Annotated in this window: 48 protein-coding genes, 3 tRNA genes and 3 pseudogenes (2 of these 54 cut by a window edge); 33 read left to right on the forward strand and 21 right to left on the reverse strand. The window is 40.7% G+C overall.

All coding sequences use genetic code 11. The features are described 5' to 3' along the window. Positions 1-543, forward strand: partial view of a phosphate regulon transcriptional regulator PhoB gene (gene phoB, locus FTT77_RS09745; protein WP_078194048.1) — the 3' portion only. 168 nt of this gene lie to the left of the window's left edge; only the last 543 of its 711 coding nucleotides appear in the window; the start codon falls outside the window, past its left edge; it ends in the stop codon at positions 541-543. A gap of 23 nt (positions 544-566) precedes the next feature. Continuing rightward, positions 567-1,925, forward strand: coding sequence for a phosphate regulon sensor histidine kinase PhoR (gene phoR / locus FTT77_RS09750; RefSeq protein ID WP_078191505.1), 1,359 nt, complete (start codon positions 567-569; stop codon positions 1,923-1,925). On the opposite strand, the gene FTT77_RS09755 is transcribed toward phoR, so the two are convergent. Then, complete coding sequence (locus FTT77_RS09755; protein WP_180022216.1) at positions 1,922-2,599, reverse strand: glutathione S-transferase family protein; 678 nt, start codon at positions 2,597-2,599, stop codon at positions 1,922-1,924. The genes phoR and FTT77_RS09755 overlap by 4 nt on opposite strands. A 119-nt stretch (positions 2,600-2,718) precedes the next feature. Further along, positions 2,719-3,666: a pirin family protein gene (locus FTT77_RS09760; RefSeq protein WP_078194052.1), complete on the reverse strand. Its 948-nt coding sequence runs from the start codon at positions 3,664-3,666 to the stop codon at positions 2,719-2,721. 392 nt (positions 3,667-4,058) lie between these two features. On the opposite strand from FTT77_RS09760, the gene FTT77_RS09765 reads away from it, so the two are divergent. Both FTT77_RS09765 and FTT77_RS09770 read left to right on the forward strand, forming a co-directional pair. Beyond that, on the forward strand, positions 4,059-5,234 hold the full coding sequence (locus tag FTT77_RS09765) for a diguanylate cyclase (protein WP_180109299.1): 1,176 nt from the start codon (positions 4,059-4,061) through the stop codon (positions 5,232-5,234). 144 nt (positions 5,235-5,378) lie between these two features. Next, entirely contained in the window at positions 5,379-6,713 is a 1,335-nt protein-coding gene (locus tag FTT77_RS09770) for a GGDEF domain-containing protein (protein WP_171262679.1), read from the forward strand. A gap of 133 nt (positions 6,714-6,846) precedes the next feature. On the opposite strand, the gene guaA is transcribed toward FTT77_RS09770, so the two are convergent. The 3 genes and pseudogenes from guaA to FTT77_RS09785 form a co-directional block, all read right to left on the reverse strand. Then, positions 6,847-8,415: a glutamine-hydrolyzing GMP synthase gene (gene guaA, locus FTT77_RS09775; protein ID WP_180109298.1), complete on the reverse strand. Its 1,569-nt coding sequence runs from the start codon at positions 8,413-8,415 to the stop codon at positions 6,847-6,849. 212 nt (positions 8,416-8,627) lie between these two features. Further along, positions 8,628-8,792: pseudogene (locus FTT77_RS09780) on the reverse strand (DoxX family protein); the annotation flags it as partial. Between the two features lie 100 nt (positions 8,793-8,892). Further along, a complete protein-coding gene (locus tag FTT77_RS09785; protein WP_152873594.1) occupies positions 8,893-10,110 on the reverse strand; it encodes an RNA-guided endonuclease TnpB family protein in 1,218 nt (405 codons plus the stop codon). Between the two features lie 39 nt (positions 10,111-10,149). Here FTT77_RS09785 and tnpA point away from each other — a divergent pair, with 39 nt between their 5' ends. Continuing rightward, entirely contained in the window at positions 10,150-10,548 is a 399-nt protein-coding gene (gene tnpA / locus FTT77_RS09790; protein WP_152873595.1) for an IS200/IS605 family transposase, read from the forward strand. Between the two features lie 64 nt (positions 10,549-10,612). Here tnpA and FTT77_RS09795 read toward each other — a convergent pair. Next, positions 10,613-10,891 (reverse strand): annotated as a pseudogene (locus FTT77_RS09795) (DoxX family protein); the annotation flags it as partial. 194 nt (positions 10,892-11,085) lie between these two features. On the opposite strand from FTT77_RS09795, the gene FTT77_RS09800 reads away from it, so the two are divergent. Next, positions 11,086-11,712 (forward strand): DedA family protein, encoded by a 627-nt coding sequence (locus FTT77_RS09800; protein ID WP_078191514.1) that lies wholly within the window; start codon positions 11,086-11,088, stop codon positions 11,710-11,712. A 19-nt stretch (positions 11,713-11,731) separates the two neighbouring features. On the opposite strand, the gene FTT77_RS09805 is transcribed toward FTT77_RS09800, so the two are convergent. From FTT77_RS09805 to FTT77_RS09825, 5 genes are all read right to left on the reverse strand, one after another. Beyond that, entirely contained in the window at positions 11,732-12,325 is a 594-nt protein-coding gene (locus FTT77_RS09805) for a LysE family translocator (RefSeq protein ID WP_168378830.1), read from the reverse strand. A 307-nt stretch (positions 12,326-12,632) separates the two neighbouring features. Then, complete coding sequence (locus FTT77_RS09810; RefSeq protein WP_078191516.1) at positions 12,633-13,037, reverse strand: hypothetical protein; 405 nt, start codon at positions 13,035-13,037, stop codon at positions 12,633-12,635. A 13-nt stretch (positions 13,038-13,050) separates the two neighbouring features. Next, a complete protein-coding gene (locus FTT77_RS09815) occupies positions 13,051-13,887 on the reverse strand; it encodes a ParA family protein (RefSeq protein ID WP_180109296.1) in 837 nt (278 codons plus the stop codon). 63 nt (positions 13,888-13,950) lie between these two features. After that, positions 13,951-14,343, reverse strand: a complete 393-nt coding sequence (locus FTT77_RS09820) for a SirB2 family protein (RefSeq protein WP_180049492.1) — start codon at positions 14,341-14,343, stop codon at positions 13,951-13,953. Between the two features lie 8 nt (positions 14,344-14,351). Next, complete coding sequence (locus FTT77_RS09825; protein WP_180039831.1) at positions 14,352-14,663, reverse strand: BolA family transcriptional regulator; 312 nt, start codon at positions 14,661-14,663, stop codon at positions 14,352-14,354. Positions 14,664-14,905: 242 nt separating this feature from the next. Here FTT77_RS09825 and FTT77_RS09830 point away from each other — a divergent pair. The 3 genes from FTT77_RS09830 to FTT77_RS09840 all read left to right on the forward strand — a co-directional run bounded on the left by FTT77_RS09830 (position 14,906) and on the right by FTT77_RS09840 (position 15,223). Next, positions 14,906-14,978 (forward strand) — tRNA-Gly (locus FTT77_RS09830). A 47-nt stretch (positions 14,979-15,025) separates the two neighbouring features. Further along, positions 15,026-15,101 (forward strand) — tRNA-Gly (locus FTT77_RS09835). A 46-nt stretch (positions 15,102-15,147) separates the two neighbouring features. Beyond that, positions 15,148-15,223 (forward strand) — tRNA-Gly (locus FTT77_RS09840). A 382-nt stretch (positions 15,224-15,605) separates the two neighbouring features. Here FTT77_RS09840 and FTT77_RS09845 read toward each other — a convergent pair. Further along, complete coding sequence (locus tag FTT77_RS09845) at positions 15,606-18,023, reverse strand: membrane-bound PQQ-dependent dehydrogenase, glucose/quinate/shikimate family (protein ID WP_168378843.1); 2,418 nt, start codon at positions 18,021-18,023, stop codon at positions 15,606-15,608. Between the two features lie 990 nt (positions 18,024-19,013). Between FTT77_RS09845 and FTT77_RS09850 the strand changes: the two genes are divergently transcribed. The 6 genes from FTT77_RS09850 (at position 19,014) to FTT77_RS09875 (ending at position 25,527) form a co-directional block, all read left to right on the forward strand. Next, positions 19,014-20,240 carry an SfnB family sulfur acquisition oxidoreductase gene (locus FTT77_RS09850; protein ID WP_216076653.1) on the forward strand — a complete coding sequence of 409 codons (1,227 nt, stop codon included), beginning with the start codon at positions 19,014-19,016 and terminating at the stop codon, positions 20,238-20,240. A gap of 11 nt (positions 20,241-20,251) precedes the next feature. Continuing rightward, positions 20,252-21,475, forward strand: coding sequence for an SfnB family sulfur acquisition oxidoreductase (locus tag FTT77_RS09855; RefSeq protein ID WP_168378845.1), 1,224 nt, complete (start codon positions 20,252-20,254; stop codon positions 21,473-21,475). Then, positions 21,475-22,911, forward strand: coding sequence for an LLM class flavin-dependent oxidoreductase (locus FTT77_RS09860; protein WP_180109295.1), 1,437 nt, complete (start codon positions 21,475-21,477; stop codon positions 22,909-22,911). The genes FTT77_RS09855 and FTT77_RS09860 overlap by 1 nt, the downstream gene beginning before the upstream one ends. 64 nt (positions 22,912-22,975) lie before the next feature. Beyond that, a complete protein-coding gene (locus FTT77_RS09865) occupies positions 22,976-23,806 on the forward strand; it encodes a MetQ/NlpA family ABC transporter substrate-binding protein (RefSeq protein WP_078191522.1) in 831 nt (276 codons plus the stop codon). 10 nt (positions 23,807-23,816) lie between these two features. Next, complete coding sequence (locus tag FTT77_RS09870) at positions 23,817-24,887, forward strand: methionine ABC transporter ATP-binding protein (protein WP_180109294.1); 1,071 nt, start codon at positions 23,817-23,819, stop codon at positions 24,885-24,887. Further along, the gene (locus FTT77_RS09875) at positions 24,868-25,527 is read left to right on the forward strand and encodes a methionine ABC transporter permease (RefSeq protein WP_078191524.1); all 660 of its coding nucleotides are present in this window, start codon (positions 24,868-24,870) and stop codon (positions 25,525-25,527) included. The genes FTT77_RS09870 and FTT77_RS09875 overlap by 20 nt, the downstream gene beginning before the upstream one ends. Before the next feature lie 140 nt (positions 25,528-25,667). Here the strand turns inward: FTT77_RS09875 and FTT77_RS09880 are convergent, their stop codons facing one another. Then, positions 25,668-27,368: an NAD-dependent malic enzyme gene (locus FTT77_RS09880; RefSeq protein WP_180109293.1), complete on the reverse strand. Its 1,701-nt coding sequence runs from the start codon at positions 27,366-27,368 to the stop codon at positions 25,668-25,670. A gap of 400 nt (positions 27,369-27,768) precedes the next feature. Here FTT77_RS09880 and FTT77_RS09885 point away from each other — a divergent pair, with 400 nt between their 5' ends. Both FTT77_RS09885 and FTT77_RS09890 read left to right on the forward strand, forming a co-directional pair. After that, complete coding sequence (locus FTT77_RS09885; protein ID WP_078191526.1) at positions 27,769-28,980, forward strand: iron-containing alcohol dehydrogenase; 1,212 nt, start codon at positions 27,769-27,771, stop codon at positions 28,978-28,980. Between the two features lie 246 nt (positions 28,981-29,226). After that, the gene (locus FTT77_RS09890; RefSeq protein ID WP_180109292.1) at positions 29,227-30,189 is read left to right on the forward strand and encodes an alpha/beta hydrolase; all 963 of its coding nucleotides are present in this window, start codon (positions 29,227-29,229) and stop codon (positions 30,187-30,189) included. A gap of 21 nt (positions 30,190-30,210) precedes the next feature. Here FTT77_RS09890 and FTT77_RS09895 read toward each other — a convergent pair whose 3' ends face one another. After that, positions 30,211-31,392: a transcriptional regulator gene (locus tag FTT77_RS09895; RefSeq protein WP_078191528.1), complete on the reverse strand. Its 1,182-nt coding sequence runs from the start codon at positions 31,390-31,392 to the stop codon at positions 30,211-30,213. Positions 31,393-31,613: 221 nt separating this feature from the next. Between FTT77_RS09895 and FTT77_RS09900 the strand changes: the two genes are divergently transcribed. Continuing rightward, entirely contained in the window at positions 31,614-33,125 is a 1,512-nt protein-coding gene (locus tag FTT77_RS09900; RefSeq protein ID WP_168378853.1) for an aldehyde dehydrogenase family protein, read from the forward strand. Positions 33,126-33,367: 242 nt separating this feature from the next. Then, on the forward strand, positions 33,368-33,859 hold the full coding sequence (locus FTT77_RS09905) for a hypothetical protein (protein WP_180024783.1): 492 nt from the start codon (positions 33,368-33,370) through the stop codon (positions 33,857-33,859). Between the two features lie 192 nt (positions 33,860-34,051). Here FTT77_RS09905 and FTT77_RS09910 read toward each other — a convergent pair whose 3' ends face one another. Next, the gene (locus tag FTT77_RS09910; RefSeq protein WP_180109291.1) at positions 34,052-34,657 is read right to left on the reverse strand and encodes a 2-hydroxychromene-2-carboxylate isomerase; all 606 of its coding nucleotides are present in this window, start codon (positions 34,655-34,657) and stop codon (positions 34,052-34,054) included. Between the two features lie 315 nt (positions 34,658-34,972). Then, positions 34,973-35,708 (reverse strand): annotated as a pseudogene (locus tag FTT77_RS09915) (SDR family oxidoreductase). Between the two features lie 130 nt (positions 35,709-35,838). Here FTT77_RS09915 and FTT77_RS09920 point away from each other — a divergent pair. From FTT77_RS09920 to glmS, 8 genes are all read left to right on the forward strand, one after another. Then, positions 35,839-36,417 carry a TetR/AcrR family transcriptional regulator gene (locus tag FTT77_RS09920; RefSeq protein WP_180109290.1) on the forward strand — a complete coding sequence of 193 codons (579 nt, stop codon included), beginning with the start codon at positions 35,839-35,841 and terminating at the stop codon, positions 36,415-36,417. Positions 36,418-36,725: 308 nt separating this feature from the next. Then, positions 36,726-37,847, forward strand: coding sequence for a bifunctional 3,4-dihydroxy-2-butanone-4-phosphate synthase/GTP cyclohydrolase II (ribBA, locus tag FTT77_RS09925; RefSeq protein ID WP_111885508.1), 1,122 nt, complete (start codon positions 36,726-36,728; stop codon positions 37,845-37,847). A gap of 11 nt (positions 37,848-37,858) precedes the next feature. Next, on the forward strand, positions 37,859-38,329 hold the full coding sequence (gene ribE / locus FTT77_RS09930; protein ID WP_067765591.1) for a 6,7-dimethyl-8-ribityllumazine synthase: 471 nt from the start codon (positions 37,859-37,861) through the stop codon (positions 38,327-38,329). 4 nt (positions 38,330-38,333) lie between these two features. After that, a complete protein-coding gene (nusB, locus tag FTT77_RS09935) occupies positions 38,334-38,783 on the forward strand; it encodes a transcription antitermination factor NusB (RefSeq protein ID WP_180109289.1) in 450 nt (149 codons plus the stop codon). A 20-nt stretch (positions 38,784-38,803) separates the two neighbouring features. Next, positions 38,804-39,721 (forward strand): thiamine-phosphate kinase, encoded by a 918-nt coding sequence (thiL, locus tag FTT77_RS09940; protein ID WP_180109288.1) that lies wholly within the window; start codon positions 38,804-38,806, stop codon positions 39,719-39,721. Between the two features lie 22 nt (positions 39,722-39,743). Beyond that, entirely contained in the window at positions 39,744-40,220 is a 477-nt protein-coding gene (locus FTT77_RS09945; protein ID WP_180109316.1) for a phosphatidylglycerophosphatase A, read from the forward strand. A gap of 21 nt (positions 40,221-40,241) precedes the next feature. Then, a complete protein-coding gene (gene glmU, locus FTT77_RS09950) occupies positions 40,242-41,606 on the forward strand; it encodes a bifunctional UDP-N-acetylglucosamine diphosphorylase/glucosamine-1-phosphate N-acetyltransferase GlmU (protein WP_180109287.1) in 1,365 nt (454 codons plus the stop codon). Positions 41,607-41,618: 12 nt separating this feature from the next. After that, the gene (gene glmS / locus FTT77_RS09955) at positions 41,619-43,457 is read left to right on the forward strand and encodes a glutamine--fructose-6-phosphate transaminase (isomerizing) (protein WP_180109286.1); all 1,839 of its coding nucleotides are present in this window, start codon (positions 41,619-41,621) and stop codon (positions 43,455-43,457) included. A 595-nt stretch (positions 43,458-44,052) separates the two neighbouring features. On the opposite strand, the gene FTT77_RS09960 is transcribed toward glmS, so the two are convergent. After that, positions 44,053-44,538: a GNAT family N-acetyltransferase gene (locus tag FTT77_RS09960; RefSeq protein ID WP_180003567.1), complete on the reverse strand. Its 486-nt coding sequence runs from the start codon at positions 44,536-44,538 to the stop codon at positions 44,053-44,055. Then, on the reverse strand, positions 44,528-44,794 hold the full coding sequence (locus FTT77_RS09965; RefSeq protein WP_039890759.1) for a DUF1778 domain-containing protein: 267 nt from the start codon (positions 44,792-44,794) through the stop codon (positions 44,528-44,530). Before FTT77_RS09965 ends, FTT77_RS09960 begins: the two co-directional genes overlap by 11 nt. 429 nt (positions 44,795-45,223) lie before the next feature. On the opposite strand from FTT77_RS09965, the gene FTT77_RS09970 reads away from it, so the two are divergent. The 6 genes from FTT77_RS09970 to FTT77_RS09995 all read left to right on the forward strand — a co-directional run bounded on the left by FTT77_RS09970 (position 45,224) and on the right by FTT77_RS09995 (position 54,443). Continuing rightward, positions 45,224-46,027, forward strand: a complete 804-nt coding sequence (locus tag FTT77_RS09970; protein WP_180003570.1) for a TnsA endonuclease C-terminal domain-containing protein — start codon at positions 45,224-45,226, stop codon at positions 46,025-46,027. Beyond that, complete coding sequence (locus tag FTT77_RS09975) at positions 46,014-48,134, forward strand: Mu transposase C-terminal domain-containing protein (RefSeq protein WP_180109285.1); 2,121 nt, start codon at positions 46,014-46,016, stop codon at positions 48,132-48,134. The genes FTT77_RS09970 and FTT77_RS09975 overlap by 14 nt, the downstream gene beginning before the upstream one ends. Then, complete coding sequence (locus FTT77_RS09980; protein ID WP_180091953.1) at positions 48,131-49,813, forward strand: AAA family ATPase; 1,683 nt, start codon at positions 48,131-48,133, stop codon at positions 49,811-49,813. Before FTT77_RS09975 ends, FTT77_RS09980 begins: the two co-directional genes overlap by 4 nt. Before the next feature lie 25 nt (positions 49,814-49,838). Next, a complete protein-coding gene (locus FTT77_RS09985; protein ID WP_180109284.1) occupies positions 49,839-51,380 on the forward strand; it encodes a TnsD family Tn7-like transposition protein in 1,542 nt (513 codons plus the stop codon). Between the two features lie 8 nt (positions 51,381-51,388). After that, the gene (locus FTT77_RS09990; RefSeq protein ID WP_026056512.1) at positions 51,389-52,984 is read left to right on the forward strand and encodes a Tn7-like element transposition protein TnsE; all 1,596 of its coding nucleotides are present in this window, start codon (positions 51,389-51,391) and stop codon (positions 52,982-52,984) included. 88 nt (positions 52,985-53,072) lie between these two features. Next, complete coding sequence (locus FTT77_RS09995; RefSeq protein ID WP_180109283.1) at positions 53,073-54,443, forward strand: phosphomannomutase CpsG; 1,371 nt, start codon at positions 53,073-53,075, stop codon at positions 54,441-54,443. A gap of 102 nt (positions 54,444-54,545) precedes the next feature. Here FTT77_RS09995 and FTT77_RS10000 read toward each other — a convergent pair whose 3' ends face one another. The 3 genes from FTT77_RS10000 to pgi all read right to left on the reverse strand — a co-directional run. Continuing rightward, on the reverse strand, positions 54,546-55,988 hold the full coding sequence (locus FTT77_RS10000) for a capsule assembly Wzi family protein (RefSeq protein WP_180109282.1): 1,443 nt from the start codon (positions 55,986-55,988) through the stop codon (positions 54,546-54,548). A gap of 183 nt (positions 55,989-56,171) precedes the next feature. After that, positions 56,172-57,188: a UDP-glucose 4-epimerase GalE gene (gene galE / locus FTT77_RS10005; protein WP_180109281.1), complete on the reverse strand. Its 1,017-nt coding sequence runs from the start codon at positions 57,186-57,188 to the stop codon at positions 56,172-56,174. After that, positions 57,181-57,671, reverse strand: the 3' end of a protein-coding gene (gene pgi, locus FTT77_RS10010; protein WP_373686711.1) for a glucose-6-phosphate isomerase. The gene runs 1,177 nt beyond the window's last position; only the last 491 of its 1,668 coding nucleotides appear in the window; the start codon falls outside the window, past its right edge — the gene reads right to left on this strand; its stop codon occupies positions 57,181-57,183. The genes galE and pgi overlap by 8 nt, the downstream gene beginning before the upstream one ends.

The following is a 57,671-nucleotide window of genomic DNA, read 5'->3' on the forward strand; positions in this document are numbered from 1 at the left end:
ATGCCTGGCGGCGTGAGTGGTGTAGACCTATGTCGTCGTTTAAAACGCGATGAAAATTTGTCAGAAATTCCAGTCATCATGCTCACTGCACGTGGTGAAGAAGACCATAAAGTCCAAGGTCTGGACGCGGGTGCAGATGACTACATGACCAAACCCTTTTCCACCCGTGAGTTGGTGTCACGCATTAAAGCGGTGCTGCGTCGCTCAAATGCCTTGGGTGGTGAAAAAACCATTGATGCCAATGGCTTAATCCTCGATCCAGTCAGCCAACGTGTCAGCTTTGGCAACACCATTTTAGATATGGGACCGACTGAATATCGTCTATTGGCCTTTTTCATGACTCATCCTGAACGTGCCTATACCCGTGCTCAATTATTAGATCAGGTTTGGGGTGGAAACGTGTATATTGAGGACCGTACCATTGACGTTCATATTCGTCGTTTGCGTAAAGTTCTTGAACCTTTCCAAGCCGATCGTTATGTCCAAACTGTTCGTGGTACAGGTTACCGTTTCTCTACCCGTGCAGACGCTGTGATGGGTTAGTCATTTTAGGTCTTTAATTTTCTATGTACGAACCGTATCCCGTCCCTGAACTTGCCAGTGAACATAAAAAATTCCGTTACAGCAGTTTATGGACTTTTGCCAAGCAGGATTTGAGACTTCTGGCATTTTTCCTACTCATTGCTGCACTCATCGGCTTTGGTATCGGGTACTTATGGATCTGCATCTTAATCGCCTTTGCAGTGTTCTTTGCATTGCAAATGCGTTCGCTGTACTTGGTCAACGAATGGATTTCAAATCGTCCCTATGATGTCCCGCCGAATTTAGACGGTATTTGGGGGGCTTTACTCTTTAATGTATACCGTGCCCAGCGTCAAGAACGCATTGTACAAGCTGAAATGGTTGGTCTGATCGACCGCGCTCAATCTTCCTTGGTGGCACTTGCTGAAGCTGTGGTATTGATTGATGAATTACACCAAATCGAATGGTGGAACCCTGCCGCAGAAAAGCTTTTGGGGATTCAACAGCTCGATCAAGGGCGCAATATTTTAAGTATTTTAAGACAGCCTAGTTTTATCGAATACTTTACCAATATCGATTTAGCCCCCGATGGTTTGAAAATGAAATCATCAGTGCTCGAAGACCATTATGTGCAAGTCAAATTGACCCGTTTTGGTCGCGAAAGTCGTTTATTGGTGGCCTATGACGTCACACGTATGCATAACCTTGAGCAGATGCGTAAAGACTTTGTCGATAATATTTCACATGAGTTACGCACACCGCTCACGGTTTTAAGTGGTTATATCGAAACCTTTACCGATCAGGAAGATTTAAATCCACGCTGGAAACGTGCATTCGATCAAATGCAGTCTCAAACCCGCCGTATGAATGCTTTGGTCAATGACTTGTTATTATTATCTCGTCTTGAAAATGATAAAAAAGTTGCTAAAAATCAAATCATTGAAATGCCAAGTTTAATGAACCAACTGTATGACGATGCACATGCTTACAATGTGGATTATGGACATACACTGAATCTCGAGATTGATAGTCACTGTGACCTGATCGGATCAGATATGGAATTGGCGAGTGCCTTTAGTAACCTCATCACCAATGCAATTAAATACACCCCCAAAGGCGGTACTGTGACCATTGGGTGGCATGATGATGGTACGCATGGTTATTTTACCGTTGAAGATACGGGTATCGGGATTGACCCGAAACACTTACCCCGTTTAACGGAACGGTTTTACCGTGTGGACAGCGCACGTAGTCGCCAAACGGGAGGAACAGGTTTAGGTCTTGCCATCGTGAAACACGTTTTGATGCAACATCAGGCACACCTTGAAATTGAGTCCAAAGAAAACCGTGGTTCGCTGTTTAAAGTCGTCTTCCCTAAAGAACGCTTGTATCATGTGAGCTAAGCGGAATCATCCTGCCGGTCTTGCTGTGCTTCCAACAGTTGTTCTTGTTGTTTGGCACGGCGATATGCAGGACGCTGTTGCATCCGTTGTAAGAAAGCCTGAATTTGTGGATATCGCCCTTGCGTTCGGGTCATGACGGCTTCTAATGGAAACGTCATCTGAATATCCGCAAAGCTAAACGGTCCCGCAAAATATTCATTTTCCGCTAAATGGTTTTCTAAAAACTCGATATTTTCTTTTAAGCGAGGTCGTACAAAACCTTTTTTGACCCCATCACAAATGCGATTAGCTACGGGTTTGATGACCCAAGGTACATGTCGTGGCACATTGCTCATGACCAACTGCATCACCAACAACGGCATTAGAGAACCTTCGGCATAATGCATCCAAAAGCGATATTGTTGTTTTGAATGTTCCGCCTTGGCTGCAAAAAAATCATGCCGATCATACTTCTCTTGTAAATACTCCAAGATCGCTGCAGATTCTACCAAGACCAGTCCATCATCCTGCAATATGGGCGACTTCCCTAAAGGATGGATGGCTTTAAGCTCAGGGGGAGCAGACAAATTTGGCTGGCGCAGATAAAACTGAACCTGATAATCCAGTCCTAATTCCTGCATTGCCCATAAAATACGAAATGAACGAGATTTTTCTAGATGATGTAGCACCCGCATGGGTTCATCTCCTATTAAGGTGTTTACTGTTGCCGTTGCGACGATACCCATAATGACTCCCTCATGGTTATGCCGCACCATTTTCACCACAGGTACGGCTGTTCATTTTTATTTTTAAGTTAACGTGATGGACGCATTTTATCAGGGAAAGCCGGTGCTTCTAGTCGTGGACCATCATAGTCTGGAATAGAGCCAAAGCGTTCGTCCTGATTAATCCACTGCTCACGGGCAATATTCAATTCTTCTTGTGTGCGCCCCACAAAATTCCACCACAGCAGAATCGGTGATTCAAAAGGTTCACCTCCTAATAATAAAACACGGCCACCTGCATGTAGGTCAATTTTGACTTGGGTTAAGCCCGGCTCAAGTACCACCATATTGTCTTCATTTAGCTCGTGACCATTGATACTGGCAGTCCCTTCGAGGGCCATAAAGCCATATTCAAATTTTGGATTGAGCGGCAAGACGGTACTTTGACTTTCCGAACTACGCAGATCGACACCTAATAATTCACTATGTACTTTTACCGGCGATTTAGTCTGCAAAAATTCACCGACCAAGACCGTCAATTCAATCCCGTCTTGTGTCACCACAGGCAATTCTGGGTAATGGTCAAACTGGGGCGCCATATTGATTTTGTCATCTGGCAATGCAATCCAAAGCTGCGCAGCATGCATTTGTGTTTCAGACTCTGGAGCAACCTCAGTATGCGAAATACCATAACCCGCTGTCATGAGATTGACTTGTTTGGGCTGAATTAACTGATGTGTGCCCAAACTGTCGGTATGCATCATGGTGCCATCAATCATCCATGTAAATGTTTGCAAACCAATATGTGGATGCGGCCCAACATCTAAGCCATCACCTTGAGGAAAATGCACTGGACCGGCATGGTCAAGGAAACACCATGCACCAATCATCCGTTTATGCCGACTCGGTAAAGCACGTTTTATCACTGTGCCTTGACCAATTTCAGCACGGCGCAGTGGAAATTCTTGAATGAACTGATTGACGTATTTTTCACAATCGTCGGAATGAGATATTTCTGTGTAATTGGTATTGGTCATATTCTTACCCTAAATTTGGCTAAGCCGATGCAAGGACTATCGGCTAGACCTATGCATTTTTTTCCATTATATCTGCATTAACTCAATCTTCTTCAGCTGTCATTAATACGCTGAATCACAGAGATAGGACAATCGTTTTTTTGTTGCCTAATATGACATATAGCATAACAGTTATCGATGCTTCTTTAGACAAACCCAATGCAAAATTACTTGTTAAAATCACGTGAAATGTAAATCTAAGTAACACAAATTAACACTCACTTTTAACCAAACAATACCAAATAATTCACAAATCATTGAAATAACGTGTTTAATTTTAAATAAGAATAATATAGATTATTTTAGTTACATAAATTTACATACAAACCATGCTCACCTGTCGGTAATCTTGCATGATCAATGAGTATAAGAAAGAATCACGTGCACTGATCCAAAAAGCCTTGAAAGGAACCTTTGTTCGCGTTCCTGCTCAATTTCGTCAAGAATTTTTCCACTACCATCGTCGTCAACTTTTTAAATTCTTTTTGCAAGTCAACATCGTGGCTCAATTGGCCTATCTCTCTTATGCCATCGCGGATTGGTTTATGTTGCCCGATGTGGGTTTGCTCGCGATAGGCTTAAAAACGGCCTATACCTTACTGATGATGGGCATCACTTGGGTCATTTATACTTATAGCAAGAGCATTTTACTCTTCGACTTGATGCTTCCCCTATCGATCGTTGGTGCTTCTGCGCTGTGGTTTAGTCTACTCAATTTATCCAATAGTCCCGATGTGCCGATCTATTTATATGCATCTTTGGTTTTTATTGTACTAGCCAATTTATGTGTACAAATCCGCTTTAAAGCTGCTGTGCTCATTTCTCTGTGTATCAGTCTAATCTTGCTGATTGGGGTGTATTTCGCCGTTTCTGGCGATATCCATCAACTGCAACTGTTTATCTTGATCTATTCTCCCGTGTTGTTATTTAGTTTGTATATCAGTTGGAATTCAACACAAAAATCCAGAATTGTTTTTTTACACAGTAAACTCGATCAGTTGAACCGTGAAGCGCTCAATATTATGGCGCATACCGATGTGCTGACTGGCTTAAACAATCGACGTCAATTTATTCAACTTGCCAATTATCATATTCATCATCAGTCCAAACCGTTGCAGGCACTTTCATTACTGATTTTTGATGTCGACAAATTTAAAAATATTAATGATCAGTTTGGACACTATATTGGTGACCATGTTTTACAACAAATTGCAGAAACGTGCCGACATACCTTACGTAGCCAAGACATCATTGCCCGCTTCGGCGGTGAAGAATTTATTATTCTTTTACCGCAGACACACCTGCGTCAGGCTCAAGATATTGCCGAACGCCTACGACGGGCAATAGCCGATGATTATTTAGAACTTGATACACTACAAAAACTTAAATTTACCGTTTCAATTGGTGTTGCCGAATTTGGTCAAAAGAACCGAGATTTACAAAGTGTCATTCGCATGGCCGACCAGGCACTTTATCAAGCAAAATCTGCAGGACGCAATCAAATTTCAACTTATAAAACAGCAAGTTAATAATATATTTTGTAACATTCATCAGACGATTTTTTATCATTCATTCGAAAAATCCCTAGTTTCAGGTAGATATTTTTGTGTGTTTTTTGTTCATAATTTGTCCTAAGCCATTTATGGAGAAGGGACATGTCTGTTGATGTACGAATGAGTTCTCGGACTAATTCGTCTGCTCAGGAAGTTCGTAAAAATCATACTCATACTTTGAAACTTTCTGAGTGTGATCTTGCCAATCGTGCCGAGATTGAACAAGCCATTGCAGATCCTTTTGCACGTATTCCTACGCAGTTTAGAAACTATTTTCTACAACATCAGTATGCCCATCAGTTACCTTATTTACGCCAAGTTAATTATATGGCGCAGATTACGTTTCTTCTTTATTTTTTTGCTGACATTTTTATTATCCCTGACATGTTCTTTTGGTCAGGTCTTTCTCGAGTGGCCATGATTATTGCTGCCCTATTGGTCAGCTTCTATCTGTTTAAATACAAAAAAGATATTCGTGTGCTCGACATGATCTTACCGATTGGGACAGTCTGTAGCACCGCGATTTGGATTGGCTTATTACTGGCTTCAAATAGCCCAATGGTCTCGTCCTATATCTATGGTGCAGCGATCTTTATCTTGATTGCCAATGTCTGCGTACAAACACAATTTAAGCCCGCCTTGTATTGTTCGGGCCTCATTTCGCTATTGGTATATTTTGCGGTGAGTCAGCTTTTATCATGGCAAGAAGCACTGATTTTTGTGGTGGTGTCTATTCCTGTTTGGATGATCAGCCTGCATATGAGTTGGAACAATACACTCAATGCACGTCGTCATTTTTTACGTACCCTGCTTGATGACTGGAATATGCATACGCTGAAAAATCTAGCGCATACAGATGAGCTCACCCAGTTATATAACCGTCGTCAGTTTGTTCAGTTGGCTGAGCATCGCATCCATGAATGGCCAACGCCTGCAAGTACTTGCTTATTGATGTTTGATGTCGATCATTTTAAACATATTAATGATAATTACGGGCATGATGTTGGTGATCAGGTACTGCAATGTATCGCTGAAACCACCCGCAAAGAAATGCGCCAAAAAGATGTCTTGGCTCGTTTTGGTGGTGAAGAATTTATTGTGCTGCTGTCTGAAACGCAAATACAGGATGCAATGTTGATCGCGGAACGTATTCGTCTAACGCTTCAAAATCAATCATTGCTGAATGTCGCAAATCACCCAATCCAATTTACCGTTTCCATTGGTGTTTCACAGCTTAAATCACATAAGCAAAATTTAACTGAACTGATTAAGCAAGCGGATATTGCGCTGTATCAGGCAAAAGAAAATGGCCGTAACCGTGTAGAGCGCTATGATTCAAGCATGAAACCCGAACGTAAATCGACGAAGTCTTGGCAAAGCTTTACCCATAAAGCGAAGCCTAAAGCTGAACCGAATAATGAAAGCGATAGTAGTTGGTCAATTGTTTATAAATAGAATGTTGAGATATAAAAAAGGACGCCGAGGCGTCCTTTTTTATTAGTAGAATTATCTAGGTTTCCCTAAATAGCCTCAAGCATAGCTCTTGGCGTAAAACTGGCACGAAGCAGTGCTTCGTGAAACCCCAGTTTTACTCCCATTCAATAGTTGCAGGTGGTTTAGACGATACGTCATAAACAACACGAGAAACTTCAGCAATCTCGTTCATGATACGTGTAGAAATCTTGTCTACAAGATCATAAGGAAGGTGTGCAAAACGTGCAGTCATAAAGTCCACAGTTTCTACAGCACGAAGCGCGATTACCCATGCATAACGACGGCCATCACCTACGACACCCACAGATTTCACAGGTTGGAATACAGCAAATGCTTGTGCAGTTTTGTCATACCAGCCGCTTGCACGAAGTTCTTGCATGAAGATGTCATCTGCTATACGAAGGATGTCAGCATATTCTTTTTTCACTTCACCAAGAATACGTACACCTAGACCCGGACCTGGGAATGGATGGCGGTAAAGCATTTCAAATGGAAGACCAAGTGTTGTACCTAAACGGCGTACTTCGTCTTTGAACAAATCACGGATTGGCTCAACCAATTCGAATGCTAAATCTTCAGGTAAACCACCCACGTTGTGGTGTGATTTAATCACATGTGCTTTACCTTGTTTGCTTGCCGCAGATTCAATTACGTCTGGGTAAATGGTACCTTGAGCAAGGAAGTTCACACCGTCAAGCTTACGTGCTTCTTCAGCAAACACTTCAATGAATTCACGACCGATGATTTTACGTTTTTTCTCTGGATCAACTTCACCAGCAAGTGCTGTTAAGAAGCGATTTTCAGCGTCGGCACGAATCACGCGGATACCCATGTTTTTCGCAAACATGTCCATCACTTGCTCGCCTTCGTTCAAACGAAGTAAACCGTTATCTACGAATACACAAGTCAATTGGTCGCCAATCGCACGGTGTAAAAGTGCAGCTACAACAGATGAATCTACGCCACCTGAAAGACCCAATAGAACTTTTTGATCACCAATTTGCTCACGAAGTTGTTCTACGCGAAGATCGATGATGTTTTCTGAGTTCCACAAGTTACGGCAACCACATACGCCATGTACGAAGTTAGACAACAACTCAGCACCTTTCGCAGTGTGTGTCACTTCTGGGTGGAATTGGATACCGTAGAAACGACGTTTTTCATCAGAAACCATCGCCACTGGGCAGCTTGGTGTGCTTGCAGTGATTTGGAAACCTTCAGGAATTTGAGTCACTTTATCGCCATGACTCATCCATACTTTTAATTGGTCTTTGGTATCTTCAAGATCACCAATTAAAGCGTCACGGACTTTAATATCAACTTCTGCATAACCAAATTCATGCACAGTACCTGGCTCAACTTTACCGCCAAGCTGTTCTGACATGGTTTGTAGACCATAGCAAATACCTAAAACAGGTACACCAAGTTCAAATACAACTTGTGGTGCACGCGGACTACCTTCTTCATGAACACTTTCTGGACCACCTGAAAGAATGATCCCGTTTGGGTTAAATGCACGAATGTCTTCTTCAGACATATCAAATGCGTACATTTCTGAATAAACACCAGCTTCACGTACACGACGTGCAATAAGCTGACTATATTGAGAACCGAAATCCAAAATCAGGATACGGTCTTCAGTAATTTGGGTATTGGTAGTCATGGCAAACAACTATGCAGGCAACGAATATAAGCGCCGTATTCTAACATTTTTCTTGGACTTTCGCACACTATTCGGACAGGGACAAAAACCACAAGCCAAACGATGTTTTTTACAACACATTTCAGGGCTTTATTGATTTACTTTAAATCAGCGATAGACATGAAAAAAGCGGCAGAACGCCGCTTTGATAGATGCTCGGACTCATAACCGCTTTATTTTGATTTTTCAATCCAATGATCAAAACTAAATTTACCAGCACCATGTAACATGAGAAATAATAAACCGCCTGACATCGCCAAATTTTTCATAAAGTTAATACCATCTTCTGCACCGCCATGGAATAAAAATGCAGTGATTGACATACTCCCACCACCAAGCTAAGAGCTATGGTGGGGGAATCTTTGCGACCCATGCAATCTTAGAGATTGCACCTTTCGATACCGCACTGCGCTGACAGTATGGCGGTACAGGAACTCTTTATACAGTACTATGTCCTAGTGCATCAGCTAAAGCGAAATTGCGTATATTCAAGCTTGCATTCAAATCACGATCATGCACTGTTTCACAGTCAGGACATTGCCATTCTCTTATGCTTAGTGGCAATTTTGTCATAGTATAACCACAACATGAACATGCTTTAGAACTTGGAACGAATCTTCCAATTTGTAGCACATTCTTACCGAACCATTTTGCCTTGTATTGCAATATCGTAAGAAATTGACCCCAAGCCACATCCGAAATGGACTTGGCTAATTTTCGATTTCTTACCATGTTTTTTATCCCTAAATCTTCTACAGCATACGTGGTCGCTTGGTTTTCACAGATCAAGTAATGCGTGAGTTTGTGATGTAGGTCTAAGCGTTGCAGGCGCACTTTTTCATGGATGAATGCAACACTTAATTTTTGACGTTGATAATTCTTTGATTCTTTCTTCTTTCGAGCAAATATCTTCTGCTGTATGGATAGTCGGTTTTGAGCCTGTCGCAAGTATTTTGGATTTTCAACCTTATTACCATCGGATTGAATGAGCATGTGATTCAAACCCATATCAATTCCGATGGTTTGATCAGCTTGAATTGTTGTTGATGCAACAAGTTCTAACTCTGACTCGACCAAAATCGAAGCATAATACTTACCTGTCGCTGTTTTGCTAATGGTGACAGTTTTGATTTTCCCATTAAATACCCGACTAAATACAGTTTTTATCCCTTTAATTTTAGGTAGATGAAGTAATCCGTTCTCAAAGCTCACTGTTGCGTGCTGAGGGCATTGATAAGACCGTTGCGGTATTTTCTTGGATTTGAACCGTGGGTAGCCGACAAGATGACTTAATGGGCGTTTTTCATCAGGATTTGGTTTATATCCTTTGATCTTTCTGAATTCAACCTTGCCTTTCTTTAATCGCTGAAAAAAGTTGTTGTAAGCAGTGTGTAGGTGAAGTAACCCACTAAGAAGTGATTGACTATTCACCTCGTTCAACCATTCGAATTCAGGTTGTTTTTTCATGGCAACTAATTGGTCTTGAATATCCTTTTTTGATAATAATTTTTGAGTTTCAGAATGAGCTTTAGTTTGAAGTGCTAAAGCCCAATTGAAAATAAAGCGAGTGCATCCGAAGTGCTTTTCAAATTGCACTTTCTGCTCAGAAGTAGGATAGATGCGATATTTATACGCTTTCAAAAAAGGTTGTTTCATGGTTATAATTTAGCAAATTAATTGCTTAGTGTAAATGTAATGAAGTCACATTATCACTGTGTTTATAAACTTACATATCATTTAGTGTTGGTAACAAAATATCGCAAGAAATGCCTTTCAAATGAGATGATCAATCGGCTTGAAGAAATTGTAAAAAAGAACTGTGCTGATTGGGAGATTGACTTGATTGAGTTCAATGGTGAAGCTGATCATATTCACTTATTGTTAGATATGCACCCGAACATCATGCCAAGTAAATTCATCAATAATCTAAAAACTGTATCAAGCAGACTGATACGCAAGGAGTTCGGTGAAGAACTAAAACCTTATTATTGGAAACCTGTGCTTTGGACGAGGGCATACTGTCTACTTACAACAGGTGGAGCGACAATTGATGTAATTCGAGAATACATCCAAAACCAAGAAAGACCCGACTGAAAAGGCGTGCTATCCATCTCCATCTAAATCACAGATTATAGATGGAGAATTCCGCACATTTAGTTAAACTAAATACGGTTAGACCCAATGCCGCAAAACGTGCTTGAAAACCAAACAATAAAGCTAAGCCACCACCTAACTCAACTAAAATGGTGATCGGAAGTAGCCCTGCCGGTACACCCATTGACTCCATATAACCTGCGGTTGCAGTGTAAGCGGTAATTTTGCCCCAACCTGCCACAATAAAAATATAAGCCATCAAAATACGTGCAACGAGACTGATTACCGCATTGATTTGCGGCTGTTGACTCAGATTTTTCACCACTAGATTTGGATTAAACATACTGAAACCTATTTTTAATACTGTTCAAAAGATGTGCTTAGATTAGGTCGTTTCTTATTCTCTTTAAATATGCCTTTATAATACCTATCATTCTATATATAGAACGATTTTACTGATAATTAATTACGTTTTAATACTGACTTTGCTGCCCCAGACTGATAGCATCAGACCACTATTTTACACATATAAGCCCCATGGAACTGATTGATTTTATACTACATGTTGATGACCATTTACTCGAGTTCATTACCAATTATGGCGTATGGATTTATGCAATTCTGTTCCTGATTATTTTTGTTGAAACCGGTTTAGTGGTCATGCCCTTTTTACCGGGTGACAGTCTTCTGTTTGCAGCAGGCGCGCTCGCTGCGTCAACAGGTGCCATGGATCCATGGGTTTTGGTGATTCTGCTGTTTATCGCTGCGGTCTTGGGCGACACGCTGAATTACCATATTGGTAAATATATTGGCCCACGTGTCTTTGAAATTGAATCACGCTTTATTAACCGTCAACATTTGGTGAATACGCAAAAATTCTTTGAAAAACACGGTGGTAAAACCATTATTTTTGCCCGCTTTATTCCTTTTGCACGAACCTTCGCACCTTTTGTCGCAGGTGCAGGCAGCATGAACTACAAGTACTTCCTGACTTTTAACATGATTGGTGCGATTTGTTGGGTCGGCTCATTTATCACTTTAGGCTATTTATTTGGCAATATGCCCATCGTGAAAGATAACTTCACCCATCTGATCTTTGGCATCATTATTATTAGTGTTTTACCGGGTGTGATTGGTTTTATTCGAGCAAAATTAAAGAAATAAACCGATATGGTGAACGCCTTTAAGCAAAAAAGCGCAAAACCACGGGAAACATACATAAAATCAGCATCAGGGCCGATCCTTTATACAGAAGATCGGCCTTAATTTTTTGGGTCTTACCCGCCAAAATCGTCCGTCCAAATGACATCCAAAACAACGCAACAGGCAATAAAACCACACTAAATACAGCGAAAACCAAAATAAAATTTAATGGGCTTGCCCAAGTTTCTATCGGGAAAATACCTGCAGCAAAAAGCAAGGCTTTCGGATTTTTTAATGAGGAAATGAATAATTCACGTGGTTGAATTGAAGGATGTTTTTGATTGTACTGGTGTAAATGCGTCGATTTCCACAAATGAAAAGCCAACCATAAAACATAGGCAATACTGAGAAAATGCAGTAAGTGAATTAAATTCGGCCACACTGGAGCGCTTAAATGAATAATCAACGCCCACAAATTTATGGCATAGAAATAGCCCAATAATTCTGCAGGAATCAGCATGCACGTCTTTGCAATGCCTTGTTGATGTGCAGAGCTTGCCATTAGTGCATTGCTAGGTCCCGGCGTCATCATCACCGCAATCATTGCCAATACAAAAAGCCAACTCTCAATCATAAATACCCAGACAATGTTTCAAAGCGCACACCTTAGCCGAAATGAATTTAAAAAAACAAGTACGCGCTAGGTCAGTTTTATCCTTGTACAAGTCAATGCACTCACGCTGAATGTTCAAGACCAGAAGGAAGTATTGAAATACACCAATAATATTTAATTTAATTTTTTCATAGATTTAAATATTTTATTGGCTCTAAACAGTGCAGTTTATTTGGCTCAAAAAAAATGCCAGTAGACGCCTCACCTACTGACAAATTTTATTACACTTTTCTCATAGCACAGGCCTGAGCCCCTGCTCATGATCCGTTTATGATTTTGCTGCGGTAGCCGAATTTGCGCGAACGATAATCGGACAACCTTTAAATTTTGCTGCCTGTACAATCGCTTCTTGCTCACCTAGAACGCGTGAAAGCTCGGTACGTTTGGTATTTGAAGATTGTCCCATATTGACCGAAATACTCGGACCAATTCCCCAACCTCCACGGCTGCCCCAGCCACCACCGAGGCCAACACCGACACCAACGCCTGTGCGCTTCGGTGTTTCTACACCATTTTGAATATAGTCGTGGATTCGGTTGTATTCGCTTTGCAATTGTTGGCAACTCAAAGACTGATACTGTGTAGGTGAAACATAGCTTGGTTTAGGCGTACTTGCACATGCACCCAATACAACAGCAGTGAAAGCAACTAGACCACATTTAAGTGCATTCATACTTTTCTCGATACTACTTTTGCTCAATTTCATTGAACAATGATTGATAGGCTTGCGTCAATTTATGATCTGCAGCCAAATGGATTAAAGGTTGATTTTTATGATGCGATTCTTTCATCAGCACTGAAGGCGGTAACATTCTGTCCAATACAGGAAGACCTTCATCTTTGAGTTGTTGTACAACTTCACGCGGCAACTTCGCCTGTGCCTGAAATTGATTGACCACAATGCCTTCAATTTCTAAATGATCATTATGATCATCCTGCGTTTCCAACACATTTTCGATCAGTGTCTGTAAGGCACGTTTTGAAAACACATCGCAGTCAAATGGAATCAGCACGCGATCTGCCGCAATCAGCGCAGATAAAGTAAAAAAGTTAAAGGCCGGAGGTGTATCAATAAATACCCGATCATATTGACCGCTCATCTGCTGCAAAGCATCGCGGAGTTTGTAAATTTTATGCTTAGATTCTAAGGCATGTGCCAACGCGCCTAAATTTGGACTGGCAGGAATCACATCTAAACGTGGATACGGCGATGCATGCACATAACTTTCCAAACCTTTGGCACGACCTTTCAAAATCGAACCGATGGCATTTCCCAACAAACCTTTACTTTGTTGTGTCCCCAAGACTTCTTCAAAATAATTTTCAATATTGGGTTCAAGTGCAGGCTTATCTGCCGAATACGTCGCATCATCCCCCAACAAATATTGACTTGAATTGGCTTGAGGGTCGAGGTCAATCACCAAAGTTTTTAAACCTTGGTGCGCGCTTATCGCAGCTAAATTGACCGTAATACTCGATTTCCCCACACCACCTTTTTGGTTAAATACCACACGCGTACGCATTCAAAACCCTCTAATCTTTGTTTTTCTACTCAAGCCTTGAAATCGGCCATGTGGATAAGCCATTTATCCAAAAACTGGTTTGATTATAACCAATGTAATGATGAAAATAAGTGCAACAGCTGCAATAAATAAGCCCGCACGGCGCTGAACCAATAAAACACTGTCATCTTTCTTATAAGCTTTAGATAAAGAAGACAGCAGCGCCAAAAACAGTACAACTTTGGCATAGAACCATGGCTGCACATCAAAGTTTTTCATAAACAATAAGATAATTCCTGTTACGGCAATTAGTGTCATTGAGCCATGTTGCAAAGCAACAAAAAACTTCCGACCTGCTGGATTGGGTAAATTGCCCTGCGTCCCTTTAAACAGCGTAAAAGCACGAATGAAAATGGCAGCACAGCCTAAAGCCACGCCACACATATGAATGATTTTAATGATTAATTGCGTTTCCATGGCTCACCTTAAGATGACTTAGGTGCATGCGCACATTCAGGGCTAGTAGTGTCTTGACCATTCCATTCTTCGGGTAAAAACGCATGAATGGCCAAAGCATGAATTTGCCCCGGACTAAGTAAATCACCGGCTGCGGCATAGACTTTTTGATGACGTTGCACCAAACGCAAGCCTGCAAAAGCCTCACTCACGATCACAGCTTTAAAATGCGACTCTTTACCTGGGAAATAACCACCATGACCTGCGGACTCATTCACCACTTCAAGATGTGTAGGCGCTAATGTCTGTAGACGCTCAATTAATTGCTGTTCTAAACTCAAAACGGCTCTCCCAAATTCAAAAAAAGGTTCAACTGATCTTAGTATAGCCTGTATTTGTTGAAGTTCTTGTGTCGCAAAGTTGCTGAAACCATCTGAATTGCATGATTTCATCAAAATGGAAGCCTTCGACCTGCAAAAATCTTCCGAATTTCAAACAAATTGTTTTTATTTTATGCAAACGATGCACAGATTTTCATAAAGTTATTGACCTGAAAAATCCTTAATGTATTATACGTGGCTATGCGGGAATAGCTCAGTTGGTAGAGCATAACCTTGCCAAGGTTGGGGTCGGGAGTTCGAGTCTCCTTTCCCGCTCAAAATTTTTTCATTCGGTTTTTTATTTAAAAAATTGGATAGACTCCGCGGGAATAGCTCAGTTGGTAGAGCATAACCTTGCCAAGGTTGGGGTCGGGAGTTCGAGTCTCCTTTCCCGCTCCAAATTTTTTTCGATTCAGTTTTTTAGTAAAAAAACAGGATAGACTCCGCGGGAATAGCTCAGTTGGTAGAGCATAACCTTGCCAAGGTTGGGGTCGGGAGTTCGAGTCTCCTTTCCCGCTCCAAATTCAAAAAGCCCTCATCGAAAGATGGGGGCTTTTTTTATGACTAATTTTATTCATTTTTTGAAAACCTCCTACTACTAGCTACTCGAAAATTAGGATTATTCTTTAAATATACGAGACAAAATAACATCCCTTGATTTGATAATATGTGATGAAACACCGTGTATCAAATAAATTACATGACTCTCTTACTCCCTATAATTAAGGTGACGAATTAAGCATAAAAAGGGACTTTAAAAGTTGAATGCGATCTACGTTTTAGAATTTGTGAAAAACTATGATTAGTGTAGTTAATTACTTATTAAAATTTTAGATATTGATCATTATTTTTTCAAAAAAAACCAAAGCCTAAGCTTTGGTTTTTTAGTAAATTGTATGTCAATTATTTTTGATCAGGCAAAGCATAGGCAATGATGTAATCACCTACATCTTTAGAGTGGCTTGCACCACCTGCAGAAATAACCACATATTGTTTTCCAGTTTTTGGTGACTTATAAATCAATGGTGCTGCAACAGCAGCCACAGGAAGTTCAGCTTTCCACACTTCTTTACCGGTTTTAGAGTCTAAAGCACGTAAGTAGTAATCTTGAGTACCTGCAAAGAATACTAGACCAGAAGCAGTTGACGTTGGACCACCTAAAGTAGGCATACCAAGAGGCATTGGCATATGAGATTTAATACCTAAAGGTCCAAGTTGTTCAGCAGTCCCCATTGGCACTTCCCAAACGACTTTTTTAGATTTCAAATCAATCGCTGTCATGGTTCCGAACGGAGGGCGGTTACATGGTACACCCAATGCAGACTGCATGATGTCGATTTTTACACCTGCATATGGACCTGCAAATTGTGGACGTACAGTCCCCATGAATCCTGGAACTTCATCCGTTGAGATTTTGTACTTGCCCATGTCTTCTTTACGTACAAGAGACATACGAAGTGGCATACGCATATCGTTGACGAACATCAAACCTGTTGATTCATCGATAGAAATACCACCCCAGTTCATACCACCTAAAAGACTTGGCCATTCTATATATGGTTTTTCACCCGGCGGGGTATAAAGACCTTGATACACAGAATCTTTATAATCAATACGACAGTTTAATTGGTCAAAGGTAGAGATCCCCCACATGTCTTTTTCACGTAAAGTGTCATTCCCAATTTGTGGCATATCGACAGAATATGGTTGAGTTGGAGAAAGTTTTTCACCTTCAGCAGCACCAGAGGTTGGAACGGCTTTTTCAACCACTTTAGACACTGGTTTACCCGTACGACGGTCTAAGACAAAGATTTGTCCCATTTTAGTGGTTTGAATCAATGCAGGAACTTTTTCACCTTGATCATTGGTCATGGTGTAAAGCACAGGTTGTGACGGTAAGTCATAATCCCATACGTCATGATGCACAATTTGATACGACCACACTGTTTTACCAGTCGTTGCATTGACAGCAACGACAGCCGAACCAAATTTCTCTTTAGCACCACTACGGTCACCACCCCAATAATCTGGAGGACCATTACCAGTAGGTAAATAAACAAGATTTAAGTCTTTGTCATAGGTTGGAATGGTCCACATGTTTGGCGTTTCAAGGGTATAACCTTTACCATCTTTAGGCTCACCAACAAGTTCAGGATTACCAATATCCCACGCCCAAGCCAATTTACCTGTACGAACATCATAGGCACGTACGACACCAGAAGGCTCGCCGTGCACAATATCACGGACCCAGCCACCTAAAATTGCAACATGACCTGCAATGAGAGGAGTTGATGTTGGGTGGTAGCGTTTACTTTGTTCAGTTGGCCCCATGTCATGTAAAACATCGACTTGACCATTGATACCAAACTCAGGGCATAAAGCACCTGTTTTCGCATTCAAGGCAATTAAACGACCATCAACAGTAGAGGTTAAAATACGTTGTGGACATGCTTTGATGCCGTTAGATGCTAAATCGGCAGGTGTAAGTGATTTATCTTTAGTTGCATCGTAGTAGCCTACACCACGACAGGTAATATGTTCCGCAGTTTTTGCTTTAGGATCATATTTCCAAAGTGCTTTACCACTATCACCATCAATGGCAGTGATAATATTGGTCGGTGTACATGAATACAGTGTGCTACCAATTTGAATGGGTGTATTTTCGTCTACACCTGCTTTCAAATCACGACCCGTATGGTAGGTCCAAGCAACTTTCAAATCTTTGACATTTTCAGGGGTAATGTCAGTATATGGAGCGAAACGTGTACCGTTACCATTACGACCAAAATACTCCCAGTTGTCTGGGTTTTCAGCATTTGGTTTTGCTAAACTTGGATCTTGTACGAGATCAACTGGATTTAAAATTTTGCCATGTGGGAAGAATGCGGCAATCAGCGCAACCACACAGGCAGCTAAACCAACGAATCCAACTTGATTGGCTATTTTAACTTTTGTGAGGCTCAGTGCAGGCAGACTACGACTTGCCCATAGGCTTAAAACAAATAAAACAGTTGGGGTCACTAAACGTGGAATATATTGCCAAAAGTCAAAACCTTGCACTTCAGCAATTGCCCAGATCACAGTTGCAATAAATGTGATGATAGACAACCAAAAGCCAGCGGCTTTTTTCATTGCATATAAAACAGCGATGACGATATACGCAACACCAGCAATGAGATAATAGCTTGAACCACCGAGACTCAATAATTTAGAACCTTGGATGATTAAATATAGTGCGATCAGAGCAGTCAGTACGATAAAAAAATATCGGTAGACTTTAGCCCCTACACGCTCTTGCGGAGAGGTTTGTTCTGTGTTCATACCTTGCCTCTGGGTAATATAGGCTTGGTTGAATAGCCAAAAAATTAGAATAAAGTAAAGTCTTTTAAATCGTATGCTATAAATACATGGTGCCCAACAAAACGCATTTGAAATCGTATAAATCTAATTACATTCTACTCATTCAATTCTTGAAGTTATGGCTAGCATTCAGTTTTAAATACTTACAGATAAGGAAATAATTTGGGCTATTGATACCAAATAGTTGCCTATGTAACGAAGTTTGAAGATTGAGTACAATCACACACTGTGATTGTACTTTAGTAGTAGAAGTATACTCCTTTTCAAGTATTGTGTTTTGATCGACATGCTTATTCAAAGATTCAAAAAATTAAGCCCTCCTAAACAACTTAGATTTAAGTCATCATTGAGGGGTGAAAACAGCCTCGTTCGTTCAATTGATTTCAAACCATTACACATGCATGAATCTGATTAATTTAAGAAATATTGAACTGGTAATTTAGAATCTCATCCTTTATTCCTGTTCGAAGCAATTTCTTAACTGCATTGGCAACGATATTCAGACTGAGGTTTCCACTCATCCCATTTAATGTATGTTAAAACATCAAGCTCTAGAGCCAATAGCTAGATGAAGCCTATCACTACTTTCTTTATAGCTATCGTAATATTACTAAGCTTTTGTCTTCTACAAAGAAAGTGAGATAATTTGGAGCGATTCAGACGAATCTACAATGTTAAATGAGGCCTTGAACAAAGCTATACTTCATTCAAATAGAAGTATCTAACCCACTGTCTTAGATATATTATTTTTAAGGTTGAATATCTGCAAAGTTGCTAATACCTTATTTTCTAATAAATTCATTTGTTGTTATTTCTACATCTATTGTTTTAAATCAAACACTTATTTTATCAAATTTGCATAATTTTTATGCAGATTAAATGCTAAAAAGACATTCTGCTAAGTTAAGAATAATCCATCATTTAAAGAATCACGCATTTACGAGTAGCGTTTTGATATCTATTAAAGGTGTCATTATGTCTCATTTAATCTCTGAAAATATTCATGTTATTGAAAATGACTTAGAAGCAATTCATGCAGCGTATCACGTTGCAGATTTTGCTTTGGAAGGTCGAAATGAACGTGATCAGAACCGCCTACTGCCTTTTGCAGAAATCGACTTGTTTAGTCAGAAAGGTTTAGGCGGCATTCGTATTCCCAAAAAATTTGGCGGTGCCTACGTGTCCAACAAGACACTGGCGCAGGTTTTTCGCATTATCAATAAAGCAGATTCTAGCGTGGGCCAAATTCCACAAAACCAAATTGCCTTGCTGTATATGATTGACCTCATGGGAACGGATGAACAAAAAGCCTTTATTTTTAATGAAATTTTACAGGGAAAACGTTTAGCCAATGGTGGCCCAGAGCGCAATACCAAAGACACCAAAACCTTAAATACAACGCTGCGCATTGAAAATGGAACGTATGTGGTCGATGGTGAAAAGTTCTATTCGACCGGCAGTAGTTTTGCAGATTGGTTGGCGATTAAAGCCGTTCACCCTGAAGGTCATGTTGTCCTGACCATCATTGATCGACACGCTACAGGCGTAGAAGTGATTGATAACTGGAATGGTTTTGGCCAACGCACAACGTCTAGTGGCACTGTCAAACTGAATCATGTGGCAGTAGATCCCCTATTAATTTTTGATGAACGTAAGCTTTCTGCAGGGCCAACGTATCGCGGTGCCTTTTCGCAATTGATGCAAGTCGCGATCGATGTGGGGATTGCGGAAGCTGCCTTTGCAGACACCCTTTCTGCGGTACAAAAAGCCCGTCCAATTGTAGATGCACAAGTCGAGAAAGCCAGTTTTGAGCCTTACACCCTACAGGAAGTGGGTAAATCTGCCGTTTTATTGGATGCTGCGATTCTACTTTTAGATGAAGCCGCAGATTACCTCGATGAATTAGATCAGCTTGATCAGGTGAGCGAACAACAAGCTGCTCTAGCTTCGATTCGTGTCGCTGAAGCCAAAATCTATGCCAATGATGCAGCCTTACAGATCTCTGAAAAACTCCTTGAATTAGGCGGCAGCCGTGCAAGTTTGAGTGCCCATAACCTTGATCAACACTGGCGCAATGCCCGAGTACACACCTTACATGATCCTGTGCGATGGAAGCTGCATACCTTAGGCGACTATTACTTAAATCATAAATTACCTGCACGCCATGCGTGGATTTAAGGAGAATTCTGATGACCTCATTTCCAAATATTAATTCGCTACAGGCCATATCAACAACACCTGCGCATATTATTCAGTCCGATGCAGAAGCACTTGAAATTGCAAAACAATTAGCCGAACAATTTAGAAAAAATGCCGTGCAACGTGATGCCGAACGCATACTGCCGTTTGATGAAATCGAGGCCTATAGTCAATCTGGTCTCTGGGCAATCACGGTTCCCAAGGCATTTGGCGGTGCCGAAGTTTCAAGTTATACCGTGGCGCAAGTGATTGCGCTTATGAGTGGTGTAGATGGCTCAATTGGGCAAATTCCACAAAACCATTTTTATGCATTGGAAGTATTACGAAACACCGGCACAACTGAACAAAAGCAAAAGCTTTATGCCGAAGTGCTTGCTGGCGCTCGTTTTGGCAATGCCTTAGCCGAGTTTAAAACCAAAACCGCTGCTCAAAAACAAACGTCGATTCGCCCTCATGACGATGGTTTTGTAGTGAATGGTGAAAAGTTTTATTGCACCGGCAGTTTATTTGCACATCGCATTCCCACATTGGTCAAAGACCCCGATGGTCGTGAATATTTAGCCTTTATTGCACGTGAAAGTGCAGGTCTAGAGCTGATCGATGATTGGACAGGGTTTGGACAACGCACCACGGGCAGCGGTTCTGTAAAATTTCATCAAGTTGCGGTTCCTGCCACAGATGTCATTCCCTTTGATCGTGCATTTACGGAACCCACATTGGTTGGGCCATTTGCGCAAATTATGCATGCTGCGATTGAAGTCGGGATTGCCCGTGCAGCCTTTGAAGAAAGTTTGCGCCGCGTACACCAAGCTCGACCATGGATTGATTCCGGTCTTGATCTTGCTAGCGAAGATCCTTTAACCAAATACGAACTCGGTCGTATTGCCGCAGATGTTCGCGCCAGTGAGGTCTTGCTGAAACAAGCCGCTCGTGCCATCGATGCTGCTCGCCCACAGCCCAATGCCGAAAACATTGCAAAAGCCTCATTAGATGTTGCGAAAGTACGTGCGCATAGTACCGAAACTGCACTTAAAGCGGCTTCAAAATTGATTGAGCTTGCAGGCAGCCGTGGCAGTCAGCGTGAAGATGGTCTAGATCGTTTTTGGCGTAATGCACGTGTTCATACCTTGCATGATGCAGGGCGATGGAAATATTTCTTTATTGCCAATTACCTCCTGAATGGCGTATTGCCCCCACGTCGAGGGACCTTGTAATGAGCCAAATTACAACGGCAGAGACCCAATCACATCCAGCCAAGAAAATTTTACTGAATGCCTTCGATATGAACTGTGTCGGGCATATCAATCATGGCTTATGGACTCATCCACGTGATGAATCGCACCGCTTTAATGAACTGAGCTATTGGACGGGTCTTGCCAAAACCTTGGAGCAAGGGCTGTTTGACGGGCTATTTATTGCGGATATCACAGGGGTCTATGATGTTTATGAAGGTAACATCGATCTCACACTTAAAGAATCGATCCAACTGCCGAGCCATGACCCCAGCACCCTAATTTCTGCAATGGCTGCGGTCACTGAAAACTTAGGTTTTGGTGTAACAGTCAATTTGAGCTATGAAACGCCTTATCAATTTGCACGTCGATTTGCCAGCCTAGACCACCTGACCCAAGGTCGAATCGGTTGGAATATCGTGACTGGATATCTAGACAGTGCAGAACGCCTCATTGGGCAAAAAGGCTTGAAAGATCATGACCTACGCTATGAACAAGCTGAAGAGTTTTTGCAGCTTTGCTATAAGTTTTGGGAAGGTTCTTGGGAAAATGATGCAGTTCAAAAAGATAAAGCTCATCGCATCTTTAGCGACCCCAAAAAAGTACATGCCATTCAGCACCAAGGGAAGTTCTATCAAAGCCAAGGGGTATTTCAAGTTTCCCCTTCGATACAGCGCACCCCTGTGTTGTATCAGGCCGGTGCTTCACCACGTGGTTTAGCTTTTGCTACGCAACATGCAGAAGGCATGTTTATCGGTGCAGACAGCGCAGAAAAAGTTAAAAATCAGGTACAAAAAATTCGCAGCCAAACCGCAGCGCAAGGTCGTGACCCACAAGCCGTGAAACTCTTTGTTGGCATTACGGTAGTGACCGCAGAGACCGATGAACTCGCCCAAGAGAAATTGGCTGAATACATTCGCTATGCCAATCCTGAAGCGGGACTGGCACACTTTTCCAGCTCGATTGGGATGAACCTCGCCAACTTTGCAGAAGATGAAGCCATTCCGTATCAGCAGACCAATAGCATCGCATCGGTCAATCAAAAATTTAAAGAGCAGAAAATTACGCGCCAAGATTTGCGTGCTCAGCACGTTCTAGGTGGGCGTTATCCGCTCTTTGTTGGGAGTGGTGCCAATGTTGCAGAACAGTTAATTGATTATTTGGATGAAACTGGCATCGATGGATTTAATCTGACTCGCACCGTTGCACCTGAGTCACATCAAGATTTTATTCGTTTGGTCATTCCTGAATTACAGCAACGTGGTCGCTATAAAACTGCATATGACACCGGTAGTTTGCGGCAAAAACTGTTTCAACAAGGTGACCATTTAGCCACGACACATCCTGCTCATCGCTACCGATGTCGCACTTCCGACGCGGGATCTCAGGCAGCAATTAAAAATGTTGAGACAGCATAAGCTGCACTTAAAAAATAAAATTTTAGTCAAAAAATTTAATTATTTCAAAAAATAGAGGTGTGCCATGGCACAAACAGCAAAATCTAAATTCACACTGATTGGTGTGATTGTGGCCATCTTGGTGATTGGCTTAGTTATTTGGAATCAACAAAAGAAAAGTCATCAAAGTGAATTAGTGATTGGGATTAGCCCATCTTTTGCAAAACCCTTACAAGTCGCCGCGGATGAAGCCAAGCAGCAAGGGCTGAACGTGAAATTGGTGGAATTTTCAGACTGGAATACCCCAAATATCACCCTAAACCATGGCGATATTGATGCAAACTTTTTCCAACATCAGCCTTTTCTAGACAATGCAAAAAAAGAAACGGATTTTAAAATCAAAGCCTTTGATGTCGGTGCTGCAACCCATGTCGGATTGTATTCAAAAAAGTATAAAAACTTTGCTGATTTACCCCATAAAGCCAAAGTGGTGATTCCGAATGATCCGGTCAATCAGGGCCGTGCCTTACAACTGTTACAGCAAGCCAAGCTCATTGAACTGAAACAGCCGGATAACTTTTTATCGACTTTAAATGACATTGCAGCGAATCCTAAACAGCTCCAATTTATTGAGGTGGAAGGCCCTCAAACGGCACGTGCAATTGATGATGTCGATCTGGCTTTTGGCTATCCACATTATTTACGTCTAGCAAAAACTGCCGATCCTGAAAATGCCTTACTGTTTGACTCCAATACCGACAAGCGTTTTGCCATCTTATTTGCCGTACGTGATGACTATGTAGATCGCGACGATAAACTGCGTAAATTTGTCGATATTTATCAAAACTCACCTAAAGTTAAACAGGCATTGGACGCGGATTTTGGTGCAAAACTGTGGTTCCCTGGTTGGAAATAAGGAGTCACTCATGGTGAGTTTCGGTTCATCGGTTGAATTTGCCGTCCCCCATATCCAAATTAAAAATTTAAATAAATTTTATGATGTGCAAGGACAGCAGGTTCATGCCTTAAAAGATATCAATCTGAATATTCCACAAGGCAAAATATTCGGCATTATTGGGAAAAGTGGCGCGGGTAAATCCTCACTGATTCGAACGCTGAATGGCTTAGAACAAATCAGTGATGGCAGTATTCACATCCATCAACAGGAATTATCAAGCTTAAATCACGCAGAGTTGATAGCCCTACGTCAGCGTATTGGGATGATTTTTCAGCATTTTAATTTGATGTCTGCCAAAACCGTGTATGACAATATCGCGCTGCCCCTTAAAATCGCCAATTTCAGTCAAGCCGATATCGCTCAGCGAGTGAATGAAGTGCTGAAGTTGGTAGGTCTTGAAAATAAAGCAGCGCACTACCCTTCTCAACTTTCGGGCGGGCAAAAACAACGTGTTGGGATTGGACGAGCGTTAGTTCATCATCCAGAAATTTTACTCTGTGATGAAGCGACTTCTGCACTCGATCCAGAAAGTACTTCTGTTGTGCTGTCTTTGCTTAAAGAAATTAATCAAAAGCTCGGTATCACCATTGTGTTGATTACCCATGAAATGCAGGTCATTCGCGAGATTTGCGATCAGGTTGTGGTGATCGATCAAGGCGAAATTGTAGAAGCAGGACAGGTTTGGAAAGTGTTTTCTACGCCTCAACAGCAGATCACACAAGAGTTACTCAACCTTGAACAACTTGATTTACCAAGCGACATTCAGCCACAACCGTCAGATTCAAATGATCAAATCATTTTAAAATTACGATATGAATCGACACTACAACAGTCGCCTGACTTAAAGTTTATTTTTGATCAATTTCAGGCGCCAGTACATCTGTATCAAAGTCATATCGATAGTATTCAAGGGCATTTAATCGGTTCGTTGATTGTTGCAGTGGACAGCAGCCATTTAGAGATCAACGCCGTATCTGAACAACTTAAACACCATATCGCACAGATTGAGGTACTCGGCTATGCACGACCAACTCATTGATTTACTGATTAGTGGAACCATTGATACCTTACTGATGGTCGGCGTTTCAGCCTTTGTGGCCTTTCTGATCGGCCTGCCTTTAGCGGTCGTATTGGTGTGTAGTGCTGAACACGGGATTTATCCTTCAAAAAGCCTAAACCACACCCTAGGTTGGTTGGTCAATATTACCCGTTCGGTGCCATTTCTTATTTTAATGGTAGCGCTTATTCCGCTCACGCGCTTTATCGTGGGCACCAGTTATGGCGTTTGGGCCGCTGTCGTACCTTTAACCCTTGCGGCCACGCCTTTTTTTGCACGTATAGCTGAAGTAAGTTTACGTGAAGTCGATCAAGGTCTGATTGAGGCCGCTCAAGCCATCGGCTGTAATCGCAAACAAATCATTTGGCATGTGCTGCTCCCTGAAGCGCTTCCTGGCATCGTCGCAGGCTTTACAGTGACCTTGGTGACCATGATTAATTCTTCTGCCATTGCAGGGGCTATCGGTGCAGGTGGTTTGGGGGATATTGCTTACCGTTACGGTTATCAACGCTTTGATATGCAAATCATGCTAGCAGTGATTGTGGTGTTGGTCGCGATCGTGATGCTGGTTCAAGCTTGCGGAGATCACATTTCCAACCAGCTCGATAAACGCAAAATTTAAAGCGACCCTCTCGATTATTTTTCGTATTTCTTAGAAAAAAACCGTGTCGCTACACATAAAAAAATACCCTAATCTGGATTAGGGTATTTTTTCGATCAGTTGCAAAATTGATTCTGCTTAAACAGAATCTTTAGACCGAATTAATAGGTCACACGGACATAATCACGATATTCAGGTTTCCAGAAATTCGCTTCAATCGCATGTTCTAGTACTTCAACGCTGACATTTGGTGCAACACCATCAGCAATCGCTGCCAATGCCACTTTCAAAGCGATTTTCTTCGAAATATCCTGTAAATAATCCAAACTTGGCAATAAATCGGCATTTGGATCTGCCAATTTTGGTGAACAGTCTGCCAACGCCGTACTCGATGCCATCAGCATATTTTCCGTCACACGTTTCGCCCCAGATGCAATCACACCGAGACCAATCCCCGGGAAAATATAGGAGTTATTACACTGTGAAATCTGATGAATCTTGCCATGATAATTCACTGGTGCAAATGGACTGCCAGTCGCAATCAGGGCCTTACCTTTGGTCCACTCGATAATATCTGCTGGCACCGCTTCGACACGCGATGTTGGATTAGACAGTGGCAACACAATAGGCTGTTCACAATTCGCAGCCATCGTTTCAATGACCTCTTGGCTAAACAGTCCCGGTTGTCCCGAAACGCCAATCAGTACCGTAGGTTTGGCATTTTTCACCACATCCAACAGTGAAATCATAGATTCAGCATCAGCCCAATGTGCAACATTGTCTGTAGATTGGGCAAGTTTACGTTGGAAATCTAAAAGATTCGGCTGATTTTCAGTAATTAAACCAAAGCGATCGACCATAAACACCCGCGCACGCGCTTGAGCATCGGTTAAACCTTCCGCCACCATTTGCTTGATGATCTGCTCTGCAATCCCGCAACCTGCTGAACCTGCACCTAAGAATGTGACGATTTGATCTTTGAGCTGCTTGCCTGCTGCACGTGATGCCGCAATTAAACTTCCGACAGACACCGCTGCTGTTCCTTGAATATCATCATTAAAGCAGCAAATTTTATCGCGATATTTTTCCAATAAAGGCATCGCATTTTTTTGTGCAAAGTCTTCAAATTGAATCAGCGCTTTTGGCCAACGTTGTTGAATGGCTTTAATCACGTCATCGACAAATTGATAATATTCTTCACCGCTGATACGAGGCTGACTCCAACCCATATAAATCGGGTCATTCAACAGCTGTTGGTTATTGGTTCCGACATCTAAAGTAATCGGCAATGTATAGGCTGGACTGATCCCACCACACGCGGTGTACAGTGACAACTTACCAATCGGAATCCCCATCCCCCCAATGCCTTGGTCACCAAGTCCAAGAATACGTTCACCGTCCGTAATAACGATCACTTTCACGTTCTTTTTATTCACGTTATGAATAATTTGGTCAATATGATCACGGTCAGGATATGAAATAAAAATCCCACGATGACGACGATAAATGTCCGAGAAGCGCTGACAAGCCTCCCCCACTGTTGGTGTATAGATGATCGGCATCATCTCACTGAGGTGGTTTTCAATTAAGTGATAGAACAATGTTTCATTGGTATCTTGAATATTGCGCAGGTAAATATGCTTATTGATATCACTATTAAATGCACAATATTGCTGATAAGAACGTTGACTTTGTTCTTCAATGCTTTCTGTAACGTGTGGAATTAAACCGTGTAAATTAAAGCTCTTACGTTCATCTTCATTAAACGCAGAACCTTTATTTAAAAGTGGGAGTTCTAAAAGTGTATTTCCGGCATAAGGAATATATAAAGGTCGTTTCGTTTTCAAATTTTCACTGGGCATTATTTAACTCGTTTAATTAATCTTTTGTTTCGCACTGAAAAAAGCGAAATGCACAAAAGTGACTATCTCGTTATTTGTTATAGCCTATCCTGATTCGAGTGGTTTGGGGCATTTAGTAAATTGATAATAGTTTTAGTTAGATTTTATAATCTGATAACTCGATCATGCATCCAATCATCGCAACGCCTATTTGGGCTTAAACGTATACGACTTTTAGCGAATCTCAGAAAATAGCAAAAATAATTAATGATTAAATTTCAATCAATTAAATAAGTTCAATACAAAGCCCTAAATTTGGTAGGTCTTTGGTAGGTGTGAATTTAAAACATCCCTCGCAATACTCAGTTTAGGTGAGTATCACCCATAACAAATGACAATGAATGGTAGAAGGAATCGCACCATGGCTTTTAAAAATATTGCAGATCAAACAAACGGTTTTTACATCCCTTGTGTTTCACTTTTTGGCCCCGGCTGTGCTAAAGAAATTGGTGCAAAGGCACAAAATCTTGGCGCAAAAAAAGCGCTTATCGTGACCGATGCCGGTCTTTACAAATTTGGTGTGGCAGACACCATTGCCGCATATTTAACTGAAGCTGGCGTAGAAAGTCACATCTTCCCGGGCGCAGAACCCAACCCAACTGACACCAACGTGCATAGCGGTGTAGATGCCTATAATGACAATGGCTGTGATTTTATTGTCTCTCTCGGTGGCGGCTCTTCTCATGACTGTGCCAAAGGCATTGGCTTAGTCACTGCGGGTGGTGGTCATATTCGTGACTATGAAGGCATCGATAAAAGTACAGTCCCAATGACTCCACTCATTGCGATTAATACCACCGCAGGTACGGCATCAGAAATGACCCGTTTCTGTATCATTACCAATACTGACACCCACGTTAAAATGGCGATTGTCGATTGGCGTTGTACCCCTCTTATCGCCATTGATGACCCGAAGCTGATGATTGCGAAACCTGCGGCGCTCACTGCAGCAACCGGTATGGATGCATTAACGCATGCGGTCGAAGCTTATGTGTCTACAGCAGCCAATCCCATTACCGATGCTTGTGCTGAAAAGGCCATTGCAATGATCAGTGAATGGCTCAGCCCTGCCGTAGCCAATGGCGAAAACCTAGAAGCACGTGATGCGATGAGCTATGCACAGTACTTAGCAGGAATGGCATTTAACAATGCATCTTTAGGTTATGTCCACGCGATGGCCCACCAACTCGGCGGCTTCTACAACTTGCCACATGGCGTATGTAATGCCGTGCTGTTACCACATGTTTGCGAATTCAACCTGATCGCCTGCCCTGACCGCTATGCACGTATCGCGCAGCTCATGGGTGTGCCAACCGATGGTTTAACGGTGACTGAAGCGGCTTATGCAGCGATTGCAGCAATCCGTGAACTGTCTGCTTCGATTGGCATTCCATCGAGCCTTTCTGAACTTGGTGTGAAAGAACAAGACCTCAGCATCATGTCTGAAAATGCGCAAAAAGATGCCTGCATGCTAACCAATCCACGTAAAGCGAATCATGCTCAAGTGGTTGATATTTTCAAGGCAGCGCTTAAAGCCAATGCTTCTGTCGTCGACTTCAAAGCAGCAGTTTAAGTTAAGTCCAAAAGGTCTTCATGTTTAAGTGACCTAAGTGCCTACATTACCCTTTGAGTTTAGTGATGTAGGCTCAACTGAATCCATTTCACGTTTTATTTCAGGAAAGCGACTATAGATTGGTCGCTTTCATACTGAGGTCACTCTTTTTTTAGTTCGTAAATCAGCATCGATTATTCATTTGACAAAAGCTCATGGCTCATCAAGGATAAAGCATAATGTCCAATAATATTGATGAGTATAATAATGAGCCATTCACCAATTCAGTATCAGCCTGACATTTTGGGCGCAGGCTATGAACAAGCCACGCTGACCTTCCCGGATGATTATGAAGGCCCTGTGGTTGCCACACTGGTTCGCAAAAAAGCAGCGGCCCCCACCTCCAAAGCGGTGCTCTATATCCATGGCTTTATCGATTATTTTTTCCAAACCGAAATGGCGGGACGCTTCAATCAGCACGGTTTCGACTTTTACGCACTAGATTTAAGAAAGTATGGACGATCAATTCTACCGCATCAAAAATATTATAATGTGCATGCACTGTCTGAATACGATGCTGAAATAGATCAGGCCCTAACGATCATTGCTGATGAAGGTCATGATGCCTTGCTGCTCTGTGGTCATTCTACCGGTGGCTTAACCACCACTTTGTATGCAGCCCATCATCCAAATCATCCTTTAATTCAAGCCCTTTGGGTCAATAGCCCATTTTATGATTTCAACATGAATCCAGTGAAACGCGCACTGGGTATTCCACAGCTGAGTAAATTGGCAAAAACCTTTCCCAATTTAAAATTCCCAAGTGAACTGAATAAGTGGTACACCGCCAGCTTACACCGCGAACTCAAGGGTGAATGGGACTTCAATTTAGACTGGAAAAAGACCCGCTATCCAATGGTGTATTTAAGTTTCGTGCGGACAATTTATGAGGCTCAAAAAGAGATTCATCGAGGTATCAGCCTAGATGTACCGGTCTTGGTCATGCACTCGCATCAAACTAAAAATCCCAAAAAATGGGGTAAAGCAGCGCAGACCAGTGATGTGATTTTAGGTGTAAAAGATATCCAAAAATATGCCAAGAAAATTCAGGGCGATGTCACCATTCAAAGCATACACAATGGCTTGCATGATTTAGTGCTTTCGGAAAAAACCGCGCGTGAACAAGTCTATACCCAGCTCTTTCAATGGCTGGCCAATAAAGGTTTTTAACAGCCCGAATGACATTGCAACTTACTGTTTTAATTTCAACAAGGTCTGATGTACGGGATGCGATCTCGGCATCAGCTCGATCAGGCGTTCAACCGCATCAATAGCTTCAGGAAAACGCGCGACATGCTTGAGCAGAACATCTGTTTCTTTGGCATTAAAAATCGCTTGGCTCAATCGTGACTCAAGACAATCACGCCATGCCCCTAAAAAAGGACTTTCGGTTTTGGCCAAGAAAACCCCTGAACACAGTTTTAACGCCGAATCGAGATAACCTGCATCTAAGGCTTGCTCGGCTTGCAAAAAATCGGCTTCGACTTGCGCCAATAAACGATAGGGTCTTGAGCCTAACATGCCGCCCAAAATATCGCGTAGCTGCGACATTTCCGCTTTTAAAGTCCCAACACTCACCTTGCGTTCACCATATAAGGCTTGATGCAATGTATCTAAGGTCATGCCTTGTGGACATAGCGCCAAGATGGTTAAAATTTCAATTTGCCGTGGGGTCAGCACCATCACTTTGCCATTAAATAACACTTGCGGCACTGCAAAGGCCCGAATGTACAAATGCTGTTTTTGAAAATCGAGCAAAGCCGATTGAATAATCGAAGCGCAGCGTTCAGCCGCAAGTAGCCCTAAACTATTGTGGTTTTTCCACACGGTGGATAAATCAACCACGCCCAAAATTTGCTGCGTGTGTGGATCGATAATTGGTGCTGCATAGCAGACCCATTCATGTACAGACGGCATATAATGTTCATTTGAAAACACACAACTCGACTGTTGGGTTTTTAGAGACAACGCTAAAGCATTGGTTCCGACCAATTCTTCGCGCCATTGCCCACCTGCAATAAAATGCACACTTTCCGCAGCACTTTGCATTTGCCGACTCGACGCACTCCAAATAATCGTGCTACCCACATCACCCACGGCAAGTACCATCGACGACTGTTCGGCAATGTGTTTTAAATCTTCGGCACAATGTTGCAACGCATGATGCAATGCCGACTGTTGTTGACTTTGAGGGCTTAAATTTACCAAAGGCGCAGCACTCCGATTTTCCGGAATTTCCGCCTGCGCCGATCGCTGCCAAGAACTCGCAATGCTCTCATTCAATTGCGAAGTTTGCTGCTTTGACAGACTCATGCCCTGCCTTAACCGTTCGACATTCTGTCGTTTTTCAGATAAATCCTTCTGTATCATCATTCATTATTCTCACAACAATTCATGACTAAAAATCCGTTTCCTGGCTTTTGTTTTTAAGACTGAAAAAAAATATTGTAAACCTTCTTGTCTCCAACCTTTTTCCAACCTTATACAGGCTATGCTAATCAAATAATGTACAAAAGTACCTTATACCAAAGCTGTAGATTGCCACAGATGGGCAGCCCAACAAGATCATAATAAACAAGCAAAGGAAAATTCATATGCGTTATGTCGATCCTAATCAACCCGGTTCAAAAGTTCAGTTTAAAGCTCAGTATGAAAACCTGATTGGTGGCCAATGGGTCGCGCCAGTGAAAGGTGAATACTTTGAAAATATCTCCCCTGTAGACGGTAAAGTTTTTACCAAAGTGCCACGTTCTTCTGCTGAAGATATTGAATTGGCTTTGGATGCAGCGCATAAAGCCAAAGCCCAATGGAACGCCTCTTCCCCAACCACACGCTCAAATATTTTATTAAAAATTGCCGATCGACTTGAAGAAAACCTAGAGCTCCTTGCGGTCGCAGAAACCTGGGACAACGGTAAACCGATTCGTGAAACCTTAGCCGCTGATATTCCACTTTGTATCGATCACTTCCGTTATTTTGCCGGCTGTATCCGTGCCCAAGAAGGCGGCATTTCTGAAATTGATGAAAATACTATTGCTTACCATTTCCATGAACCACTTGGTGTGGTCGGTCAAATTATTCCGTGGAATTTCCCAATCTTGATGGCGGCTTGGAAACTTGCTCCAGCATTGGCTGCGGGAAACTGCATCGTGTTGAAACCTGCGGAGCAAACGCCTGTCAGCATCTTGGTCTTGGCTGAACTCATTCAAGACCTACTCCCACCGGGCGTGCTGAATATTGTGAATGGTTATGGTGTTGAAGTCGGTCGTCCATTGGCGACTAATCCACGTATTGCCAAAATTGCTTTCACCGGTTCAACCGCTGTGGGACAAATGATCATGCAATATGCGACTGAAAATATCATTCCTGTGACTTTAGAACTTGGTGGAAAATCACCAAATATCTTCTTTGAAGACATCATGGACAAAGATGATGAGTTCTTAGATAAAACACTCGAAGGTTTTGCCATGTTTGCGCTCAACCAAGGTGAAATTTGTACATGTCCTTCACGTGCATTGGTACAAGAAAGCATTGCAGATCGATTCTTGGAAATGGCTGTCGAACGTGTCAAACGTATTAAGACGGGTCATCCACTCGATACCGATACCATGATTGGTGCACAAGCATCTCAAGAGCAGCAAGATAAAATCTTGGGCTGTATCGCTACAGGTAAAAATGAAGGTGCACAGCTCATTACTGGTGGTGACCCACGAAATGAAGTCGGTACAGGTTTCTATATTGAGCCAACGATTTTTAAAGGCACCAATGACATGAAGATTTTCCAAGAAGAAATCTTCGGCCCTGTGCTTTCAGTAGCAACCTTTAAAGACTTTGATGATGCCATTAAAATTGCCAATGACACGATTTATGGTCTAGGTGCAGGGGTTTGGTCGCGTTCAGCGCATACTTCATATCGTGCGGGTCGTGCTATTCAGGCAGGTCGTGTATGGACCAACTGTTATCATATCTACCCTGCACACGCAGCATTCGGTGGCTACAAAAAATCAGGGATCGGCCGGGAAAACCACAAAATGATGCTTGATCATTATCAACAAACCAAAAACTTGTTGGTGAGCTATGACACCAAACCAATGGGCTTCTTCTAAGCAGCGTTGAACAATACATGAGATAAAAAGCGAACTTCGGTTCGCTTTTTTGTTAGAAGCCTCTTCAATGAATTCATTAAAATTTCTTTTAAAAAGCTGCAAATTTTCTTATGCTTGCTAAACAAATAACTTTATTAATTAAAAATATTTAAATAGCTATGAAATATTGTGTCTCCTGTGGAGAAAAAGCATTAGTACAACATCACTTTTGTAGTGCCTGTGGTCATTCATTTGGTGATCAAGTGTCAGACAAACCTAAGCAAGCACGTTATCCCGCATTTGTGCCCAACCAAGATGATATTTCGACCTATGAACATCATCTCAAATACTTAAACAAATTAAGCTCTTTCCAAAGCAAAGTATTCTATCTTTTCTTCTTTGGTGCTTTCGCGGTCATGTTTTTTACTTTCACAAGTGTATTTTCAGGTTGGGCGTCTGTTTCCAAAGCATTTGAATCTATATGGCTATTTCCTTTTTGTATCATCAGTTGTATTGCCATAAAATTTACAAGTTTGGACTATTGGCTTGCTAAACAAATTTATGGTCGAAATTATCGTTATAAAGACAATGGATTAAGACTCGTTTACCAAGAGCTACCAAGCGCTAAAAATCATAAAGATGAATTTATCTGTATCTTTTGCGGCAATAAACGATTCTTTCGTAAAGGTATTTATGCAAGCGATTCATGCACCGTAAATTGCACCAAATGTCAGCATTATTTATATACGGAATAAAGCTTAAGTTTTTTAAGTTAGTACCCCCAAAAATAAGACTCAATACAAATGAAAGCTGAGTAAAAGTAGATGTAAGTAAGACAATCAGCCATGATCCATTCTATAATTCCACTTACATCTACAATGACTTCTGCATTCCCGCCCTAAAACTGGTGCTTATATTCAGTAGCATTCACTCAAGTATTCGTCCAATTAGGCTGATCGTGATGAAGCCTGTAAAGCCGCCTCAACAAAATGTAAATGATCAACACCCCAATATAACTCATCATCGACAAACCAACTTGGCGCCCCAAACACACCACGTGCAATGGCTTCTTCGGTCACCACTTTAAGCTCAGACTTTACTTTTTCATCTTCAAGCCATGATTTAACCTGCGCTACCTCCAATCCAAGCTCCTGCATCAATTGAATTAATTCATTGAGATCATTTAAATTGCGTGGCTGACCAAACATTGCGTTAAAAATACCCATCAGTACATTGAGAAATACTTCAGGCTGAAATAATTGGACTGCGGTTATCAAACGCATCAACTGCAAAGTATTGATCGGAAAATACGGATTCATCTGTACGGGTATCTGCCATAACTTTCCCCAACGTTGAAGATCAATCATGGAATAACGTGCCTTCGCAGGTACCGCCATTGGGCTACTATTGCCTGTGGCTTTAAACACTCCACCGAGTAGCATTGGCTTCCAAATCAGCTCGGCTTGATACTGCTGCGCAATCTGTTGAATACGGTGAAATCCAATGTAGCTATATGGGCTGCCGACATCAAAATAAAATTCAATGACTTTCATTTTTTTCGTCCTTTTTTTGCTTATTTTCCTAACTGATGTTACGCACGTAAAAGTAACATCGTATTTTTTTAAATGATTTTTAAGCCGATTTGACGGAGTCTTACATCCAGGGTTTAAATAAAGGGATTAGCCTTCGGCTGGAGGTACTTTTGTTTCGGCAAAAGTACCCAAAACCATTGTCATCCGCAAAACTCGTTCACTAGCGTCTAATTATTCAAAGTATCGCAAAAACATTTTTGAATAGATGTAGTCCTGTCTCAAACACTTGCGGATGACCTTACCGCGTATCGTTCTTTCATTTGAATCAAATTACGCTTACCAGCGTTCCATCCACGGTCGCAGATCTAATTCATGCGTCCATGCATCTCGTGGTTGCTGTGAGAGATGCCAATAATTTTCTGCAATATGTACGGGATTTAAAATACCATCTTGCGCTTTTTTTGCGTACAAATCGGGAAAAGTCTCTTTAATAAAGTCGGTATCAATCGCCCCATCAACCACCACATGCGCCACATGAATATTTCTAGGCCCAAGTTCACGCGCCATGCTTTGTGCCAAGGCACGAAGCGCATGTTTTGCGCCAGCAAAAGCGGCAAAGCCTGCGGCACCACGAACCCCAGCCGTCGCACCCGTAAAAATAATTGTGCCAGATTCACGGCTCACCATGCGCTTCGCCACTTCCCGACCCGTTAAAAATGCCGAGAAACATGCCATTTCCCAAATCTTGAAATATTTACGTGCGGTTTCTTCCAAAATACTACATGGCACATTGGCACCAATATTAAAGACCATGACCTCAATCGGGCCAATGTTTGATTCGATATGCTCGATGAGTTCAATCACTTGCTCTTCTTTTCGAGCATCAGAACCAAAGCCAAAAGCAGTCCCTCCCTGTGTTTGAATTTCAGCAATTAAAGGCTTTAATTTGTCTGCATTTCGTCGTGTCATACAAGCAATATAACCCTCCCGGGCAAAACGTTTGGCTATTTTCTCCTGCACCAATGATCAATGCCACACCTTTGGCAGGCTGAGATATATGATTATTTTCCATAACAATCCCCTCGTGCTGGATAGTTTTTTTATTCCATGTGCGATCAATTTTATTGAATAACGATCGTTACTATAACGAATACTATGTTATGGTTAATTTATCGTCAATCTTATTTTCAAGGGGGTTGCAGATGCGCTACAAACCCGAATACAAACAAAAAAAACGCCAAGAACTTTTAACCATCAGCGGACAAATTGCGAAAAAAGACGGCTTTGCCGCAACAGGTGTGGATGGATTCATGAAAGCCGCCGGCGTCACCAGTGGCGCCTTTTACTCACATTTTTCGTCTAAACAAGAGCTACTTAAAGCCTTAATTGAACATGAGTTACAACACAGTTTTGATATGTGGCAAAACAATCCACATGATAATGCGCAAGATTGGATTGAATTTGAGCTTGACCGCTATTTAACCCCTTCCCACCTTGAACATCCTGAACAAGGCTGTGTTTTGCCGACACTTGCGACCGAAGTAGCTCGTGCAGATGACACGATTAAACAGGCCTATGAAAAGGAATTACTGCGCGGTCAGGCTTTATTTAGTCAGCATCTCGGTAGCGAAGAACATGCTTGGGCCATCATCTGCCAACTTGCCGGTGCCATTTTAATTGCGCGTGCAGCCGCAGATCCACATTTGCAAAAAACTATTTTAAACGCCAATAAGATGATGATTCGGCAATATTTAGAGAGCCATGTGGCTGCATCAACGTGATTGATTTTTATGTGACAGTTCATGGAGTTAAAGACCGACAGTTTTCCGACAAACTGTTCATCTCTTTCATTTGAATTATTTAAAATCTGTATAAGCTTACCCATTTTTATGCTTTTCAAGTGTTTAAAGATTCAGCATAAATGGCACAATTCAAATAAAGTCCTCTTTTCAAGGTTCTGACGACTGTGTATAACAATGAGCCATTAAAGGAAAATGATAAGCATAGGCAAAGAACGCAAAAAAACGTTAGACTATGCAACAATCAATGCAAGTAAATGTCATTCGAGACAAAAAAAAGGTGAAGATTGATGCCGCTCAATACTGTTGAAGAGCTCGTAGCTGATATTCGTGCAGGAAAAATGGTCATCCTAATGGATGATGAAGATCGTGAAAATGAAGGCGACCTTGTTATCGCTGCGACCCACGTACGCCCTGAAGATATCAACTTCATGATTACGCATGCGCGTGGTCTTGTATGCTTAACCTTAAGTAAAGAGCGTTGCCAGCAGTTAAATTTACCTTTAATGGTCGATGCAAACGGTGCACAGCACGGTACAAACTTCACATTGTCGATTGAAGCAGCAAATGGCATTTCAACAGGTATTTCTCCTGCTGAACGTGCGCACACCATTCAAACAGCGGTGGCTGCACATGCTAAACCGGCTGACATCGTACAGCCAGGCCATATTTTCCCGCTGATGGCGCAGCCTGGTGGTGTCCTTCACCGTGCCGGTCATACTGAAGCCGGTTGTGACTTATCTCGTTTAGCTGGCCTAGAACCCGCATCTGTGATTTGTGAAATCATCAATGAAGACGGCACTATGGCACGTCGCCCAGACCTTGAAGTGTTTGCTGAAAAGCATGGCTTAAAAATGGGGACGATTGCGGACTTAATTCACTACCGCATGACCAATGAGCAAACCGTTGAGCGCATTGATCAACAAACTTTAGATACTGAATATGGTACTTTTGAATTGTTCCGTTACCGTGAAATTGGTAACCCAGACATTCATTTAGCACTGGTTAAAGGCGAACCGAAACAAGGCGTAACCACAGTCCGTGTACACGGTTTCAATCCAGTTCGCGACTTACTAAAACTGAATAAACAAGATGGCGCTCCGGCGTGGAATCTCGATAAAGCACTCAAAGAAATCGCATCCAGCGATCGTGGTGTTTTAGTGTGGATTGGTCAGCGTCATTTACAGGACTTAGGTCCTGCTTTAGAAAATTTAACTGCACCGAAAAATGTTAAATCCAATGCGGCACTGTCTCAGCAGTATCAAACCATTGGTGTGGGTGCACAAATTTTACGTGATTTAGGCGTGGAAAAAATGAAGCTACTCAGCTCTCCACTACGCTTTAATGCACTATCAGGTTTTAACTTAGAAGTGGTGGAATACATCACCGCAAATCAAACATCAGAGAAATAATCGAGGTTGCTATGGCAGTTCGCCGTATTGAAGGTATGTTACATCTCGCGAACGAAGACCGTTATGCGATTTTAGTTGGTCGTTTTAATAGCTTTGTTGTTGAACATTTGCTAGAAGGTGCCGTTGATACATTGAAACGTCATGGCGTATCAGAGGATAATATCACTGTTGTTCATGCACCGGGTGCTTGGGAACTTCCTGTGGTTGCAAAAAAACTTGCAGCTTCAGATCGTTTCGATGCCATCATCGCGCTTGGCGCAGTGATTCGTGGTAGCACGCCTCACTTCGATTTTGTTGCTGGCGAATGTGCCAAAGGTTTAGGCGTTGTTGGTCTAGACACTGGCTTACCAGTAATTAATGGTGTATTGACTACGGATAGTATTGAACAAGCGATTGAACGCTCAGGTACAAAAGCAGGCAATAAAGGTAGTGAAGCTGCCTTGACTGCTATTGAAATGGTTAACTTGTTAAAGGCTATTTAACGCTATGTCGCAAACACTTCAAGCAACTTATGCAGCAAAACGTAAAGCACGTCGCTTTGCTGTACAAGGAATTTATGAATGGCAAATGAGCCACAATCCTGTCCATGAGATTGAAGCACGTACACGTGTGGATAATGCCATGCACAAGGTCGACCTCGGCTATTACCACGAGTTATTGACCGAGGTTGTTGCCAATCATGAAGCATTGGATGCGCTTTTAATCCCTGTACTCGATCGTGAAGTAGACGCTTTAGATGGTGTTGAACTTGCAACACTTCGTCTTGGTGCATATGAACTCAAAGAACATCTTGAGATTCCATATCGCGTCGTGTTAGATGAAGCGATCGAGTTAGCTAAACATTTTGGCGGTGCAGACAGCCACAAATACATCAATGGTGTATTGGATCGTTTAGCGACTACATTGCGTGCAGCAGAAAAACAACAAGCTAATTAATTTTTTAAGTAGTACGTTGTATGGCTGAGTTCTCGATCATTGATACCTATTTTAATCGTCAGAATATCAATTCTGTCGATTTAGGGGTCGGTGATGACTCAGCCTTGCTCACCCCTCCTCCACAGCAACAATTGGTCATCTGTGCCGATACACTGGTTGCTGGGCGTCACTTTCCCCTCGACACAAACCCACATGCCATCGGCTGGAAATCTGTTGCCGTCAATCTCTCTGACATTGCTGCAATGGGTGCCAAACCACACAGTATTTTATTGGCATTGAGCCTACCCCAAATTGATCATGACTGGCTCAAAGGCTTTAGTCAGGGTTTATATGATTGTTGCGATCAATTTGGTGTGAGTTTAATTGGTGGTGATACCACACAAAGTCCTCATCTGACGATTTCAGTCACAGCCCTTGGCTGGGTAGAATCAGGACAAGCTGTCCCACGTTCAGGTGCCCAAATCGGTGATTATATCTGCGTCAGCGGACAAGTCGGTGATGCTGCATTTGGCTTAAACCATTTAGGTCATCGCTTACAGCGCCGTTTAGATTATCCCACACCACGTTGCTTACTGGGGCAACAGCTCAAAGGCTTAGCCAACAGTATGATTGATGTCTCTGATGGGCTCGCACAAGATTTAGGACATATCCTCGCTGCTTCACACGTCGGTGCAGAAATTGATTTAGATCAACTTCCTATCGATCACGATGTAAAACAATTACAACAAGAAAAGCAGTGGCAATACGCCCTCGCGGGTGGAGATGACTATGAGTTATGCTTTACAATAAGTCCGCAGAATTATAAAAAACTTCTGCAACTAAAATTAGATGTAAACATTAGTAAAATCGGTCAAATCACCCCTAATTTGGGAATCCGTTATAACAACCACGGTGTTGACCAAGTTATAAAATTTAAGGGATACCAGCATTTTGCATAAGCCAGCCATTAACTTTAAATCCATGTCTTGGTTTAACCGAGTCATCGCCTTTTGTGGCGTGGGATTTGGTTCGGGTCTTGCACCCAAAGCACCGGGCACCTTTGGCTCTGCTTTTGCTTTGTTGTTTATTCCAGGTTGGCTTGCAATCGGCTTTTTCAACTCCATTATAGTCATGATCATCATGTCGATTATTGGGATCTATATTTGTGGTCAAACCGCCAAAGTCATGGGTGTTCATGACGATGGCCGCATCGTATGGGATGAATTTGCCGGTCAGTCCATTACCTTCCTCCCGATTTTATATCTTGGGCAAATGAGCTGGACTTGGGCATTGATTGGTTTTGCTTTATTCCGTTTATTTGATGTCTGGAAACCGTGGCCTATTTGTGTCATTGACCGTCAAGTCGGTGGTGGCTTTGGCATCATGTTTGACGACATCATTGCGGGTCTTTGGGCCGCGCTTTGCATCTGTATTTATTTTTATATTGTGTCTATGTAATAGAAACACCTAGGATTAAACATGTCTACTAGCGTTATTATTCTTGCTGCAGGTAAAGGAACACGTATGCGTTCACGTTTACCCAAAGTTTTACAACCCCTCGCAGGACAACCGCTGCTCGGTCATGTCATCAACACGGCGAAAAAACTAAATGCAGAAGAAATAATTACCATCTATGGGCATGGCGGTGAATTGGTTCAAAACGCGTTTGCACATGAAAATATCAAATGGGTTGAACAAGCAGAACAATTGGGTACAGGCCATGCAGTCAAAGTGACTCTGCCTGTCCTAGCAAAAACTGGGATTTCTTTGATTCTCTCGGGTGATGTGCCTTGCATCACTGAAGCAACATTACAAAAACTATTAGATGCATCTGCTCAAACAGGTATTGGCTTAGTAACCCTAACGGTTAATGATGCGACAGGTTATGGTCGTATTGTACGTGAAAATGGCAAAATTCAAGCCATTGTTGAACACAAAGATGCCTCTGAAGAACAACGTAAAATCAAAGAATTTAATACCGGTATTTATGCAGTAAGCAATGCCAAATTACATGAATGGTTACCAAAATTAAGCAATAATAACGCGCAAGGTGAATATTACCTGACCGATATCGTTGCCATGGCGATTGCAGACGGTCTCGAAGTGGCATCTGTTGAACCAGAACGCGCTTTCGAAGTGGAAGGTGTCAATGACCGTGTACAGTTAGCTGCACTTGAACGTGAATTTCAAGCATTCCAAGCTAAACAACTGATGCAACAAGGCGTTCACTTGATTGATCCTGCACGTTTCGACTTACGTGGTACATTGACTGTTGGTCAAGATGTCCGTATCGATATCAACGTGATTATTGAAGGTGATGTTGAAATTGGTGATAACGTTGAAATTGGTGCTGGTTGTGTGATTAAAAACACCAAGATTGCAGCAGGCACTAAAGTTCAACCGTATAGCGTTTTTGACAGCGCTATTGTTGGTGAAGACGCTCAAATCGGTCCATTTGCACGTTTACGCCCAGGCGCAAACTTGGCCAATGAAGTGCATATTGGTAACTTTGTTGAAGTTAAAAATACCACTGTCGGCTTAGGCTCTAAAGCCAACCACTTTACCTATTTAGGTGACGCGGAAGTCGGTGCAGGTTCAAACATTGGCGCAGGCACCATTACCTGCAACTATGATGGCGCAAACAAATTTAAAACCATTATCGGTGACTCAGCTTTCATCGGCTCAAATAGCTCATTAGTCGCTCCTGTCACCATTGGTCATGGTGCAACAGTGGGTGCTGGCTCAACCATTACACGTGACGTGGCAGACAATAGCCTTGCGGTAGAACGTTCGAAGCAATTTGCCAAAGAAAACTATCAACGTCCCCAAAAATTGAAGAAATAAGAGGATTAAACTATGTGCGGTATTGTCGGTGGCGTTGCAGAACGTAGTATTACCAATATTTTAATTGAAGGCTTAAAGCGTCTTGAATATCGTGGCTATGACTCTGCGGGTTTAGCGCTGATTAATAAAGGCCATGTTCTACGTGAACGTCGCGTAGGTAAAGTTGCAAATCTTGAACAAGCCGTTGAAGAAGCAGATATCGCAGGTTCGGTCGGTATTGCACATACGCGCTGGGCAACCCATGGTAAACCGACTGAAAATAATGCTCATCCGCATATTTCAGGCAATGTTGCTGTAGTTCATAACGGCATTATTGAAAACTATCAAGAGCTTAAAGATGATCTTGAAGCACTTGGTTATATCTTTACCTCACAAACAGATACAGAAGTTGTCGCGCATTTAGTCAATGACGCTTTAAAAAGCACTCCGAGTCTTTTAGAAGCAGTTAAAAGTGTCGTGCCTCAGCTCAAAGGTGCTTATGCACTGGGTATCGTACATACCGACCATCCTGATGAATTAATCACGGTGCGTGAAGGTTCACCTCTTGTGATTGGTGTCGGTATTGGCGAGAACTTTATTAGCTCGGATCAATTGGCACTTTTACCGATTACCAACCGTTTTATCTACCTTGAAGAAGGTGATATTGCACGTTTGACACGTAATACCATTGAAGTATTCGTCGAGGGTAAATTGGTGAATCGTCCAATCAAAGAGCTTGATGCGACTGTAAGCAATGCTTCAAAAGGTGAATATAAACACTATATGCTCAAAGAAATTTATGAGCAGCCTGAAGCGATTAAACAAACGATTTCACAAGCCTTAAATGGTAATGCGCTTCGTGATGATTTCCTTGCCAATGCAGCTCAAGATTTCAGCCAAATTCAACAAGTGCAAATCATCGCTTGTGGTACTAGCTACCATGCCGGCATGATTGCCAAATATTGGTTTGAACAACTGATCGATGTGCCTTGCCAAGTCGAAATTGCCAGTGAATTCCGTTATCGCTCGCCTGTGATTGTGAATAACACACTGTATGTTTGTATTTCTCAATCAGGTGAAACAGCCGATACTTTAGCTGCACTGCGTGATACGCAAAAGCGTGCAGCAGCGAAAAGCTTGAATATCACCACCATGACCATTTGCAACGTGGCAACCTCGTCGATGGTACGTGAAACCAACTACAGTTTGTTGACGCTCGCAGGCCCTGAAATTGGTGTTGCTTCGACCAAAGCATTTACCACACAGCTTGCGGCACTGATGCTAATGGTATTGAAAATTGGTCAAATTAAGCAAAGCATTTCAACTGACCGTGTCTCTGAAATTATTGCAGCGCTTTGGCATACACCGAAAGTGATTTTAGATACTTTACAAAATAATGCTGAGATTCTACGTCTATCAGAATTATTTGTTGAAAAAAATCACTGCCTATTCTTGGGTCGTGGAACTGAGTTCCCTATCGCCCTTGAAGGTGCTTTGAAACTTAAAGAGATTTCATACATCCATGCTGAAGGTTATGCGGCTGGTGAGTTAAAACATGGTCCATTGGCACTGGTTGATAATGATATGCCTGTGGTGATTCTTGCTCCACAAGATGACATGTTGGATAAACTCAAATCGAATATGGAAGAAGTGCAAGCGCGTGGTGGTGAGTTATTTGTCTTTGCAGATGAAAATAGCGGGATCAAAGCGAAAGATCGTCAACACGTGGTTTATGTGCCAAGTGTGAATGAAATCTTGTCACCAATCGTATACAGCGTACCCGTGCAATTACTCTCATACCATGTTGCAGTGCTGCGTGGAACAGATGTCGATCAGCCACGTAACTTGGCGAAGTCAGTGACGGTGGAATAATAATTTTTGATCAAGGGCTGGAATTGTGTTCGTATAATTAAGTTTGTACCAAATAATTAAGTTTAGATTTAATTATTTAAGTTTGGATATTAATGAAGTAAACGAATAACCCCCCACCCTGTAGAACCAGTGATTCTTCACCAAGTCTACAGGGTTTTTAATATAATTAAATTCAAATTAGAGCCAAACCAGAAATATAAAATTATTACTAATATATTCAATTAGATAGATATATAAAAATCTCACCCTAGATTCAAAAAGCATTCCTTTTTGACCTCACCTTGAAAAAATTTCATTTTTATTTAAAGTATGCTTCGCCTTTCTGCGCAAGAATTCGCATTTTAAATGCGGAAGAATATTATGCAAACTTAATTTCATCTAGAATTAAAGATAGTAAATATTAATACAAACTTAATTTTAAAAATAAAAAACAATGAATAAGATATATCAATAACTTAAGATAAAAAATAAAACAAACTTAATTAAATTACCATAATTAGACGCAGTATTTGGTCATAAAGCAAAATAAGGGATAAGGAAATATGTGCAAACTCTGAATAAGTCTATTAGCTATTCCTGTTACTAGCAGCCCACCTTATTTAAAATGAGGTATTTCATTCACTGGATATATTAATGTTAATGGATTTGATGTTAATGAGATAAAGCCAAACCGCTGATAAAACTCCATAGCTTTTTGATCCTTAGCATGTATTACAACAAAATTTACGCCAATAATTTGAGCAACTTTTGAAACTTGTTTAAGAGCATGTGCTAAAAGTACTTTTCCAACTCCTTGCCCCTGTGCTGCTTGATCAACGGCAAAGCGACCCACAACCACACAAGGTAAGGGATAACGAGGTAATCGTTTAGTGAGAACAGCATCAACCCCATCAAATCCTATAGAGGTACTTGATAGACAATAAAATCCCCTCACCTGTGCATCATCAATAGCAACATAGGTTTTACTTGTTCCTGATTTCTGATGTTGGGATGCGTATTGTTTTATGAACTTATTTAAATCATCTTGCCCACAATTAAATGATTTTTTCTGATGATGGGCTTGTAAAACCTCAATTTTCATCCAATAAACTCATTAAATTTTTCATCTCATCATTTGCAGGGCGTGGATTTTCAAGCAAATTCATTAACATATCACGATCAGCATTATTTACTTTTAACTCGTGATTAGATTTAAGTAATTCTTTTGCTCGTTCAAATGAGGATTGGATCATAAAGGAACTCACACTAAGACCCAATAAATTCGCAGCTTGCTCAATTACATTCTTTGCATCTACGGTTGAACGAACATTGATTCGTTCTGTTGCTAAGTTAGCCATATTTTCCACCAATTTGTACATCATAATGATGTACAAATTATAGCAGATTAAGGTAGTACTTTAAGATCCAAATTTACATATTTTGTTCTAAAATATTTGGAATAGAAAATAAGCATTTTACTATGAACCAAAATGAATGGTCGGGTTTGAGTCTGAATATGCAATTGGTTTACATAAGAATATGCAACGATGTTTACTAAGATGTAATTTGAATACTTTTGCCTATCATCAACGTTTTTTTAAACTCATTAATTGAGTATTAAAATACCATATTATTTATTAAGTTGCTGAATTAAATAAATAATTAAATAAAAATTATAAAATTTTGTTTGTATATAAATATATTTAAGTTTGTATGTTTTTGCTAAATACAAAATTAACCCGCTTCAGATATGATTAATTATCCACCAAAACCCACAGGTCTTCTGTATGGCAAAAATTATAAAAAACTATGAAGAACTAGTAACAGAAGGGTATGGCCAGGGCCATGGACGCGATTATAAACCTTGTAAAACTGTTCAAAACTTCAGTTCAATTGGTCGCTCTCACAGAGTACAAGGCCGTGTCAGTAAACGTCTTCATCACTTATTTTCTGATCTAGAGCTATCTACCTTTTTACTGCTTGACTGGAATCAGAACGTTACAGATATTCGCGAGCATTATCCTTTGGATATCTATGATCTTAACTCCATCTGTTCTCGTTTCCGAATGAAAAAAGTGTCGATTGACTATATACCTTTTACCCTATCTTCAGATTTTTTAGTTGATTTTGGTAAGTTTTCTATAGCCCTTGACACTCTTTACAGCAAAGATCTGAATAAAGCTCATGTTATTGAGTCATTAGAAATTAAACGTCGCTACTGGGAAGAAGAGCACAATACGCCGTTCAAGTTGATTACTGAAAAAGACATTCCTGCTACGGTACTAGAGAACATTAAATGGTTGTATGTAGAAAAAAATGACCTTGAAATAACAAATCACATGATCGATCTAGCAGTTTATTTTATGGAAGAAATTAGCCAGTACCCTCAAAGCTCATTAATCCAATTTTGTAAGCATTTTGACCAAACTCAAAAAATGGGTATCGGAGCGACGCTCGCATTGTTTAGAAAATTATTTGCACTGCGAATACTTCAATTTAATCTAGAAATTTCGTACTTGGAGCTTAAACTCTCTGATATTCATGCAAGTAATTTGCTCCAGAATGAGAATACAGTCCATGCAACTAATTAATTCAGTTTACATCTTGAATTCAACACAATACCGAATACTCAAATTCTTACCGCAGTATACGGTATGGATTGCGATTGATAATAAAAATGCTTTTCCTGAACTCATTTTGTCTAAGGAACTTCAAACTCTCTCAGATGATCAAAGCCTGATACCAGCGCAAGATCCTTATGAATACTTAAAACGATTAAACTTGAGTGAAGATTCTATTCAACTCAAAAAAAGAGATGAAAACTTTTTAATTATTCAAGATTTAATTAATGATGATCAAGTTCTTATCAATGCAAAAATCAGGACTGCAAAAATTAAAACTCTACATCTAGAGAAAGAAGTATCAATTAATAAAATTCTACGACTCCTAAGACGCTACTGGCAGCGTGGTCAAACGATAAATGCTTTGGTACCGGACTATGAAAACTCAGGTGGAAAAGGCCAAAAAAGAACGATAGGTGATAAAAAAATTGGCAGACCACGCATCTATGAATCAAATGAAGGTAAGAATGTTACTGAACAGGTTGAATTATATTTTAAGAAAGCCATCGAAGAGTATTTAGTTCCTGTCAAAAAACAATCCATTAACGAAACTTATCTTCGGTTTAAAAATTTATTTTCCAAGCACTTTCATCAAGTGCAAGCTGGAGATATTCCAACGTATGCTCAATTCTACTACTTTTATAATACGCGATATAGAAATAAGAACAATTCCAAGGAAATTCTGAAGAATCAGAAAACCCTGAAAGATCACAAACCTCTGACTTCAACAGCGACCAAGCAAGCAAATGGTCCTGGTGCACGTTATGAGATAGATTCAACAGTCGCTGACATCTATCTAGTATCATCACGAGATCCATCACAGATTATTGGCCGACCTACCGTATATATTGTTATCGATGTATTCAGCAGGATGATTACTGGACTTTATGTCGGTATGGAAAACAGTTCATTTAACACAGCTATACAATGCCTCAGCGTTGCAATCCAAGATAAAGTGACATTCTGTCAGAGTTATGGCTTGCAAATACAACCAGAAGACTGGCCTATTTATGGTTTACCTGGTGCCATACTTGCAGACCGCGGTGAACTCATTGGTTATCAAATTGAACTTCTTGAAAAAAACTTTTCTGTTCGTATTGAAAATGCGCCACCGTATCGAAGCGATGCCAAAGGTATTGTGGAGAGGGCTTTTGGAATCATTCAGTCACGCTTTAAATCCTACGAGAATATTGGTGTTGTTTCTGGATTCAAGGAAAAAAAGAAAGGCGGACATGATTATCGACTAGAAGCTTGTCTAACTCTGGAAGAGTTCAGAAAAATCATCTTAAGCTGCGTCTTGTTACGCAATAATTTTGATATTTTGACGAAATACGATCGTAGTGCCGATATGCCGACTGACCTGCCTTCTACCCCCCTTAAGCTCTGGCAGTGGGGTCTACAGCACCGTACTGGGATGTTGAGACAAGTGGATAACAAATCACTATATGTTGGCTTGCTACCTAGGATCGATGCATCCTTAAGTGATAAAGGACTTAAAGTCAAAGGATTAGTCTATCAATGTTTGGAAATGCATCAACAAGGCTGGTTTATTCGTAACACGACCAAATCCCGCCCGAAAAAGTTGCGGATTGGTTTTGACCCATACTCAGTAAATACCATTTATGTTTTCTTTGATGAAAATAAATTGGAATACTGGGAAGCCCACTTAAGTGATGCCTCACGTCAATATCAGCATCTGACCTGGTGGGAAGCTGAACAAATTCAAAAAGCGATCAAAACTGTTGAAAAACAGCATTCGCAACTAAAGTCTGTAGCCATCAGTGAATTGCAGGATTTTACTGACAAAATCATTCATGCAGCACAGAGTCGGCAGGCTCAAGTAGGAGTACACCAACTTTCTAAAGCACAACGTACTCGGGATATCCGTCAGAATAAACAAGAAGCTATCCAAGTGGAACGTGCGGAACATCTCCAGAACAGACCCAGCAATTCTATCCAGACTATCAATCCCAACCAAGACAATTCTCAAATATCCCAATCTGACAGCAGCAATCTGGATTTAACCAGTCAACCAGACTTAATGAGACAATTATTTGAAGAGGACGATGAAGAATGAATAATAATGAAATAGTAGTTAATACATCGATACAAGACATCTATGGGGATAATCCTCTCATTACTAAATTACCGCCTATCCTTGATACAAAGTCAGTCATTAAACACCTACGGGGAAAACTGAAATTTATTCCAGAACAACGTTTCTTACCCCAACCAGAAAGAATCCATCTGATTGCTCAGCTGCCTCATGATTTTTTTCAACCACTGACCAAACATCTATCACTGGAACAAAAAATTTCTATCATGATCCGGCAAGGTTACGTGAGTAGAAACATCAATAATGGTGATAGACAAAGGCATTTACACGCCGCTTTTCAACAACTTGAACCATCAAATGAAAGTTCTTACCGATATGCACCTCCAGAATCAACTGCGACCAGCATGTCAATTATAGGATGCTCAGGAAGCGGCAAAACAACGACGATGAACAAGATTTTGCGTTATTACCCGCAAGTGATTGAGCATAAAGAGCTAGGATTAAAACAAATTGTTTTCCTTAAAATTGATTGCCCGCATGACAGCTCTTTAAAAAACTTATGTTCAAACTTTTTTAGAGCAGTAGATTTAGCATTAGGAGATACTAACTTTGAGCATCGTTTCACCAGAAGCCGCTTAAATGTGAATGCAATGCTGCAACAGATGAAAATTATCGCAAATAATTATTCTATTGGACTTCTGATCATTGATGAAATCCAGCATTTGAATACAAAAAAATCTGGCGGGGCTGAGATCATTCTTAATTTCTTTGTCACGCTGGTGAATGTGGCATCGATCCCTATCGTGATGATTGGGACACCTAAAGCGAATGAAATCCTGCAAGAAGACTTAAGGTCAGCTAGACGCAGTGCAGGATTAGGCTCTTTAATCTGGGAACCTATGCGAAATGAAGCGCCTATTCCCGATCCTGGCGACCCTGATCAAATGATCATTTCTGAATGGTATGCCTTTACCAACAAGCTGTGGCAATATCAATGGATTCAACAACCAGCTGAACTGACCGATGAATTAAGAAACACTTGGTATTATTATACGCAGGGCATTCCAGATTTAGTGGTTAAGCTGTTCTGTCTGGTACAAATTCACGCCATCACCATCGGCCTGGAAAAAATCACCTCAGAATTATTTAAAAAGGTCTATGAAGAACAATTACAGCCAGTCCACGACATTTTAGATGCACTGCGTTCAGGCAATCCCGCACGTATTGCACGGTATTCTGACCTAACCATCCCTCAAGTTCAAATTGAAGAATATGTTGAAAAACAACGTTTTAAATCTGAATTAAAAATGGAAAAACAGCATAAAGATTTAGGACCGCATTATTCTACCCTCATTGGTATGCTGACAGCCTTTGGTCACCCGGCTGCTACAATAGATCTGCATGTCACTTCTGCATTAAAAAAATATCCAAACGAGAACTTACAGGTACTACTCCAGCATATTCTGGAAGTATTAGACGGCTCTGTAGCAAAAGATAAATTGGACCAGCCTCAGACCACAACTTCGGTAAGAAAACCAAGAACATCACGCAAAGTCATGAAAGCAGAAGAATGGAAGAGCACTGAAGCCAATGACTTACGGAATTTTTTCAGTCAAGCACAAGAAAAGGAAGTAGATGTTTATGAGCTATTAAAATCATCTCACTATTTGTTTGATCCCACCTCTCCTGTGTTGCATTAAACAAAAAATAGAGAGTAAGTGTATTATGATTTCAAATTTTCCAATACCATATCCAGATGAGTTAATTTACAGCGTGATTGCACGTTATGCTATTCACAATGGAATTTTAAGTCCCAAATACCTTACTGAAGAATTATTCAATAATAGAAATTTGACGCCAACTTACGATTTACCATCTCATATAGGAAAATTGGCTAGTTATTTACCCGATTGCTATGATGCACTCTATTTAATCAACCACCACACCTTATTACCAATTTATCAACCATTTCAACCTGATACAGTGATGCGTTATGCTGTACATGTATTACAGGGTGAACAGTATCAATCATTACATACCAAGTTGGGAAAAAATGCGTCACGAATCAAATCTGTAAATTTTTTTCGGTTCTGCCCTCATTGCTGGCAAGAACAGATGGAGCAATATGGTGAAGTTTACTGGAAACGCAGCTGGCAGATTACAGGATATGAATATTGCATAAAGCATGAATCTGCCCTTTTTGTCAGCTCTGTTCCTTGCAATGGGCTAGACCGAAGATTTTATAATGCTCATTTAAATGTCCTTATTGACTCCTCACAACTTTTTATTAATTCACAAGACTTAAAGCGTCATCTAGAGTTAGCAAAAATAATCGAGGATCTACTTATTCAATCTAGCCATATTGCAGTACAAGATGTTTCGATTTTATCAAATGCCTACTTCAATCTATTGAAAGACAGAGGCTTACTGTCAGGTCAAAAAAATATCAACTACGAAAAAATTCGTCACCTTGTCTTAGATTACTGGGGCGAAAGCTTTCTTAAATACTATCATTTAGATGATCTTCTTTCTGAGAACTGCTGGCTCAAAAATATGTGCAGGAAACATCGTAAAGCATTTTCTTATCTTGAGCATTGCATTGTATTAAAATCGCTGGTTCCAGAGCAAAAACCAATTGAAACATATAAGCAATATGTTAGCTTAGCATCTATAGAAAAAACAAACTTAGATCAGCAGCACGAAGCTCCCCCTGTATGGGTTAATAATAAAATAGATATGATATTATCTGAAGATCAAAAACAATGGACAAAATTAATTCAGAAAAATTCTGTTAAGCAGGCACGTCAATGTGATCCTGCACTTTACGCTCGGTTATATCGTAATCATAAGAACTGGCTATTACTGACAAATAAATCTGCTGTGGTATTACCTTCAGCCATTCCCAAGCCACGTGTAGATTGGAAAAAGCGAGATCAACAATTGATTAAACAACTCATCAAAATCCGGGATCAATTATTAGAAGATCTCGACTCTCCACAATGGACAAAAAAGTTTTTTATTAAGCAACTTGGCTCGGTAAGTATGATTGAAAAAAACTGGAGTTTTTTACCACTCACCACCGCCTTTCTAGAGCGTTACGCTGAGTCTGCAGATTGTTATCAAATACGCCGTCTTACACGAACATTTATTCGCCAATACACTGAAAATCAGTTCTATCCACCGAGTGTTTTTCTTCGACTATCCGGATTAAGCCCTGAACGATTAACGCCAGAAGCTCGTAGATTTTTTAATAGTATTTGGGGGTGAAATTAAAAATGAGTGATTGTCTGATCGAATATTTACCGAAAGATATGATTTATTATACTGCGAAAAAAATTAGTCGACATGGTCAAACTCGGTTTGATATTGATACTTGTTTATTTAACCCTCTTATTAAACGGTATATTCATCTTAAATTGCCAATTGAAAGTATTCTTCTTTATTACCATAAAACTCCAATTGCCAATCCTGATCCACAGAAATTATTTAACCACACCCTGAAATCAGTGGATTTTTCAGCGCTCAACGTTTTAGATTTATCCAAGAACAATTATCAAAAAACGCATAACGGTCAGTTATACTTTGAGTTTAATTATGATTCACCCATATTAAAGAAAAATATGACAATTCTTTTACCTAAGCTTATTCTTGCTCGGGATCTATTTTTTTCACACCCCTATCTTTTACGTGCAGCACTTTTTGCAGAAAATTATTCAACAGATATTTTAGTGGATATGAATGATGAAAATGCTATACATATTAATATTGCGCAAAACAAAAAAATTATGAGAGCTGATATCTCTGATCCTCATTTTTTAAAGAAGCTAGCTTTAATTTTATTACAGCCGGACTTAAATAAGGCCTTCCTTAGTATTTATCAAAAAACAATTGTTGATCAAAAAGGTGTTAAAAGCTTTAATTTTGATATGGAAGCTCCTAATATCAAAAATATTAACCTAACAGTAGAGGGTATTTTTAATAAAAAAACAGGTATTTACAGAATTGAGCGCATCACGTCTTTCAAAAATCTTGATACAGCTATCAACCGCCCTATTCAATTTCATTTCACTTCAAAAAAGATTATACAACAAATAAAAAATGCTCAAGGACAAAATCCCAAGCAGTCAACACCAACATGTCCACCTAGAGAAAAATTAAATCAAAAAGCTGATGCAGATATCGATAAACTAATAGCCAAACTAAGAAACCTCCCAGGAAAAATTTATACGATAGAAGAATTAAAAATTTCTTTAGAGACGCCCCCTTCCGAAACTACCATACGGCAAAGACGAAAGCAGATGGATAAAGACCAAAATCAAGAAGAAGGATTTGCTGGCGGAGAAGGAGATATAGAGGGTACTCTGCCTGGAGTTACAACAGAATCAGATATTCAACTAGAGCGAGTCACTCATAAAGACTTGATTAAGGTATTGGACAAAATTGAACAAAAAGGATATGAAATCAAAGAAATTAAGAATTCACCGTTTAAAAAATATAAACGTTTCCGAGGCCACAAGTTTTCTAACGCCAATCAACTACGATACTTTTATGTCTATAGAATTATAAACACAAAAAATGATGAACAATTCTATCTATGTGAAATTGATACATCAGATGGAAAAAAGAACATCTCTACACTATTACTCCGATATGAAGAAAAAACTCAATTATTAATTGAGATAGATTTCGAAAAATTAAACAATTCAATACTTTCTCAATCACTCAGTTGGCCTAAAAAGTTTATATCTGAAGTAAGAGGTATTACCGCCTTTACTACAATTAATCATCCTTCAAAAAAGGAACAACTAGACGATGTAAATTATTATGTTGACTGGGCTCAACGGATCTTAGCAAAAGCAAAATCAATATAAAGGTTAAACAGTATCTTGGCATATAGGAGCGATTTTCCTTCTATAATCATACCTTCCTTACTTCGCAGGAATTATTTCGAGAATTTAGATGACACAACTTACTTGTTTTAAAGCCTATGACATTCGCGGCAAACTTGGTACAGAACTCAATGAAGAGATTGCTTATAAAATTGGTCGTGCGTATGGGCAAATTTATCAACCAAACAAGATTGTGATGGGCTGCGACATCCGTCTCAGCAGTGAAGATTTAAAACAAGCCACCATCAAAGGTCTGAATGATGCGGGTGTTGATGTATTAGATTTAGGTATGACGGGGACTGAAGAAGTCTATTTCGGTGCCTTTCATCTAGATGTTCAAGGTGGGATCGAAATCACGGCAAGCCACAACCCGATGGACTATAACGGCATGAAATTGGTCCGCGAAAATGCACGTCCGATTGGAGCCGATTCAGGGTTAAAAGAAATTCGCTTATTGGCTGAATCAGGCAACTTTAATGAAGTTATCACTAAAGGCAAAACTGAAAAATACAATATTCTTCCTGAATATATTGATCATTTAATGTCTTATATTGATCCTGCCAAAATTCGCCCACTTAAATTGGTCATGAATGCAGGCAATGGCGCGGCTGGTCATGTGGTTGATGCCATTGAAGCAAAATTTAAACAGCTCAATATGCCTGTTGAATTTGTCAAAATTCACAATGATGCCGATGGTACTTTCCCGAATGGTATTCCCAACCCAATTTTAGTTGAAAATCGTGACAGTACTCAAAATGCAGTGCTTGAACATGCTGCGGATATGGGCATTGCTTGGGATGGTGACTTTGACCGCTGTTTCCTGTTTGATGAGAAAGGTCAATTTATTGAAGGCTATTATATTGTCGGTCTATTGGCACAAGCGTTCTTACTGAAACAATCTGGTGAGAAAATTGTGCATGACCCTCGTCTGGTTTGGAATACCTTTGATGTCATTGAACAATACCAAGGTGAAGCGATTCAGTCTAAATCAGGGCATTCATACATTAAAGAAAAAATGCGTGAGCACAATGCAGTGTATGGCGGTGAAATGTCAGCACATCATTACTTCCGTGATTTCTCTTATTGTGATAGCGGTATGATTCCTTGGTTATTGGCAATTTCTGTACTCTCAGAAACCCAGCAAACATTGTCTTCACTGGTTGAAGAAATGATTGAAAAGTTCCCTTGTTCGGGTGAAATCAATTTTAAAGTTGCGGATACTCAAGCCACCATTCAAAAGATTTTTGATCACTTTGCCGATCAACATCCTGCAATTGATGAAACGGATGGTGTCAGTCTGAATTTTGGTGCATGGCGTCTCAATGTTCGAGCATCGAATACTGAACCACTTTTACGCTTAAATATTGAAAGCCGTAAAGACCAAAATCCAAAACCAATGCAAGATTATGTCGATGAATTAACGCAGTTGATTCAAGGGTAAATTTTTCTGCATGCTAATAAAAAACCATTCAACTTATTCATTAAGTTGAATGGTTTATTTTTAGCTTAACTCAAAAGAAATTCTATTTAAGCTGATAACTGATTAAAATAATGAACGATCCAATGGAATTTCGACTCCGATAGACACTCCCGCATCTTGACCATAGACATCAGAATCACTCACCCATCCATTCAGCTTCAATGGTGCATTTGGTTTTAAGTAATGTGTCCAAGTAAGATCTAAAGCTTTAATTTCATCTTTTTGCGCAAATGCATGATTATTTATTGAATTTGACTGATTCACTTTGGCCATCATTACTCGACCATTTAAGCGATTCATAACATCAAAGCGAATATCTCCACCAAGACTTAGCATTTGACCATCCCCGCCCATCGCATGACCTAAAGGGTAACCATGTTGATAATAACCATCTTGATAAATATAGTGATTATAGGAAATACCTTGTACGTCGCCATTTGTTCGAGTATCAGCCCATTCCGCATACACCTGCAAAGGTAAATTATTCAATTGTGAAGAATAATCTACCCCTGCTAAATACATTTTTTTTGAAGGAAGAAGCCCAGCTTCATCTTCACCTACATACTGCCCATACAGGCTAATCGGGACACCACTCCAGTGGTTTAAATTAAGGCGTGCATCAAAACCCGCAATTTGATTAGACTTATCTAGATCGCCATCATAAAAGTTGTCATTACCTTTAATTGCATTCCATAATGAGTCAAAACTTTCTGAGCGCCCCTCACCTCCCCATTGAAGAATTCGAGAAGCGCCTAGCTCCAAGTAAGGCAATGGCTGTGCAGTTAGACGCAGCCCTAATAGTTTGGCATCTGGAATCGCACTGTAGTCATCTAATTGACCTGCAAAAGCTTGATATTGCCAAGGTCCAATCCATGACAGCAACTTTGTTTCAAAGGCCTGTTGTTCTGCTCTTTGCATAGTAAAACCATAAACAGGGCGACTCGTATCACCACGGATTAGGCTTCCTTCATGTCCAGGTCCCCAATAGGTTGGGATTTGTCCCGCAATCAACCATTGATTCCACAATTTTCCTGCAATATAAGAACCTTCTAAATTGACATCATGTCCATGGTCAATGATTGGATCTTTTTCAGCATTGACTCGCAGTCTTGCATCCCACTGCGTTCCACCTGCATTCAATTCAAGGGCCGCTTGATATTGCGATTTTTGCTCATCTGCAAATTTTTGCGGGATGTTTTGTGGATCTGTTTCAGCAAATAAATCGAGCTTAATAGAGGTATTTTCTGCTTCTAAATTTGCCATAACCGAACTGACAACTTTCTGCTGAGCATTATTTTCAATTTTGGCAGTAGATAATGCACGCTGAATTTCTTCACCACTCAATGGCCAAGTCGAAGTGCTGATTTGGATCACACCTTGCTGATTCAGCCAATTTAGATCTGTACGTAGATCATCATTATTCAAAATGATCCCTTGAGCGCAAACCGGCAGAGCTAGAGAAGAAAAAATCGCAAATGATAAAACCCTAAGAGCTTGATATTTCATATGTTATTTCAATCAATTTATCTTTTACATATGATAACGATTTTTTTCAAACAAAAGATAAGATCTGTAATTATTTTTGCACAATCAATACACGACTCACGACTTAAGTTAAGTAGTGAGAAGTATGGCAAATACAAAATTCGCCATACTGTCTTTAATGAATTTACACACTAAATTTAAATCTTAGTTATAACCATTTGGATTTTGCTTTTGCCAGTTCCAGCTATCTTTCAACATATCTTCTAAACCATATTGAGGCTGCCAATCTAACTCTGCGACAGCACGGGCATTATCAGCAAATGAGGTTGCAACATCACCTTCTCGACGAGGTACATATTCAAATGGTATCTCAACACCATTTACCTTCTCAAAAGTATCTCGAATTTGTTTTACTGAAATCCCATTGCCTGTACCAATATTCCAAGCGCGGCATCCTTGCGTTTTTAAACGATGATTCAATGCGCATAAATGTGCATTGGCCAAATCAACCACATGAATATAATCACGCACACCTGTACCATCTACCGTGTCATAATCATTGCCAAAAATTGACAACTTATCACGACGGCCGACTGCCACCTGTGTGACATAAGGCATCAAATTATTGGGTATCCCTTGTGGGTCTTCACCAATTTGACCACTTTGATGTGCCCCTACAGGATTAAAATAACGCAGCAAAGCGATTGACCAGCGCTCATCTGCAGCCGATAATTTTTCTAGTAATTGCTCGACAATCAGTTTGGTATAGCCATAGTTATTACTTGGCATACCTGTAGGCATGGTTTCATTCAAGGGTGAAATATTGGCTTCATCATAGACTGTTGCCGATGAACTAAAGACCAATTTAAAAACCTGGGCACGTTCCATTGCTTTAACTAAGCTAATAGAACCTGAGATATTATTTTCAAAATATTTTAGTGGCTCTTTTTGGCTTTCACCCACAGCTTTTAAGCCTGCAAAGTGAATCACTGCATCAATAGAATGATGCTTAAAAATTTGATCTAAAATTTGCTGATCGAGAATATCACCTTCAACAAAATCTAATTTTTTAGCTGCCAACGCTTGAACACGTGCTAAAGATTCGACAGAACTGTTGGACAAATTATCCAGTACAACAACCTCATGCCCTGCACTCAAAAGTTGAATACAAGTATGTGAACCAATATAACCTGCACCACCTGTTACTAAAATTTTAGCCATTGGTTTTTCCTAATAATATTTGTAGTAAGCCTTGCGTTGAACCATCTAAATCCGCAATATCCTTTCGATCACCATTTAATATTGGAAGTAGCTGATTGGCAATTTCTTTGCCTTTTTCTACACCCCATTGATCAAACGGGTTAATGTTCCAAAGCACCGACTGTACAAAAACTTTATGTTCATACATTGCGATCAACATGCCCAAACTATATGGATTTAGCTCTTGCAATAAAATGGTTGAACTTGGTTGATTACCTTCATATTGTTTATATTCCGGCAAATCTTGTACTTCTTGTTGATTTAAAGCTTGATTACCAAATGCCAGTAAGCGCGATTGAGCCAAACAATTGGATAAGGCCAAATGATGCTGTTCCACCAGCGCCTCTGCATTATCGACATAGGTAAATTGTTGTGCCTGATAGCGCTGCACTGGCGCAATAAAATCACAACTCACTGCTTGACTGCCTTGATGCAGTAATTGAT

It is taken from the genome of Acinetobacter sp. YH01010 (genome assembly GCF_013420775.1).
In the GTDB taxonomy this organism is placed as follows: domain Bacteria; phylum Pseudomonadota; class Gammaproteobacteria; order Pseudomonadales; family Moraxellaceae; genus Acinetobacter; species Acinetobacter amyesii.

Excerpts from the sequence above, each read along its gene's own strand:
- glmU (WP_180109287.1), top strand. The coding sequence starts at position 40,242 with ATGTCTACTAGCGTTATTATTCTTGCTGCAGGTAAAGGAACACGTATG.
- guaA (WP_180109298.1), bottom strand. The coding sequence starts at position 8,415 with ATGACTACCAATACCCAAATTACTGAAGACCGTATCCTGATTTTGGAT.
- FTT77_RS09965 (WP_039890759.1), bottom strand. The coding sequence starts at position 44,794 with ATGGCTAACTTAGCAACAGAACGAATCAATGTTCGTTCAACCGTAGAT.
- tnpA (WP_152873595.1), top strand. The coding sequence starts at position 10,150 with ATGAAGTCACATTATCACTGTGTTTATAAACTTACATATCATTTAGTG.
- FTT77_RS09760 (WP_078194052.1), bottom strand. The coding sequence starts at position 3,666 with ATGACCAATACCAATTACACAGAAATATCTCATTCCGACGATTGTGAA.
- FTT77_RS09910 (WP_180109291.1), bottom strand. The coding sequence starts at position 34,657 with ATGAAAGTCATTGAATTTTATTTTGATGTCGGCAGCCCATATAGCTAC.
- FTT77_RS09990 (WP_026056512.1), top strand. The coding sequence starts at position 51,389 with ATGAGTGATTGTCTGATCGAATATTTACCGAAAGATATGATTTATTAT.
- thiL (WP_180109288.1), top strand. The coding sequence starts at position 38,804 with ATGGCTGAGTTCTCGATCATTGATACCTATTTTAATCGTCAGAATATC.
- FTT77_RS09885 (WP_078191526.1), top strand. The coding sequence starts at position 27,769 with ATGGCTTTTAAAAATATTGCAGATCAAACAAACGGTTTTTACATCCCT.
- FTT77_RS09805 (WP_168378830.1), bottom strand. The coding sequence starts at position 12,325 with ATGATTGAGAGTTGGCTTTTTGTATTGGCAATGATTGCGGTGATGATG.
- galE (WP_180109281.1), bottom strand. The coding sequence starts at position 57,188 with ATGGCTAAAATTTTAGTAACAGGTGGTGCAGGTTATATTGGTTCACAT.
- glmS (WP_180109286.1), top strand. The coding sequence starts at position 41,619 with ATGTGCGGTATTGTCGGTGGCGTTGCAGAACGTAGTATTACCAATATT.
- FTT77_RS09960 (WP_180003567.1), bottom strand. The coding sequence starts at position 44,538 with ATGAAAATTGAGGTTTTACAAGCCCATCATCAGAAAAAATCATTTAAT.
- FTT77_RS09810 (WP_078191516.1), bottom strand. The coding sequence starts at position 13,037 with ATGAATGCACTTAAATGTGGTCTAGTTGCTTTCACTGCTGTTGTATTG.
- FTT77_RS09855 (WP_168378845.1), top strand. The coding sequence starts at position 20,252 with ATGACCTCATTTCCAAATATTAATTCGCTACAGGCCATATCAACAACA.
- FTT77_RS09985 (WP_180109284.1), top strand. The coding sequence starts at position 49,839 with ATGATTTCAAATTTTCCAATACCATATCCAGATGAGTTAATTTACAGC.
- FTT77_RS09975 (WP_180109285.1), top strand. The coding sequence starts at position 46,014 with ATGCAACTAATTAATTCAGTTTACATCTTGAATTCAACACAATACCGA.
- FTT77_RS09770 (WP_171262679.1), top strand. The coding sequence starts at position 5,379 with ATGAGTTCTCGGACTAATTCGTCTGCTCAGGAAGTTCGTAAAAATCAT.
- FTT77_RS09875 (WP_078191524.1), top strand. The coding sequence starts at position 24,868 with ATGCACGACCAACTCATTGATTTACTGATTAGTGGAACCATTGATACC.
- ribE (WP_067765591.1), top strand. The coding sequence starts at position 37,859 with ATGGCAGTTCGCCGTATTGAAGGTATGTTACATCTCGCGAACGAAGAC.
- FTT77_RS09920 (WP_180109290.1), top strand. The coding sequence starts at position 35,839 with ATGCGCTACAAACCCGAATACAAACAAAAAAAACGCCAAGAACTTTTA.
- FTT77_RS09785 (WP_152873594.1), bottom strand. The coding sequence starts at position 10,110 with ATGAAACAACCTTTTTTGAAAGCGTATAAATATCGCATCTATCCTACT.
- FTT77_RS09865 (WP_078191522.1), top strand. The coding sequence starts at position 22,976 with ATGGCACAAACAGCAAAATCTAAATTCACACTGATTGGTGTGATTGTG.
- FTT77_RS09800 (WP_078191514.1), top strand. The coding sequence starts at position 11,086 with ATGGAACTGATTGATTTTATACTACATGTTGATGACCATTTACTCGAG.
- FTT77_RS09860 (WP_180109295.1), top strand. The coding sequence starts at position 21,475 with ATGAGCCAAATTACAACGGCAGAGACCCAATCACATCCAGCCAAGAAA.
- FTT77_RS09870 (WP_180109294.1), top strand. The coding sequence starts at position 23,817 with ATGGTGAGTTTCGGTTCATCGGTTGAATTTGCCGTCCCCCATATCCAA.
- FTT77_RS09845 (WP_168378843.1), bottom strand. The coding sequence starts at position 18,023 with ATGAACACAGAACAAACCTCTCCGCAAGAGCGTGTAGGGGCTAAAGTC.
- FTT77_RS09895 (WP_078191528.1), bottom strand. The coding sequence starts at position 31,392 with ATGATGATACAGAAGGATTTATCTGAAAAACGACAGAATGTCGAACGG.
- nusB (WP_180109289.1), top strand. The coding sequence starts at position 38,334 with ATGTCGCAAACACTTCAAGCAACTTATGCAGCAAAACGTAAAGCACGT.
- FTT77_RS09945 (WP_180109316.1), top strand. The coding sequence starts at position 39,744 with ATGTCTTGGTTTAACCGAGTCATCGCCTTTTGTGGCGTGGGATTTGGT.
- FTT77_RS09890 (WP_180109292.1), top strand. The coding sequence starts at position 29,227 with ATGAGCCATTCACCAATTCAGTATCAGCCTGACATTTTGGGCGCAGGC.
- FTT77_RS09820 (WP_180049492.1), bottom strand. The coding sequence starts at position 14,343 with ATGGAAACGCAATTAATCATTAAAATCATTCATATGTGTGGCGTGGCT.
- FTT77_RS09970 (WP_180003570.1), top strand. The coding sequence starts at position 45,224 with ATGGCAAAAATTATAAAAAACTATGAAGAACTAGTAACAGAAGGGTAT.
- FTT77_RS09765 (WP_180109299.1), top strand. The coding sequence starts at position 4,059 with ATGATCAATGAGTATAAGAAAGAATCACGTGCACTGATCCAAAAAGCC.
- FTT77_RS09815 (WP_180109296.1), bottom strand. The coding sequence starts at position 13,887 with ATGCGTACGCGTGTGGTATTTAACCAAAAAGGTGGTGTGGGGAAATCG.
- FTT77_RS09995 (WP_180109283.1), top strand. The coding sequence starts at position 53,073 with ATGACACAACTTACTTGTTTTAAAGCCTATGACATTCGCGGCAAACTT.
- ribBA (WP_111885508.1), top strand. The coding sequence starts at position 36,726 with ATGCCGCTCAATACTGTTGAAGAGCTCGTAGCTGATATTCGTGCAGGA.
- FTT77_RS09900 (WP_168378853.1), top strand. The coding sequence starts at position 31,614 with ATGCGTTATGTCGATCCTAATCAACCCGGTTCAAAAGTTCAGTTTAAA.
- phoR (WP_078191505.1), top strand. The coding sequence starts at position 567 with ATGTACGAACCGTATCCCGTCCCTGAACTTGCCAGTGAACATAAAAAA.
- FTT77_RS09880 (WP_180109293.1), bottom strand. The coding sequence starts at position 27,368 with ATGCCCAGTGAAAATTTGAAAACGAAACGACCTTTATATATTCCTTAT.
- FTT77_RS09755 (WP_180022216.1), bottom strand. The coding sequence starts at position 2,599 with ATGCGGGTGCTACATCATCTAGAAAAATCTCGTTCATTTCGTATTTTA.
- FTT77_RS09980 (WP_180091953.1), top strand. The coding sequence starts at position 48,131 with ATGAATAATAATGAAATAGTAGTTAATACATCGATACAAGACATCTAT.
- FTT77_RS10000 (WP_180109282.1), bottom strand. The coding sequence starts at position 55,988 with ATGAAATATCAAGCTCTTAGGGTTTTATCATTTGCGATTTTTTCTTCT.